The sequence below is a fragment of the Arenimonas maotaiensis genome (genome assembly GCF_014638745.1).
GTDB classification, from domain to species: domain Bacteria; phylum Pseudomonadota; class Gammaproteobacteria; order Xanthomonadales; family Xanthomonadaceae; genus Arenimonas; species Arenimonas maotaiensis.
In genome coordinates, this window is sequence record NZ_BMFO01000002.1 from 108894 (window position 1) to 164961 (window position 56068).

Genomic DNA, 56068 nt, shown 5'->3' on the forward strand with positions numbered 1-56068 from the left:
CGAGGAATCCGAATGCACGATGGCGCAGCCGCCCGGCGCGCGGTCGACGATGGCGATGTTCTCCTCGATGCCGTCGAAGGCCTCGAGCTTGAAGCCCCACCAGTCGGCCCACAGCGAGCCGCAGATGTTCTCGCGCGCCAGCACCTCGGCCAGCTTGTAGGCCTCCACGGCATGATGGAAGGAGCCGATCTTGAAGCCGAACTCGCGTGACAGGTCGATCATCTGGGCCATCTCGTCGGCGCGGTAGCAGTGGATGTTGACGGTGATATCGCCGCTGAGCACGCCGGCCAGGGTTTCGTTCTGCAGGTCGCGGCGCGGGGCGTCGCCTTTGCCGGCGCGGTAGGCGTCCATCTGCTTGCGGTAGCCCTCGGCGGCGATGAAGGCTTCGCGGTAACCGGCCATGTTACCCATGCGGGTGGCCGGGCCGCGGTTGCTGTAGACCCGTTTCGGGTTCTCGCCGCAGGCCATCTTGACGCCGTAGGGCGCTTCGGGGAATTTCATGCCCTGCACGCTGACCGAGGGTACGTTCTTCAGGATCACGCTGCGGCCGCCGATCAGGTTGGCCGAGCCGGGCAGGATCTGCAGGCTGGTCACGCCGCCGGCCATGGCTTTCGAGAAGCCGGCGTCCTGCGGCCAGACCGAGTGTTCGGCCCAGACTTCGGCGGTGTTCGGGTTGGTCATCTCGTTGCCGTCGCCGGTGGAAGCGATGCCCGGGCTCGGATACACGCCCAGGTGCGAGTGGGTGTCGATGATGCCGGGGGTGACCCATTTGCCGCGCGCGTCCAGCACGCGGGCGTCGGCCGGCGCTTCCAGGTTCGGGCCGACGGCCACGATCTTGCCGTCGCGCATCAGCACGTCGGCGCCGTCGAGGCGCTCGCCGGTGCCGGTCAGCACGGTGGCGCCGCGCAGCAGCACAGGACCGTACGGGACGGGCTTGTAGGTGCTGGCATAGGTTTCCGGCGCGGCCGGCGGCGGGGCGGGGTTGCGGTCTTTTTTGGCCTGCAACGGGGCGCTGGCCAAGGCGGCGGCGAGGGCCAGGTAAAGCGGTATGTGTCTCATGGGTTCCTCCGGTGGAACCGATACCCTATAGCAGAAGTCCGGCGCTGCCAATACCGGAGCGGATCCGGCCGCACATTTCGCCGCAATCGACGACGCATGTCACAATATGCGGAAAGGAGACCTGCATGAAAGACAAGCAAGACATCGTCAGCAACTGGCTGCCGCGCTACACCGGCCTTCCGCTCGAGGCCTTCGGCGAACACATCCTGCTGACCAACTTCGGCGGCTACCTCGACACCTTCGCCCGCCTGACCGGCGCCGAGGTGGTGGGCCGCGACAAGCCGATGCCGAGCGCGACCCACGACGGCATCACCATGATCAATTTCGGCATGGGTTCGGCCAACGCCGCCACCATGATGGACCTGCTCAGCGCGCTGCCGCCGAAGGCCGTGCTGTTCCTGGGCAAGTGCGGCGGGCTGAAGAAGAAGAACCAGCTCGGCGACCTGATCCTGCCGATCGCCGCCATCCGCGGCGAGGGCACCTCGAACGACTACCTGTTGCCGGAAGTGCCGGCGCTGCCGGCGTTCGCCATGCAGCGCGTGATCTCGACCATGATCCGCGACCTGGACCACGACTACTGGACCGGCACCGTGTACACCACCAACCGCCGGGTCTGGGAGCACGACGAGGACTTCAAGGCCTACCTGCGCAAACTGCGCTGCATGGCCATCGACATGGAGACCGCGACCATCTTCGCCGCCGGCTTCGCCAACTCCATCCCCTGCGGCGCGCTGCTGCTGGTCTCCGACCAGCCGATGATCCCGGAAGGCGTCAAGACCGAGGCTTCGGACCGCAAGGTCACCGAGAACTTCGTCGAATCGCACATCACCATCGGCATCGAGGCGCTGAAGCTGATTCGCCGCCACGGCAAGTCGGTCAAGCACCTGCGCTTCGATTGAGCAAAGCGCCCTTCGACGGGTTCAGAGAGCGGTAGGAATGCGACGGTCGTCGAGCCTGTCGAAACGACCGGCCGGATTCAGAAAATGAAGTTGATATAGGTGACTTCGGCCGCTTTGCCGTCCTGCGCGCGCACGCGGCATTCCAAGGTCTGCTTGGCTTCGTCGCGCAGGCCCGGATTCACCGTGATCGGGCCGCGCAGGTCCCACTGGTCGTCGACCCGTTTTGCGCTTTGGGTCAGGGCGGTACCGTCGATCTGGTAGGTCTTCTCGCCCAGGCGCGTCTTGGCTTCGGCCTCGCAGGCGGCGGCCGCGCGTTGCTGCGGCGTATCGTTGCCGCCGACGTTGACGCTGCCGCTACAGGCGGTAAGCGCCACACAGGCGGCGGTGAGCAATGCTGTATTGATGGCATTCATGGCGGCAAGACCCTCTTTCCACGCGTAGTCACAATCTACCGAACTTTCCAGTGCAAAGTAAAGCCTCGGCCCACAGCCGATGCATGGCCGCGGAAGGATGCAGGCCGTCGGCGGCGTGCATGGCCGGATCGCGGCTATGCGCGCGGGTCAGGCCGGTGATGTCGAGGAAGGCGACGGCGTGGCGGTCGCAGACGTCGCGGGCGACGGCGTTGAAGGCGTCGATCTCGCCTGCGAGCGCCGTCAGGTCGCGGCCGCTGGCGGCGCCGAACGGGGTCTGTCCCCAGTCGGGGATGGACAGCACCTGCACGTGGTCGGCGCGCCCGCCGGCCAAGCCGATGGCGGTCTCCAGCAAGGCATCGAACTGTCCGCGGTATTCGGCCACGGGCCGGCCGCGGTACTGGTTGTTGACGCCGACCATCAGGGTCACCAGGTCCCATTGGCCGAGCGGCATCTGCCGCGCGATCTCGACCGCCAGCTCATCGGCGGTCCAGCCGGTCTGCGCAATCACCCGCACCGGCCGTTCGATGGCGTGACCGGCCGCGGTCATCGCCGCCGCCCACTGTTCCACCCAGCGATCGTCCGCCGCCACGGATTCGCCGATGGTATAGGAGTCGCCAAGCGCGAGCAGGCGGTGCATAGTCTGTCCCGGAACGGTGGTGGTGCGCCGATGATAGACCGATTCCGCACCGATTGCCGTTACCATAGCGGCATGGATGCCCCGTTTCCGCCCTTGCCGCAGGATTTGCTTGCCGCCGCCCACCGGCTGTTGGCGCGCGCACCGGATTGCCATAAGTACGATTTCGGCCGCGTGCTGGTGATCGGCGGCAGTCGGTCGATGGCGGGCGCGCCGGCCCTAGCCGGCATGGCCGTGCTGCGCGGCGCCGCCGGGGTGGTCGAGATCGCTGTGCCGCAGGCCATCGCGCCGGTGGTGGCGGGGTTCGACCCGGCGCTGATCGTGCACGGTTTGCCCGAAGATGGCGGCGGCCATTTCGGCGCCGAAGCCCTCGACGGCCTGTTGGCTCTGGCGCAGAAAGCCGATGTGGTGGTGTGCGGGCCGGGCATGGGCCGCGGACCGGCGCTGGCCGATCTGGTCGAGCGGTTGTGGCAGAGCTTCCCGCGTCTGCTGCTATTGGATGCCGACGGACTGAACGCGTTGGCCGGCCTGCCGCGCGAACGCCTGCGCGCGCCGGCCGGCAGCCGGATGCTGACGCCGCATGCTGGTGAAATGCAGCGCCTGCTCGGCAGCGTCTGTAGCGAGCGCGCCGCGCTCGAAGCCGAAGCCACCGCCTATGCCGCCGAGTTGGATGCGGTGCTGGTGCTGAAAGGCCATCGCACGCTGGTCACCGACGGCGTGCGCAACCAACACAACGCCAGCGGCGGGCCCGGCTTGGCCACCGCCGGCACCGGCGACGTGCTGTCCGGCTTGATCGGCGCCTTGGCGGCGCAGGGCCTGACGCCGTTCGAGGCCGCGCGCTTGGGCGCCTGGTTGCATGGCGTGGCCGGCGAACTGGCTTGCGAGGCGCTGACCGCGCCCGGCATGACCGCCGGCGACGTGCTGGACGCCCTGCCGATGGCTTGGAAGGCGCTGGCGGAATGAGTGAGGCGTCGGTCGATTTCGCCGCCATCGGTTGGCCGCCGCAGGCCTCGATAGCCGAGGCGCTGGCGCCCTGGCCGGGCGCGCGGCTGGCGCGAGTCGTGGCCCAACACCGCAGCGGTTACGAGCTGGCGCAGTATCCCGGGCACAGTTTCCGTGCCCAGGCGCCAGCCGGTTGGCTGCGGCCGCGCGCCGACCCGGAAGCGCGTGCCGTGGTCGGCGACTGGGTGGCGCTGGATGCCGCCGGCAAGCAGATCCTGGCGGTACTGCCGCGCCACGCCCTGCTCAAGCGCGCCGCCGCCGGCGAACACTACCAGCAACAGCTGATCGCGGCCAACATCGACCACGTACTGCTGGTCAGCGGCATGGACGCCGACTTCAACGCCAAGCGCATCGAGCGCTACCTGCTGTTGATCGCGGCTTCGGGCGCGCGCCCGGTGCTGGTGCTGAGCAAGCTCGACAAATGCGGCGATCCGGCGCAGTACACCGGCCAGCTGGCGGCTTTGGCCGACAGCGGCATTCCGGTATACGCCCTGAACGCCAAGGATCCGGCCCAGGTCGCGGTGTTGCATCCGTACCTGTCGCCGGGCAAGTCGGCGGTGCTGGTCGGTTCCTCCGGCGCCGGCAAGTCCACACTCACCAACACCCTGCTCGGCGTGGAGAAGATGAAGACCCAAGGCGTGCGCGAGGCCGACGCCAAGGGCCGACACACCACCACGCATCGGGCGTTGATCGCGTTGCCGCAGGGCGGCTGCCTGATCGACACGCCCGGCATGCGCGAACTCAAGCTCAGCGGCGATGAGCGCTTCGACGAAGGCCTGTTCGCCGAACTGGACGAACTGGCCGGACAGTGCCGGTTCAGCGACTGCAGCCACGGCAACGAGCCCGGTTGCGCGGTGCAGGCGGCCATCGGCGAAGGCCGGCTGACCCTGGAGCGCTACCAGCACTACTGCAAGCTCAAGGATGAACGCGATTCGGCGGCGCAGACCCTGGCCGAGCGGCGGACCCAGGACAAGGCGCTGAGCGCCAAGGTCAAGCGCCACGTGAAGGACAAATACGGCCGCCGCTAGCCGTTGGGCCGGGTTAAGCCCCCGCCCCCGGCATTGGGTACAATAGAGCGTTGGCACTAATCGCGCCCGATTCCCGGAAAACCCCATGTCAGACGAAGATTTCAAGCAAGCGGCACTCGAATACCACCGGATGGCGCCGCACGGCAAGATCAAGGTCAGCGCCACCAAGCCGATGGTCACCCAACGCGACCTGGCCCTGGCCTATTCGCCCGGCGTGGCGCACGCCTGCGAGGCCATCGTCGCCGATCCCGCCCAAGCCAGCACGCTGACCGCGCGCGGCAACCTGGTCGCGGTCATCAGCAACGGCACCGCCGTGCTCGGTCTGGGCAACATCGGGCCGCTGGCCGGCAAGCCGGTGATGGAAGGCAAGGGCGTGCTGTTCCAGAAGTTCGCTGGCATCGACGTGTTCGACATCGAGCTGGACGAGAACGACCCCGACAAGCTGGTCGACATCATCGCCAGCATGGAGCCGACCTTCGGCGGCATCAATCTGGAGGACATCAAGGCCCCGGAATGCTTCGAGGTCGAGCGCAAGCTGCGCGAGCGCATGAAGATCCCGGTGTTCCACGACGACCAGCACGGCACCGCCATCATCGTCGGTGCCGCGGTCATCAACGCCCTGCACGTGGCCGGCAAGAACATCGAGGACGTCAAGCTCGCCACTAGCGGCGCCGGTGCCGCCGGCATCGCCTGCCTCGACATGCTGGTCTCGCTCGGCCTGAAGCCGGAGAACATCCTGGCCATCGACCGCGACGGCGTGCTGTACGAAGGCCGCGACGGTCTGGACGCCGACAAGGCGCGCTACGCACGGCCGACCGACAAGCGCACGCTGGCCGAGATCGTGGCCGGCGCCGACATCTTCCTCGGCCTGTCGGCCGGCGGCGTGCTCAAGCCGGAGATGGTCGCCACCATGGCCGAGCGTCCGATCATCTTCGCCTTGGCCAATCCGTATCCGGAGATCCTGCCGGACGCCGCCAAGGCGGTGCGTCCGGACGCCATCATCGGCACCGGCCGCTCGGATTACCCGAACCAGATCAACAACGCGCTGTGCTTCCCGTACATCTTCCGCGGCGCGCTCGACGTCGGCGCGACCTGCATAAACGAGGACATGAAGCGCGCCTGCGTGTACGCCATCGCCGAACTGGCGCGCAAGGAAGCCTCCGACCTGGGCGCGGCCTACAGCGGCGAGACCCCGAAATTCGGCTGCGATTACCTGATTCCGCGTCCGTTCGACCCGCGCCTGCTGATCTCGCTGGCGCCGGCGGTGGCGCAGGCGGCCATGCTGTCCGGCGTGGCCACCCGGCCGATCGCCGACATCCACGCCTACCGCGAGCAGCTGTCGCAGTTCGTGTACCGCACCGGCCTGCTGATGCGGCCGATGTTCGAGCGCGCGCGCGCCGACCTGAAGCGCGTGGTGTACGCCGAGGGCGAGGAGGAGACCGTGCTGCAGGCGGTGCAGACCGTGGTCGACGAAGGCCTGGCGCGCCCGATCCTGGTCGGCCGCAAGTCGGTGATCGAACGCCGGATCGAGAAGCTCGGCCTGCGCCTGAAGGCCGGCGACGATTTCGAACTGACCAACATCGACGACGACCCCCGCTTCAACGACTACTGGCAGCACTACCTGCAGATCATGGCGCGCCGCGGCGTCAGCCCGCCGGCGGCCAAGGCCATCGTGCGTTCGCGCGGCACCGTGGTGGCGGCGCTGATGGTCAAGCGCGGCGAGGCCGACGCCATGCTGTGCGGCATCGTCGGCAAGTACAACGGCAAGCTCAAGCACGTGATCGACATCATCGGCATCGACCCGCAGGTCAGCGCGGTCTCGGCCATGTCGGTGGTGATCAGCGACAAGGGCCCGCTGTTCTTCACCGACACCCATGTGCAGAACGACCCGGACGCGCGCCAGATCGCCGAGGCCACGCTGCAGGCGGCGTTCCGCATGCGCCTGTTCGGCATCACGCCGAAGGTGGCGCTGGTCTGCCATTCCAACTTCGGTTCGTCCGACTCGGCCAGCGCGCGCAAGATGCGCGAGGCGCTGGGCATGATCCTGGAGCGTTCGCCGCGGCTCGAGGTCGAGGGCGAGATGCACGTCGACGCCGCCCTGCGGCCGGAGATCCGCGAGCGCCTGTTCCCGGATTCGCGCCTGACCGGCGCCGCCAACCTGCTGGTGATGCCCGACCTGGACGCCGCCAACACCGCCTACAACCTGACCCGGGTGATGACCGACGGCATCGGCATCGGCCCGGTGCTGATGGGCATGGCCAAGTCGGCGCACGTGCTGACGCCGTCGGCGACCGTGCGCCGGGTGGTCAACATGACCGCCATCGCCGCCGTCGACGCCCAGATCCGCGAGCAACGCGGCGCCTGAAGCGCCGCGCCGGCGACCGCAAACACACGCAACACATAACTACAGAACGATAAACGGAATGACATCATGACTTGGATCAACGACGTGCTGCAGAACGACCCCGACCCGAACGAGACCCGCGAATGGCTGGAATCGTTGAAAGCGGTGCTGGACCATGACGGCGCCGAGCGCGCGCACGTGCTGCTGGAGCGCATGGTCGAGCTGACCCGGCGCGCCGGCGGCAACCTGCCGTTCCACCCGACCACGCAGTACATCAACACCATCCCGGCCGAGAACGAGCCGCCGATGGACGGCGACCCGGCGATGGAGTGGCGCATCCGCTCGATCATCCGCTGGAACGCGATGGCGATGGTGGTGCGCGCCAACCGCAAGCCGGGCGAGCTCGGCGGCCACATCGCCAGCTTCGCCTCCAGCGCCACCCTGTACGACGTCGGCTTCAACTATTTCTGGCGCGCGCCGAGCGACAGCCATCCCGGCGACCTGCTGTACATCCAGGGCCACAGTTCGCCGGGCGTGTACGCGCGCGCCTTCCTGGAGGGCCGCATCCGCGAGGACCAGCTCGACAACTTCCGCATGGAGGTCGACGGCCGCGGCGTGTCGTCCTATCCGCATCCCTGGCTGATGCCGGACTTCTGGCAGACGCCGACGGTGTCGATGGGTCTGGGCCCGATCAGCGCCATCTACCAGGCGCGTTTCTGGAAATACCTGGAAGGCCGTGGCCTGATGCCGAAGACCGACCGCAAGGTCTGGTGTTTCCTGGGCGACGGCGAGACCGACGAGCCGGAAAGCCTGGGCGCCATCGCCCTGGCCGGCCGTGAAGGCCTCGACAACCTGGTGTTCGTGATCAACTGCAACCTGCAGCGCCTGGACGGACCGGTGCGCGGCAACGGCAAGATCATCCAGGAGCTGGAAGGCAGCTTCCGCGGCGCCGGCTGGAACGTGCTGAAGGTGATCTGGGGCAGCTACTGGGACCCGCTGCTGGCGCGCGACCACGGCGGCCAGCTGAAGCAGATCATGATGCAGACCGTGGACGGCGAGTACCAGAACTGCAAGGCCTTCGGCGGCGCCTACACCCGCGAGCATTTCTTCGGCAAGACGCCGGAGACCGCCGAGCTGGTGTCCAAGCTCAGCGACCAGGACATCTGGCGCCTGAACCGCGGCGGCCATGATCCGCACAAGGTGCATGCGGCCTATTCGGCGGCGATGGCGCACAAGGGCCAGCCGACCGTGATCCTGGCCAAGACCGTGAAAGGCTACGGCATGGGTTCGGCCGGCGAATCGCTGAACCCGACGCACCAGACCAAGAAGCTCGATACCGAATCGGTCAAGACCTTCCGCGACCGCTTCCAGATCCCGGTCAGCGACGCGCAGATCGAGAACCTCGACTTCTATCACCCCGGCGAGGACTCCCCGGAAGTGCAGTACCTGAAGTCGCGCCGCCAGGCGCTGGGCGGCTATCTGCCGCAGCGCCGGCAGAAGTCCGACCTCAGCCTGGAGGTGCCGGCGCTGGACGCCTTCGAACGCCTGCTGAAGGATTCCGGCGAGCGCGAGATCTCGACCACCATGGCCTTCGTGCAGACGCTGAACATCATCCTGCGCGACAAGCAGGTCGGTCCGCGCGTGGTGCCGATCGTGGCCGACGAGGCGCGCACCTTCGGCATGGAAGGCCTGTTCCGCCAGATCGGCATCTACGCGCCGTTCGGCCAGAAGTACAAGCCGGTCGACGCCGACCAGCTGATGTACTACCGCGAGGACACCGCCGGCCAGGTGCTGGAGGAAGGCATCACCGAGGCCGGCGCGTTCTCCAGCTGGCTGGCCGCCGCCACCAGCTACTCGACCAACAACCAGCCGATGCTGCCGTTCTACATCTTCTATTCGATGTTCGGCTTCCAGCGCATCGGCGACTCGGCCTGGCAGGCCGCCGACATGCGCGCGCGCGGCTTCCTGCTCGGCGCCACCGCCGGCCGCACCACGCTCAACGGCGAAGGCCTGCAGCACGAGGACGGCCATTCGCAACTGCTGGCCGGCGTCATCCCGAACTGCCGCTCGTACGACCCGAGCTTCGGCTACGAGGTGACCGTGATCGTGCAGGAAGGCATGCAGCGGATGATGCGGGAGCAGCGCGACGAGTACTACTACCTGACGCTGATGAACGAGAACTATCCGATGCCGGCGATGCCCGAAGGCAGCCGCGACGGCATCCTGAAGGGCATGTACCTGTTCAAGGACGCCGGCAAGCCGAAGAAGGGCGAGCTGCGCGTGCAGCTGATGGGCTCCGGCACCATCCTGCGCGAGGCCATCGCCGCCGCCGAGCTGCTCGACCGCGATTTCGGCGTGTCGGCCGACATCTGGTCCTGCCCGAGCTTCAACGAGCTGCGCCGCGACGGCTTCGACGTCGAGCGCTGGAACCGCCTGCATCCGGAAAGCGAACCGCGCGTGCCGCACGTGACGCAGTGTCTGAAGGTCCGCCAGGGCCCGGCCATCGCCGCCACCGACTACGTGCGCGCGTTCGCCGACCAGATCCGCGCCTTCGTGCCGATGCACTACACCGTGCTCGGCACCGACGGTTTCGGCCGCTCCGACACCCGCAGCAACCTGCGCCGGTTCTTCGAGGTCGACCGCTACTACATCGCGCACGCCGCCATCGCGGCGCTCGCGGCCGAAGGCAAGATGAGCGCCAAGGACGTGGCGCGCGCCATCAAGACCTACAACATCGATCCCGAGAAAGCCAATCCGGTCGGGGTTTGACCCGCATCCATCTGCAAGAGGAAACCGCATGAAACGCAGTGCCCTGTTATTGTTCGCGTTCGCCGCCGGCGGCCTGCAGGCCGCCACCGCGCCGGAATTCGACGCCGCCTGGCTGTCCAAGCACGTACAGACCCTGTCTTCCGATGCGTTCGAGGGCCGCGGTCCGAACACGCCGGGCGAGGACAAGACCGTCGCCTATCTGGTGCACAAGTTCGAGAAGGCCGGCCTGCAGCCGGGCGGCGACCTCAAGGACGGCAAGCGCCAGTGGACGCAGGACGTGCCGTTGGGCCGGTTCCAGATCAAAGGCCCGGTCAAGGCCGAACTGGCCGTCAACGGCACGGTTACGCCGCTGACGCAAGGCGAGCAGATCGCCATCCGCGCCGCGATGAACGGCCAGACCGCGATCGACATCCGCAACGCGCCGCTGGTGTTCGTCGGCTACGGCGTGAGCGCGCCCGAGCGCGGCTGGAACGATTTCGCCGGCACCGACCTGAAGGGCAAGATCGCCGTGGTGCTGATCAACGACCCGGATTTCGGCAAGGACAGCGGCGACTTCGGCGGCAAGGCCATGACCTACTATGGCCGCTGGACCTACAAGTACGAAGAGATGGCGCGTCAGGGCGCGCTCGGTACGCTGATCGTGCACGAGAGCGAGCCGGCTTCCTATGGTTGGGCGACGGTGAAGAACTCCAACACCAACGTGATGTTCGACATCGTGCGCAAAGAGCCGGCCAAGGCGCACGCGCCGCTGGAAGGCTGGATCCAGCGCGATCTGGCGGTCGATCTGTTCACCAAGGCCGGCCTGGATTTCGAGGCCATGAAGCGCCAGGCGCAGACCCGCGGCTTCCGTGCGGTCGAACTCGCCGGCGCGCGCTTCTCGGCCAAGTACGACGTCGATGCGCAGGTGGTGGTGTCCAAGAACGTCGTCGGCCGCATCGAAGGTGCCAGCCGTCCGGACGAGACCGTGCTGTACACCGCGCACTGGGATCACCTGGGCATCGGCGCGCCGGACGCCGAAGGCGACACCATCTACAACGGCGCCAGCGACAACGCGCCCGGACTGGCCGCGTTGATCGAACTGGCCTTCGCCTACGCCAAGGCGCCGAAGCCGGCGCGTTCGGTGGTGTTCCTGGCCGTCACCGCCGAGGAAAAGGGCCTGCTCGGCTCCGAGTTCTACGCCAGCAATCCGCTGTATCCGCTGGCCACCACCGCCGGCGCGATCAACATGGACGGCTTCAGCCCGGGCCCGCTGACCCGCGACTTCACCATCTCCGGCAACGCCAAGCTGGAACTGCTCGACCGCTTGGTGGATACCGGCAAGCGCTGGAACCTGAGCTATGTGCCGGACAGCAAGCCGGAGGCCGGTTACTTCTTCCGCTCCGACCACTTCCCTTTGGCCAAGCGCGGTGTGCCGGCGATTTCGTTCGGCGCCGGCAGCGATCTGGTCGAGGGCGGTCTGGCCGCCGGCCAAGCGGCGCGCGCCGAATACACCGCCAAGAAGTACCACCAGCCGGCCGACGAGTTCGACCCGTCCTGGACCTTCGCCGCGCTGAAACGCGACATGCAGGTGCTGTACACCCTCGGCCGCGAGCTGGCCGATTCGACCGACTGGCCGAACTGGTCGGCGGACTCCGAGTTCCGCGCCGCCCGCGACGCCAACGCCGCCGCGCGCGGCCAATAGGCGGTGAAGCCGGTCAAGCTGCTGGCCAACCTCGGCTACGGGTCACGCAAGGACGTGACCCGTCTGATCCGCAACGGTTGGCTGACCCGGCGCGACGGCAGCACCGTCGGCGTCGATGACGAGGTCGCGCATGGCGATCTGCTGCTCGACGACGAGCCGCTGGATCCGCCGCAGGGCACGCTGATCCTGCTGCACAAGCCGGTCGGCTACACCTGTTCGACCAAGGATCCCGGCCGCGTGGTGTACGACCTGTTGCCGGAGCGCTTCCGCTATCGCAATCCGGTGCTGAGCACCGTCGGCCGGCTCGACCGCGACACCTCCGGCCTGCTACTGCTGACCGACGACGGCCAGCTGCTGCACCGCATCATCTCGCCGAAGGCGGAGTTGCCGAAAGTGTATGAAGTGGAACTGGCGGAAGACCTGAAAGGCGACGAGGCGGCGTTGTTCGCCGCCGGCACGCTGGTGCTGGAAAACGAGAATACGCCGCTGGCGCCGGCGGTGATGGAAACCGTCGATGCCCGGCACGCGCGGTTGACCTTGATCGAGGGCCGCTACCACCAGGTGCGGCGCATGTTCGCCGCCACCGGCAACCGGGTGCTGAGCCTGCACCGCAGCCGCACCGGTATGCTCACGCTCGACGGCCTCGCGCCGGGCGAGTGGCGCATCGTGCCCAACGAAGAGGCCGAAGAGAAACTCTTCGGCCCGGGTTGAAATTCGCGGATTCGCAGGCCGGGCTGATAACCCGGCCTACGTGACAGGCGGCGCGATCAGGCCGCGTCCATGGTCGGATAATCGGTATAGCCCTTGGCGCCCGGCGTATAGAACGTGGACGGGTCGGCGGCGTTGAGCGGCGCACCGGCCTTGATGCGCGCCGGCAGATCCGGATTGGCCAGGAACGCGGTGCCGAACGCGACCGCGTCCAGCGTGCCGGCGGCGATCGCCTCGGCCGCTTCGTCCGCGCCATAGCCCATGTTGCCGACCAGCACGCCGCGGTAGTTCTCGCGCGCGGCGGTCATCACGTCGCCTTGTTGCTGGCCGTAGAAATCGCCGCGCATCACGTGCAGATAGGCCAGGTTGAAATCGTTCAGGCGCTTGGCCAGCCAGGCGGTCAGACCGACCGGATCGCTGTCGCGCATGCTGTTGTAGCCGTTCAGCGGCGAGATGCGCACGCCCACGCGCGTGCTGTCCCAGACCTGGCAGACCGCTTCCACCACCTCCAGCAGCAGGCGCGCGCGGTTTTCCACCGGGCCGCCGTACGGGCCGCTGCGGGTGTTCGAGCCGTCGCGCAGGAATTCGTCGAGCAGGTAGCCGTTGGCGCCGTGCACTTCCACGCCGTCGAAGCCGGCGGCCTTGGCGTTCTCGGCGGCTTGGCGGAAGCCGGCCACGATGCCGGGTAGTTCGGCATCGTCCAGCGCGCGCGGCACCGGGTACGGCAGTTTGCCCTCGGGCGTGTGCACTTCGTATTCGGTGATCGCCAGCGCGCTCGGCGCCACCGCCTGCTTGCCGCAGTTCAATGCCGGATGGCAGGCGCGGCCGCCGTGCCAGATCTGCAGGAAGATGCGGCCGCCCTTGGCGTGTACCGCATCGGTGACCTTGCGCCAGCCGCCGATCTGTTCCTGCGAGTAGATGCCCGGCTCCTGCCAGAACGCCGAGTGGCCCTCCATCGCCATGGTCGCTTCGGCGATCAGCAGGCCGCCACTGGCGCGCTGCGCGTAGTGTTCGGCCATCAACTCGTTCGGCAGATGCGCTTCGCCGGCGCGTGCGCGGGTCAGCGGCGCCATCCAGATGCGGTTGGCCAGTTCGAGCGTGCCGAGTGCGATCGGCGTGAATAGCGGTGCGGTGTCGGTCATGCGGGGATCCTTCAGGGATAAGTTGGAATAAAGCTGTTCTGCAGTTGGTGGTGATGGGGCGTGCTTTCAAGGCCGCCATCGCGCGCGCTGCGCCATCCTTCACGCCTGCTTCACCCGCGCAGGCGGTTTCACGCGCCGCGCACGCCGTCACCACAACACGCTCACGCCGATATGACGCGGCCTGCACGGTACGTGCGGCACCGTATGCCGGTGCACAGCGCACATCCCTTCCGCAACAGAAAAGGAAATGCCATGAAGCTGATGAATAAAACCCTGCTCGCCCTGATGATCGCCTTCGGCGCCACCGCCGCCTCCGCCCACAACCACGGCGGCAAGACCGAAGCGGCCGGCACCGTGGTCGCGGTCGCCGCCGGCAATCCGGATTTCTCCACGCTGGTGACCGCGGTCAAAGCCGCCGGCCTGGTGGATACGCTGAACGGCAACGGTCCGTTCACCGTGTTCGCGCCGACCAACGCCGCGTTCGCCAAGCTGCCGGCCGGCACCGTGGAGAACCTGCTGAAGCCGGAGAACAAGGACACGCTGGTCGCCGTGCTCACCTACCACGTGGTGCCGGGCAAGGTCACCGCCGCCGACGTGGTCAAGCTGGACACCGCCACCACCGTCAACGGCAAGGCCGCCGACATCACCGTGGCCGGCGGCGCGGTCAAGATCGACGGCGCCAACGTGACCGCCACCGACATCAAGGCCAGCAACGGCGTGATCCACGTGATCGACAGCGTAATCCTACCGTAATTCAGCGCCATCTCAAAACGGAAAAAGCGGCCGTATGGCCGCTTTTTCATTATCGAGCAGGAGCTCGCCGTCGTTAGCGGTTAAGCTCGCTCTTTAATTCCTCGGTCATGCGCGCAAATTCCTGTTCCCAATCTTTGCCCTGTTCGGCGAAAAACGCCTGCACGCCCATCAGGCCATCGCGTATGTCCTCCGGGCACAGCTCCGGGTCTGCGCGTACCTGTTCCTGGCTGAAAATCAGGGCGTAACCGTCGTCCAATTCCAGATAGATTCCGTCACTACGCTCGATGAGTTTTCCTTCTAGCGCGTGAAAAGCGTGGTTGCAGCCATAGGGGTCCAGATACGAATCTTCCAGCCAGGCGAAACCGGATTTGGTCGGCCAGGTGAAGGCTGCGATCCGGGTGTGAATATTGTCGGGTCGGTTGATCCAGATGACGGCTGGCGCAGGCAGTTTCAATGCGTGTCTCCACCGAGCTTCATGCTGATGGTCTTCATGATCCGGTCTGTTTCCGCCAAGATCTTCAGGATTTTCTGGTAGTGCTTCACGTCGTCGAACGACAACGCGCGGCCTTTGCGGTCTTTCAGCCATTTCTGGGCCGGCTGGTAGCCGCCGATGTAGAAATCCCAGGAAACTGGCGGCACGTTCTCGAAGTATTGCTGGGCGTTGATCCAGATTTTGCCGCCTTCAAAGCGGGCTTTCTCCACGGTTGAATCGCCTTCGCCTTTCAGGGCGTACGGCGTGGTGCCGATGGCCGAAGCGTCCATCAGGTGCAATTTGCGCAGCTGGCCGCCTTTATCAGACACGTCCCAGAACTCATCCGGGCTGGAAGGCCAGGGAATGCGCGGGAAATCCGTTTTCAGGAATTCAGCATAGGTTTCGCGGTAGGCGGGGCAATGCAGTGCGCCATAGATATAGTCGAAAACTGCCATTTCATCAGGCTGCCCATGTTTTGGGTGGGCGGCCAATTTTTTTAGCTGGGAATAAATATTTGCATTGAAATTAACGCGGTGATTACCTTCAATAATTTCATTATTTGCGGAAATATATAGTGGTGCAACGTAGCCGCGTTCTTTAGACTTGTTTGAAATATAGCTATCATCAGTGATGGAATTACAAATAAAAACGTGTGACCAATTTGGGCTTGTGCTTTGTCTGCAAATATCTATGGCTATATTGTCATTTGGCAATAAGTGTTGCATGACTTCATTTCGCGGATTGCAGTGAAATCCTTTAGATATTCCTGTGTAATGCGTCCAGCGATAGTCAAATGGCCTATAAGCAATCGGTTTCAAATTGCTTGGAGAAATATTCTTCAGAATGTCTTGTTGAGCGCCAATGATGCTCCAATCTCTAGCGTCAGGACCAAGATCATATCTTTCTCGCGCTTCATCCGGCGATAAAGTAATAAATTCTTTAATTCGGTTTGCAAGTCTATCTTTATCAATGTCTATCGTTAAAGAGTCTCGTGCGGTCACAATGCCGACGGAGTTAACTGGCATAAAATTCTGAAATTCAAAACCATTTTGGTACAAAGATTCAAGGCCAAAGTCGCGACTCACAAATGCAAATTGAGGCGATTTACAGGTCAAATTATTCCATTTGATATTTTTAACACTGCCATCTAGTAAAGAGCTATATTTTTTTGTTCTATCGCCCCAAAAATCGGAATGAAAAACTTGAGATAAATCTTCAATGCCTTTCTTTTCCTTATTTTTCAGCGCGATGATAATTGAAACGCCCTGCTGGATATCAAATACATTTTTATCTTGACTGCCGTCTGGCGAAACCTCTCTCTTCTTATAGTTTCCATGCAAATCAATAACATAAATTTTGTGGAATGTTTTCAGTAGATGCCAGCGCATGCCGCGGAAAGTCGGATTGTCCAAATAGCCGTGATTGGTAATAAAGCCCAGAACGCCTTCTCCGTTCTTTTCAATCAGATATTCTGAAAAGCGAATGAACTTCACATAATCATCGTTAATCCACTTCGGGTTGCGCTCTTTCAGCTTTTCTTTGCCGCCGGGCTCCTTCTTATACGCATCCATCAAGCCCATTATCCAGTTGCCTTTGTTGGCGCTTTCCCCGGAGTAGGGCGGGTTGCCAATGATGCACATAATCGGCATGTCACGCTTCACCGTATTGGCTTCCCTCACTTCATTGGAAAGCCACTGCGCAAACGGCAGAGTCTGGTTGGCGGGTTCCGCCTCTTCCAACGAGTTGGTGAGATACACGCCCAAACGCGGTGATTTATCTCCTGTCGGCTTGTAGCCCAGCTCGGTCAGGATCATGTCCAGCTTCATGTGGCACATGGCATAAGACGCCATCAGCAGCTCGAAACCGTGCAGGCGCGGTATCAGGTCCTTTTCGATGTATTGCGACCACATGCCTTCGGCCACGTTTTTGACTTTCGGCGCGATCTGCTTGATGGCCTCGGCCAGGAACGTGCCGGTTCCGGTGGCCGGGTCCAAAATCTGTACCCGATGCACGTCTTTCTTGGTGGTGACGCGTTTGCCTTTCTTGTCAGTCTGGCCGATATCCCAGTCGATCGTGACTTTAGAGGTGTCGGCCAAGCCGTCCGGCAGACCGAATTCGGTCTGCAGCACCTCATCCACCGCACGCACGATGAAATTCACCACCGGCTCCGGGGTGTACCAGACGCCGCGCGCCTTGCGCTTGGCCGGGTTGTAGGCGGCCAGGAAGGTTTCGTAGAAGTGCAGGAACGGATCCTGCTGGCCGGTCAGCTTGCCGAACCCGGCCATGATTTTCTTCACATCGGTGGCCTGGAACACGTCGGCTAGGTCGTCGATGATCCAGGCGATGCGGTCGTCCAGGTCGTGGCCGGCGATATAGGCGAACAGGCTGCGCAGGAACGGATTGGATTTTGGCAGCAGCTCCAACGCCTCGGAGCGGGTGAAGGTTTCCAGCGTGGTGTCGTGCAGGCGGGCGGCGAACATGCCGTAGGCGATGGTTTCGGCGTAGATGTCGGCGAAATCGTCCGGCTTAATATCGTGGATCAGGTGTTCCTTGAACGCCCGGTATTGGTTGGTCAGTTCGGTTGTCAGCTCGCTGTCGGCCTTCAGGGCATTGGCCAGTACGTCTTTGATCAGGATGGCCTTGCCGGCCATCTTCTCGGCCAACACCCGTGGCGAGGTGATGGTCTGCGGCCGTTGGCCGATGAAGTCGCGCAGCAGGTTTTCCAGTTTTTCGTACTGATCCGGGCGCGGCTGGATGCCGAGCAGGTAATCGGCCACGGTAACCGAAGCGATCAGTTCGCCGTTGCGGTAGAAATCCCAGTCCAGACAGTTGGTGTAGATCAGGTTCGACAGCGCGTTCTTGTAGCGCTCCTGCTGGTTCTTGTTGGCGTCCTTCATGCCGCGCAGACCAATGCCAATGTCCTTGGCTTCGGCATGGCCGATGATGAGTTCGCCGCGCTGAATGATGAAATCCGGTGCGCCGCAGGCCACACGCTTGGGTTCGTTCAGGGCGGTTACGCCATCGGCTAGGCCGCTGAACAGGGTTTGCAATGCCGGTCGGTAGGAGTGTTCAGTGGCGGCGCCGGTTTTATGGACGGCTTGCACTTGACTGATAAAATCCGCAATAAGGCTCATAGGCTCGGAGTCAAAAAGACATTGAGCCATTAAATCGGGCTATCCGAGATGCGTCAATGCCGGAGCCGGCCGTTTTTGCCGTCAGTCCTGGAAAATAACCCCAGAATTTTTCTTATGCCGGTCTGATGGCGTAAGCCCTGCTTACTACAGCAAGCCCAATTCCGCATCCGTGGCGCGATGGCCGTATTTGTCCTTCGGCGGCCACGGGCGCGTGCGCCAGTCGGGTTCGAACGCGAACGAGGAACGCTGGCGTCCGGGCGGCAGGCCGCCGTTGCCGGTGCCGATGGCGTAGTCGTAATAGGCTTTGACGATTTCTTCCCGGCAGGTCTGTTGCGCGGCCGGATGCGCCAGGCAGGCGTCGCGCCAGCGCCGGACGCGGGCGAAGCGCGACTCCTCGGGCAGCTCGAAGCCCTCGTAGTAATCCAGGAACCAGAAACGCTGGAACAGCGGCGTGAACGCGGTTTCGGCCAGACCGAAGCGTTCGAACAGGAAATCGCCGTCCGGTGCGTGTTTGCCGAGGAACGCGTCCAGCTGCGCGTACTGCGCCAGCAGGGCGTCGCGGAATTCACCGCGGCGGGCCGGATCCTGATTCAGCACATAGGCGTAGCCGGCGGCGCCGAACGCGCCCTCCATGCGGATCAGCATATTCTCCACGGCATGTTCATACGGATCGCGCCGGCCGACGCGCGGCTCCGGATAGCGGTCTTCCAGATACTGCAGGATGACCAGGCTTTCCTTGACGATACGGCCGTCTTCGGTTTCCAGCACCGGCAGGGCGGTGCTGCCGCCGGTCTTGGCCAGGAAGTCCGCCGGCCGCGGCCGGCTCATGTCGATGGCCTCGAACCGGACCTGGTCGCGCAGGCCTTTCAGTTCCAGCATGATTTCCACGCGCTGGCAGAACGGACAGACCGGGATGTGGTAGACGGTGAGCGCGGACATGGTCAGTCGCGGAAATTCTCGAACTGCAGCGGCAGCTCGAATTCCTTCGATTTCAGCAGGGCGATGGCCTCCTGCAGGTCGTCGCGCTTCTTGCCCATCACCTTCAGCTTGTCGCCGTTGATCTGCGAGTCGACCTTCAGCTTGGCTTCCTTGAGCGCGGCCGCGATCTTCTTGGCGGTCTTCTGCTCGATGCCGGATTTCATCGTCACCTTCTGCCGGGCTTCGGCCAGGTTCACCTCGGGGTCGGCCACGTCCATGCTGCGGATGTCGATGCCGCGTGCGATCAGGCGCGCCTTCAGGATGTCGAGCATCTGCTGCAGCTGGAAGTCGCTCGGCGCCTTCAGGCTGACCACGGTCTTTTCCAGGGTGAAGGAGGCCTCGACGTTGCGGAAGTCGAAACGGTTCTTGAGTTCGCGGTTGGCGGTGTCGACGGCATTGACCAGCTCGTGGCTGTCGACCTCGGACACGATGTCGAATGAGGGCATGTTTCCTCCGGAAATTGTCGCCATAGTGTGCCCTGCGTGCCGTGCGTGTGCAATCATGACGGGATGGCCCATGATCCGAAACACGACAACCGCCGCCGCGGCATCGCCATGATGCTGCTGGCCTGCCTGTTCTTCAGCCTGATGGACGCGGTGATGAAGCGGCTGACCGCCGATTTCCCCGCCATCCAGGTCACCGCACTGCGTTCCATCAGTTCGCTGCCGCTGATCCTGGCCTACGTGCATTGGCGCGGTGCCTGGGGCTCTTTGTGGCGGGTGCGTTGGCCATTGCATCTGTTCCGCATGGCGCTCGGCGTGGCGATGCTGACCCTGTTCGCGTTCGCGCTCAAAAGCCTGCCGCTGACCGAGGCCTACGCGCTGTTCTACATCTCGCCGCTGGCGATCGCCGCGCTGTCCATCCCGTTCCTGGGCGAGCGCGTCCCGCGCGCCAGCTGGATCGCCATCGCGGTCGGCCTGCTGGGCGTGCTGGTGGTGCTCAACCCGCGCGGCGCAGGACTGGTCAGCCTGGCCGGTTTGGCGGTGCTGGCGTCGGCGCTATGCTATGCCTGCTCGGCGATCACCGTGCGCCTGCTCAGCCGCACCGACAGCTCCGAGAGCATGGTGTTCTGGATGCTGCTCGGCGTCTCGCTGGTGGCCGGTCTGATGGCGCTGCCCGGCTGGGTCGCGCTCGAGCTCCGGCATCTTTGGCCGCTGGCGGCGTTGGCGGTGACCGGCTTCCTCGGCCAACTGACCATCACCGAGGCGTTCAAGCTGGCGCCGGCGGCGACGGTGACGCCGTTCGAGTATTCGGCCTTGGCCTGGGGTCTCGGCCTCGACCTGCTGGTCTGGCAGACGGTGCCCGGCCTGCGCGTGTTCATCGGCGCCGGCATCATCGTGGCCAGCGGCATCTATCTGGCCCGGCACGAGGCCGGCTTGCCGGAGGCTGAACGGCCCTGAGCCCGGCCGCGCCCTTCACGCGGCCGGGACTATAATCGAAACACGCATGAGGAGGTGTTGCATGAAACGCATCGCGATGAAAACCCTGTTGCTGGCGGCGGTCCTCGGCCTGACCGCCTGCGCCACCCGCCCGCTGATCGACAGCCAGACGCGCGCCGGCACCGATTTCACGGCTTACCGCAGCTATGCCTATGTGGAGCAGCCCGGTACCGACAAGGCCGGCTACTCGACCATCCTGACCAGCCATTTCAAGGCCGCGGTCGACCGCGAGATGGCCGCGCGCGGCTATGTGTTCGACGCCGCCGATCCGGATCTCCTGGTGAACTTCTTCTCCAACGTCGAGACCCGCAGCGAGTCCTACAGCACGCCGACGGTGCGCATGGGCTACTACGGCTACCGCGGCGGCGTCATCGCCGTGCCGCTGTACGGCGATGACGTCTCGACCCGCAACTACCGGGTCGGCACCGTCAACATCGACGTGGTCGACGCCAAGCGCAAGGAGCTGGTCTGGGAGGGCGTGCTGGAGGGCGCGCTCAGCCGCAAGGCCATGCGCGATCCGGCCGGCGCCGTACAGTCCGCGGTCAGCCAGATCTTCCAGCGCTATCCGGTAGTCGCGCCCGTGCAATAAGCCGGCATTCCCGCCATATGAAAAACCGGCCACAAGGGCCGGCTTTTCATTGCGCGCCGTCGAATTCGCCGGGCAGGGTGTAGATCATCCGGTCGCGCGGGCCGGGCTTGCGCCCTTCGATCCATTCCCCGAGCTTGCGCGGTGCGATGCCGGCCGCCGCGCTCTCGTGCAGGAAGCGCTGTTCGATCTCGCGCTTGAGAATGAACACCCGAGCGTCGGCCGGTTGCGCCAGTTCCTGCGCCAGGCTGGAATCGTAGGCCGAATCCGAAATCGGCTTGGGCCGCGGCGTGAACGAGACCTTCTTGATATCGGCGCCGAAGTACAGGTTCAGGCCGTTGCGCGACATGTCCTCGACGAACACGATCTGCGCCGGATCGCCGGGCAGCATCGGCCGGATGTCGGCGGCGAAGGCGCGCGAGTCCTTTTTGTGGTCGAGCGCCACCGGCAGCAGGCCTTTGATCGACAGCAACGCCGCCAGCCAGAGCGCGGCGGCCATGGCCGCCATGCGTCCGAACGGCGCCGTTTCCAAGCGCCGGGCCAACAGCAGCACGGCCGGCAAGATCAGGCCGAGCACATACAGCGGCAGGCGCGACTGCGCCAGGCAGAACACCGTCAGCGGCAGGGCGAACCACAGCCACAGAAAACGCGTTTCTTCCGCCGGGCGCGGCAGCGCCGGCGCGCGCCGGCGGTACACCGCCAACGCCGCCAACGCCGGCAGTATGCCGAGCAGCAGGGTCGGCAGGTATTGCGTGAACGGGCCGTACCATTCGCCATTGCGGTTGTGGGTATCGGTGGCGATGCGCGCCACCACTTCATGGCCGAGGAAATAATCGAGCAGGCCGGGGTGGCGTTGGATCACCAGCGCATACCAGGTGAAGCCGATCAGCGCGAAGCCGAGCAGGCCGAGCGGGCGCAGCAGACGGCGCGCCTCGCCATGCCAGACGGCGAAGGCCAGCACGGCCAGCAACGGTAGCAGTCCGGGCGGACCCTTGGTCAGGAACGCCAGTCCGAACGCGCACCACATGGCATCCAGCCAGCCCGGTCCGCCGCCGCCGAAGCGCGCTTGCGCGTAGCAGGCCATCGCCAGCGCGGTCATGGCCGCCAGCACGGTGTCGGTATTCACCCAGTTCGCGGCCAAGAACGCCACCGGCGAGCCGGCCAGCAACAGCGCCGGAAGCCAAGGCCGCGCGGGCGTGAACAGGCGGCCAAGCCGCAACGCCAGATAGACCCAGAGCACGAACGCGGCCGCCATCGGCAGACGCACGGCCCACTCGTTATGGCCCAGCACCGAAACCGAGGCGGCGACGCCCCAATAAGTCAGCGGCGGCTTGGTGAAGTGCAGGCTGTCGCGGTTGCGGTACAGCGAGATCCAGTCATCGTGCTGCAGCATCTGCAGCGCCACGTTGGTGTAGCGGCCCTCGTCGGGCTCGATGATGCCGCGGCTGCCTTGGAAGCCGAAGGCCAGCAATACCGCCAATACCAACACGGCGGCGGTGGTGTGTCTGCGCAGGAAGCCGGAAATGTCCATGCCGGCCATTGTATGCCGGAAGCCGGCTGCCAAGGTGTCCGGTCATGCCATTCGGCACATGCCCCGGCGCCGGCGCCGGCCTACACTGGGAACGATCCGCGCTCGGCCGAAATCCGGCCTGGTCCGCCACTTTCCTCAGCTCCCGCCCCGGCGGGAGTTTTTTTGCCTGAATGCCGCCGCCATTGGCAAGCCGGCCGTCTCGGGCGACAATAGAGCCCTTACTCCAGAGGATGCGTTATGTCCGAATTGATTGAAGCCCGCGTGCCCGACCTCGGCAGCGATTCCGGCGTACCGGTCATCGAAATCCTGGTGAAGGTCGGCGAGTCGGTGAAAAAGGACCAGGGCCTGCTCACGCTCGAATCCGACAAGGCCACCATGGAAGTGCCGTCGCCGGTCGACGGCGTGATCACCGATATCCTCGCCAAGCTGGGCGACGAGCTGTCCGCCGGCGATCTGGTGGCGCGCATCCAAACCGCCGCCACGGCTCCCGCGTCTGCCGCGCCCGCGCCGGCCGTTGCGAAAGCACCCGAAGCGCCGGCCGCGCCGGTCAAGCCGGTTGCCGCGCCGGCGCCCGTAGCCGCCGCCATGCCGCCCGCGCCGGCGAAGTCGCCCACGCACCAGCTCGATAACGGCGAATTGGTGCCGGGCAAGGTGCCCTATGCCAGCCCGGCGGTGCGCGTGTTCGCCCGCGAGCTGGGTGTCGACCTGCTGCAGGTGAACGGCAGCGAGCGCGGTGGCCGCATCAGCAAGGAAGACGTGCAGCGCTTCGTGAAGGCCGCCTTGGCCGGCGGTGCGGCGCCCGCGGTCGCCGGTAACGGCGGTGGCCTGAACCTGATTCCTTGGCCGCAGGTCGATTTCGCCAAGTTCGGCCCGGTCGAGTCCGAGCCGCTGTCGCGCATCAAGAAGCTGTCCGGCGCCAACCTGGCGCGCAACTGGGCGATGATCCCGCACGTCACCCAGTTCGACGAAGCCGACATCACCGAGATGGAGCTGTTCCGCAAGAAGCTCGGCGAAGAACATAAAGACGTGAAAGTCACGCCGCTGGTGTTCCTGATCAAGGCCGTGGTGGCGGCGCTGAAGAAGTATCCGGCCTTCAACGCCTCGCTCGACGGCGACAACCTGGTACTGAAACGCTATTTCCACATCGGCATCGCGGTCGATACGCCCGACGGCCTGGTGGTGCCGGTCATCCGCGACTGCGACAGCAAGGGCCTGCTGGCGCTCTCGCGCGAACTGGCCGAGATCAGCGCCAAGGCGCGCGAGAAGAAGCTGACCGCCGCCGACATGCAGGGCGGCTGCTTCACCATCTCCTCGCTCGGCGGCATCGGCGGCACCGCGTTCACGCCGATCATCAACGCGCCGGAAGTCGCCATACTCGGCGTGTCCAAAGCGCAGACCAAGCCGGTCTGGAACGGCGCCGAGTTCGCGCCGAAGCTGATGCTGCCGCTGTCGCTGTCGTACGACCACCGCGTGATCGACGGCGCCGCCGCCGCACGCTTCACCGCCTACCTGGCCCAGGTCCTCGCCGACCTGCGCCGTCTGCTGGTCTGACGCCATGGCCGCGATTGAACTGAAAGTGCCCGATATCGGCGGCAGCGCCGCAGTCATCGAATTCCTGGTGAAGGAGGGCGATACCGTCGCCGCCAACCAGGGTCTACTGACGCTCGAATCCGACAAGGCCACGATGGAAGTGCCGGCCAGCGCCGGCGGCGTGCTGACGCAATGGAAAGTCAAACTCGGCGACACCCTGAGTGAGGGCGATGTCATCGCGCTACTGGAATCCGCACCCATCCAAACCGTGGGGGCGCCGCTGGCTGCGCCCAGTGCCGCCGCGCCCGTCAACGTTGCGGCCGTCCAAACCGTAGCAGCGGCGCCCCTACAGCCTGCGCCGGTATCGGCCGGCGACGCCGACCACCGATGCCAGCTGGTAGTCATCGGTTCCGGCCCGGGCGGCTACACCGCCGCCTTCCGCGCCGCGGATCTGGGCATGGACGTGATTTTGGTCGAGCGCTACGCCGAGCTCGGCGGTGTCTGCCTGAATGTGGGTTGCATTCCGTCCAAGGCCCTGCTGCACGCGGCCAACGTCATCGAAGAGGCGCGCCACGCGGCCGATTACGGCATCGCCTTCGGCGAGGCCAAGATCGACCTCGACAAGTTGCGTGCGCACAAGGAAAAGACCGTCGGTACCCTGAACAAAGGCATCGCCGGCATGGCCAAGCAGCGCAAGGTGCGTACGCTTACCGGCACGGCCGAGTTCGCATCGGCTAACCGCCTGTCGGTGAATACCGCGCAAGGCGTCGAAACCGTCGATTTCGCCCAGTGCATCATCGCCGCCGGCTCGCAGCCGGTGAAGCTGCCGGCATTCCCGTGGGACGACCCGCGGGTGATGGACTCGACCGGCGCGCTGATGCTCAAGGACGTGCCGAAGCGCCTGTTGGTGGTCGGCGGCGGCATCATCGGCCTGGAGATGGCCTGCTTGTATTCCGCGCTCGGCAGCGCGGTGACCGTGGTCGAATTCATGGATCAGCTGATGCCCGGCGCCGATCCGGATCTGGTCAAGCCGCTGCAGGCGCTGCTGAAGAAGCGCGGCGTGGCCATCCACACGTCCTGCAAGGTCGCGAAAGTCACCGCCGGCAAGAAGGCGCTCAGCGCCGAATTCGAAGGCGCGTCCGTGCCCTCGGGCACGGACTACGACCGCGTGCTGGTATCGGTCGGCCGCAGCCCGAACGGCGGCAAGCTGAAGGCCGAGAACGCCGGCGTGCAGGTGAGCGAGCGCGGCTTCATCGCGGTCGACAAACAGATGCGCACCAACGTGCCGCACATCTTCGCCATCGGCGACCTGGTCGGCCAGCCGATGCTGGCGCACAAGGCCACGCACGAGGCCAAGGTGGCGGCGGAAGTGGCCGCCGGCCACAAGCGCGAGTGGGTCGCGCGCGTGATCCCCTCGGTGGCCTACACCGATCCGGAAATCGCCTGGGTCGGCCTGACCGAAACCGAAGCCAAGGCCAAAGGCATCGCCTATGAGCTCGGCAAGTTCCCCTGGGCGGCTTCGGGCCGCGCCATCGGCATCGGCCGCACCGAAGGCTTCACCAAGCTGCTGTTCGATCCGGCCACGCACCGCGTCATCGGCGGCGGCATCGTCGGCGCGCATGCCGGCGATCTGATCGCCGAGATCGCGCTGGCCATCGAGATGGGCTGCGAGGCCGGCGACATCGGCCACACCATCCACCCGCATCCCACGCTGAGCGAGACGGTGGCGATGGCGGCGGAAGTGTTCGACGGCAGCATCACCGACCTGTACGTTCCCAAGAAAAAGTGAGACCGGTAGGGGCGGACCAACGCGTCCGCCCCTCGCTCCTCAGATCAGCACCGCCCAGCACACCGCGCACACCACCAAGGCGCTGACGATGTCGAGCCAGAAGCCTTCGCGCAGCATGTCGCGGTTGGAGATCAGGCCGGAACCGTAGGCCACCGCGTTCGGCGCGGTCGCCACCGGCAGCATGAAACCGATGCTCGCCGCCATCGCGGCCGGCAGCATCAGCAGCGCCGGCTCGATGCCCAGGCCCTTCGCGGCCGCGGCCAGGATCGGCATCAGCAGCACCGCGGTGGCGGTGTTGCTGGCGATTTCCGACAGCAGCACCACACTGCCGATGATGATCACCATCATCGCGAACACCGGCAGGTGCCGGGCCGAAACCAAGGCATTGCTGATGGCGTCGCTGATGCCGCTTTCCTGGAACGCGGTGGCCAGCGCGATGCCGCCGCCGAACAGCAGCAGCACGCCCCAGGGGATGTTCGAAGCCGCGCGCCACTCCAGCAGCGGCCTGCCGTCGCGTTCGCCCGAGGGCAGCAGCGCCATCACCGACACCGCCGCCAGCGCGATGCCGGCGTCGTTGGCGTTGGGCAGTCCGAACCACGCGCTCCAGCCGCCGAACGGCGCCGCGCGGGTGGTCCAGGCCAGGGCGGTCAGGCCGAACACGGCCAGCACGCGTTTTTCCGCCGGGCGCCAGGGACCGATCGCCGGCAGCTGCGCCGGCGGGCTGCCGGCGAGCCCGCGCGACAGGCCGAAGGCCAGGATCGGCAGCAGCACGGCGATCAGCGGCACGCCCACCTTCATCCAGTCGCTGAAGGCGTAGGCGGTGCCGGTGGCCTGTTCGTACTGCTGCATGAACACCAGATTCGGCGGCGTGCCGATCGGTGTGCCCAGGCCGCCGATGCTGGCGGCGTAAGCGATGGCCAACACCAGCGGCACCGCCAGGCGCGCGTCCCGATATTCCTCGATCACCGCGTAGGCCACCGGCAGCATGATCAGCACGGTGGCGGTGTTGGAGATCCACATGCTGATCAGACCGGTGGCGAAAGTGAAGCCGAACACCAGGCTGCGTCCGGAGCCGCCGCCGACCGCGCGGACCATGGCGTAGGCCAGGCGGCGGTGCGCGCCGGTGCCTTCCAGCGCGCGCGACAGCATGAAGCCGCCCATCAGCAGCAGAATCAGTTCGTTGCCGACGCTCTGCGCCACCTGCTTGGCGTCGAGGATGCCGAGCGTCGGCAGCACCGACAGCGGCAGCAGCGCGGTGAATGCCGGATCGACCGCCTCGCTCATCCACCACAACGCGCACAGCACGGTCAGCGCCAGCGTGGCCGAGAACGCGAACGGCATGCCGCCCGCCGTGGCCACGGCATAGGCGGAGAGCGCGGCAACGGGGCCGGTCCAGCGGAAAAAGCGCGATACGGTCATGACGGCGTTCGAAGAGTGATGCTGCGATTATAATCAGGCTCAAACCCATTGGAGACAATCGATGACCGAGACCCGTGCCGACCGCGCCATGCACCGCCGCGCCCTGGCCGCGCTGAACGCGTTCATGAAGATGGAGGCCGCCGGCGGCATCGTGCTGGTGCTGGCCACGGTGGTGGCGATGGTGGTGGCCAATTCGGCCTTGTCCGCCGATTACCAGGCGTGGCTGCACGCCAGGCTGACCCTCGGTTTCGGCCCGCTGTCGCTGGACAAGAGCGTCTCGCATTGGATCAACGACGGCCTGATGGTGGTGTTCTTCCTGGTGGTCGGCCTGGAGCTCAAGCGCGAGCTGGTCGAAGGCCAGTTCGCCGACCGCGCCAACATCACCCTGCCGGTGGTCGGCGCGTTGGGCGGCATGGCGGTGCCGATGCTGATCTACGCCGCGCTGAACTGGGGCGACGCCGCCGCGATGCGCGGTACCGCCATCCCGGCCGCCACCGACATCGCGTTCGCGCTCGGCATCCTGTCGCTGCTCGGCCCGCGCGTGCCGTTGGCGCTGAAGATGCTGCTGCTGGCCATCGCCGTGGCCGACGACCTCGGGGCGATCCTGATCATCGCGGTGTTCTACACCGGCGAGCTGTCGTTGGTCGGGCTGGTCACCGCACTGGCCCTGGTCGGCGTGCTGTACACGCTCAACCGCGCCAAGGTCACCCAGCTCGGCCTGTACCTGTTCGTCGGTTTCCTGCTGTGGCTGGCGGTGCTCAATTCCGGGGTGCACGCGACCTTGGCCGGAGTGGTGCTGGGGCTGATGATTCCGCTCGGCAAGGGCGCGCGCGACGGTTCCTCGGAGGCCCTGTTGCACGCCCTGCACCCGTGGGTCGCGTTCGTGATCCTGCCGGTGTTCGCCTTCGCCAACGCCGGCGTGCCGCTGGCCGGGCTGGGCTTGGATGATTTGCTGGCGCCGGTGCCGCTGGGCATCGCGCTCGGCCTGTTGCTCGGCAAGCTGCTCGGCGTGTATGGCTTCATCTGGCTGTGCCTGCGCCTGGGGTGGGCCAAATTCGACCGCACGATCCGGCCTGCGGCCCTGTTCGGTATGGCCGCCCTATGCGGCATCGGCTTCACCATGAGCCTGTTCGTGGGCTCCCTGTCCTTCGGCGCCGACCACCCGGACTACCAGCTGACCCATCGCTTGGGCATCCTGAGCGGCTCCCTGTTCTCGGCCCTGCTCGGTTTCGTGGTCCTGAAAATTGCTCTGCCGAGCCCCAAAAAATCGTGAAATTCATCACAAAAAGTCCATACGAGAAGGTATTGCGCTTTTCTAACGAATATTTAATACTGCGTTAGACGAAACACTCTAATTTCCTTGGAGTGTCGTGGTTCGGAAACTCAACATAAAACCGGGAAATGCACCCATGAAGAAAATCCAACGTTTGGTCTACCGTTCGCCGCTCGCCGCCGCGGTCGCCCTTGGTCTGTTCGCCGCCCCGATGGCGCAGGCGTTCGAATTCGAGAAAGGCGAGCTCAAGGGCAGTCTGGACACCACCGTGTCCTACGGCATTTCCGTCCGCACCGAGGATCCGGCCGACGGCCTGGTCGCGAAGGCCACCATCAACCCCGCCATCGCCTTGGCCGGCACCACGCCCTCCGCGCCGTTCAACAGCTTGGGCGCCTTCCCCGGTTCCGCCGCGCAGGCCGCCGCGCCGGGCCGCTGGTCGGTCAACCGCGACGACGGCAACGTCAAATACGAGAAAGGCGACGCCTTCTCCAACGCCTTCAAGGTCACCTCCGAGCTGGAAATGAGCTGGCGCGATTGGGGCTTCTTCAGCCGGGCCAGCTACTTCTACGATTTCGAGAACAGCGACCGCAACGATTTCGCCAAGGAAGCCGAGCAGAAGGTCGCCAGCGACTTCCGCCTGTACGACGCCTTCGTTTACAAGAACTACGCGCTCGGCGCCAACGACGAAGTGTCCGGCAGCATCCGCTTCGGCAAGCAGGTGGTCAGCTGGGGCGAAAGCACCTTCATCCAGAACGGCATCAACGTGGTCAATCCGGTCGACGTCTCGCGCCTGCGCGTGGCCGGTGCCGAGCTGAAGGAAGCGTTCCTGCCGACCAACATGCTCTTCGCTTCGACCAAGTTCACCGACAACCTGTCGATGGAGGCCTATTACCAGTTCGACTGGAAGCCGACCGAAATCGATCCCTCGGGCACCTATTTCAGCACCAACGACTTCGCCTCGCCGGGCGGCACCTACATCATGCTCGGCTTCGGCACCGTCACCCAGCCGGTGAACAACCCGGAAAACTACGCCAGCACCTGCATCGTCGGCCAGCCGGCCGCCGGTCAGGCCAACGTGGCCAACTCCGACCGCTTCGCCGAGCTGTCGGCCATCTACGGCCCGACCACCGCCGCCCAGCTGCTGGCCGCCGCCTGCGGCGTCGCCGGCCCGCGTCTGGCCGACCGTAAAGCCCGCGATTCCGGCCAGTTCGGTCTGGCCCTGCGCTGGTACGCCGAAGCCCTGAACCAGACCGAGTTCGGCTTCTACGCCATGAACTACCACAGCCGCCTGCCGTTGCTGTCCGGCCGCGCGGTGACCACCGTGCTGCCGGCTCCGGCCGCCAACTCGGCCGGCCTGATCGTCGAATATCCGGAAGACATCCACCTGTTCGGCGTCAGCTGGAACACCACCCTGCCGGCCGGCATCGCCTGGCAAGGCGAGGTCAGCTACCGTCCGAACATGCCGCTGCAGGTCGACGACGTCGAACTGCTGTTCGCGGCCCTGAGCCCGATCAACCTGGCCCTCCAGGCCAGCGGCGCGCCGCGCGCGTCTTGGTTCTGCAGCCAGCTGCTGCCGAACTGCACCAACGTCAATCCGGGCCAGTTCATCCAAGGCTGGCGCGAGCATGAAGTGACCCAGTTCCAGTCCACCTTCACCAAGGCCTTCGGCCAGATGCTGGGCGCGGACCAGATCGCCCTGGTCGGTGAAATCGGCGGCACCTGGGTCAACCTGCCGGATCCGTCCGTGCTGCGCTATGAAGGCGAAGGCACCGACACCGGCGGCGGCGTGTCGCTGATCAACGATCTGCTGCCGCTGATCTCGGCCTGGAACGCCAACCCGAACCCGGCCACCAACGGGGCCGCGCTGGCCGCCCTGAACGCGGCCCTGAACAACCCGCTGTACGCCGGCGCGCTGCGCAACCCGGTCACCACGGTCGACGGCTTCCCGACCGATTTCTCGTGGGGCTACCGCATCGCGGCCCGCGCCGACTACAACAGCGTGTTCGGCACCCCGATCACCCTGTCGCCGCGCATCGCGTTCAACCACGACGTCAAGGGCATCACCCCGGGCCCGGGCGGCAACTTCCTGGAGGGCCGCAAGTCGATCACGGTCGGCGTCGAAGCCAACTACCTCAATAGCTGGGTGTTCGACCTGAGCTACACCGGCTTCTCCGGCGCCGGCCAGCTCAACCAGATCTATGACCGTGACTTCTACTCGTTCTCCGTGAAATACTCGTTCTAAGCATCCTGGGAGGGAATTACGAATGAAAGCAGCAATCCGCAACAAGACCGCGTTGGCCGTATTGGCCGGCGCGGGCCTCCTGCTCGCGCAGGGTGCCCCGGCCGCCGTCAGCGCCGACAAGGCCGCCCAGCTCGGCGGCAGCCTGACCCCGCTCGGCGCCGAAAAGGCCGGCAACGGCGGCGCCATCCCGGCCTGGACCGGCGGCATCACCCGTCCGCCGGCGGGCTACAAGGCCGGCATGTTCCACCCGGATCCGTTCGCCGACGACAAGGTCCAGTTCGCCATCACCCCGGCCAACTACAAGCAGTATTCGGACCAGCTGTCGCCCGGCCAGGAGGCGATGTTCGCGAAGTACCGCACCTTCAAAATGAACGTCTATCCGACCCGCCGTTCGGCTTCCAGCCCGCAGCGCACCTATGAGTTCACCAAGCGCAACGCCACCCAGTGTCAGCTGGTCGCCAACGGCGAAGGCGTCAAGAACTGCGCCGAGGGCATCCCGTTCCCGATTCCGCAGAACGGCTACGAAGTGATCTGGAACCACAAGCTGAAGTACAAGGGCGTGTCGTTCTCGCGCTTCGCCAACCAGGCCGCGCCCACCGCGTCCGGCGCCTTCACCCTGATCCGTCTGCGTGAAGACGGCTTGGGTCTGTACTACAAGCCGGGCAACACCACCGAAAACATCAACAGCATCCTGCTGTACTTCAAGCAGGAAGTGCTGGGTCCGGCGCGTCTGGCCGGCCAGGTGCTGTTGGTGCACGAAAGCCTCAACTCGGTGGCTTCGCCGCGCAAGGCCTGGGTCTACAATCCCGGCCAACGCCGCGTGCGCCTGGCGCCGAACGTCGCCTACGACAACCCCGGCACCGCCACCGACGGCCTGCGCACCAACGACATGACCGATATGTTCAACGGCGCCATGGACCGCTTCGACTGGAAGCTGGTCGGCAAGCGCGAGATGTACGTGCCGTACAACGCGTACAAGGCGCACAGCGGCAGCACCAAGGTCAAGGACCTGATCCGCCCGAACCACCTCAACCCGGATTACCTGCGTTACGAACTGCACCGCGTGTGGGTGGTCGACGCCACGCTCAAGCCCGGCAAGCGCCACATCAACTCGCGCCGCACCTTCTATGTGGACGAGGACAGCTGGCAGATCCTGATGATCGACCACTACGACGGCCAGGGCAAGCTGTGGCGTTACTCGGAAGCCCCGTCGGTGAACTACTACGAAGTGCCGGTGTTCTGGGCCACCATCGAGACCCACCACGACCTGAAGTCGGGCCGCTACATCGCCGGTCTGCTCGACAACGAAGACAAGCCGTTCAACTTCGGATTCCAAAGCGCGCCGAGCGACTACACGCCGGCCAACCTCCGGAACGAAGGCGTCCGTTGATCCCCAAAGCCGCGCCTTCGGGCGCGGCTTTTTCCGCAGCTCATTTCCCCGGGGGAGATTCCAATGGCTGACAAGCCGCAACACCCATGGCGCATCGTTGGCGCCGTTTCCTTTTTGGCGCTACCGCTGCTGGCGGCCGGCCTCGACGCCGCTCAAGGCGATCCGTCCATCAGCGATTCCGAGATTCTGCCGAAAGCGGCGCACAGCCTGCTGCTGGACATCGCCGGCACCGGCGACGGTTTCGTCGCGGTCGGTGAACGCGGCCACGTGCTGGTCTCCGCCGACGGCAAGACATGGACCCAGGCCAAGGTTCCGACCCGTTCGACCCTGACCAGCGTCAGCGCGCAGGGGGCGTCGATCTGGGCCGCCGGGCATGACGGCGTCATCATCCACTCCGCCGACGGCGGCAAGACCTGGCAACGCCAACGCGTGCAGCCGTGGTCGGCCGACAGCCGGGAGCCGACCAACGGTTCGCCGATCCTTGACACCCTGTTCCTCAGCGCCAACGAGGGCTACGCCGTGGGCGCCTACAGCCTGCTGCTGAAGACCGTCGACGGCGGCGCCAGTTGGACGGCGCTCAGCGTCGCCGGCGAAGCGGCCGTGGCGCCGGTGGCGACCGCCAGCGACTCCGGCGTGTTCGACGACAGCATGCTGGAATTGGCCGCGGAGTCCGATCCGCACCTGAACGCCATCGCGCGCACCGATGCCGGCATGCTGCTGGTGATGGGCGAGCGCGGCGCCGGCTTCCGTTCCGCCGACGGCGGCGCCAGCTGGAGCAAGATCCGACTGCCGTACGAGGGCTCCATGTTCGGCCTGCTCGCGCTCGGCGGCGAGAAGGTCCTGGCTTACGGCCTGCGCGGCAACGTGTATGAATCAGACGACGCCGGCGGCAGCTGGCGCAAGGTCGACAGCGGCACCGGAACCAGCCTGATCGGCGGCACCGTCGGCCCCGACGGCACCGTGGTGCTGGTCGGCAGCAACGGCACGCTGCTCGCGCGCCGCGCCGGCGCGCAGGCGTTCAGCGCCTCGAACATCCAGCTGGGCTCCGGCCAGGTGCCGGCGCTGTCGGCGGCGGTCGCCGCCGACGGCGGCTATCTGCTGACGTCCGACCTCGGCGCCGTCAGCGCCAAAGTACAGTGAAGGAACAGCCATGAATCGATTCGAACGCCTCGCGGAACGTCTGGTCTTCGGAAACCGCGCCCTGGTGCTGGCGGTTTTCGTGCTGGTCACCGCGGCCATGGCGTATTTCGCCAGCCAGCTGAAGGTGGACGCCGGCTTCAACAAACAGGTGCCGCTGCAGCACGAGTACATGCGCACCTTCACCGACTACCAGGCCGATTTCGGCGGCGCCAACCGCGTACTGATCGCGGTGATGGCCAAGGACGGCAACATGTTCTCCAAGGAGTACATGGCCACCCTGGAGAACGTCACCAATGACGTGATCAACCTGGACGCCACCGATGACGCCAAGGCGCGCTCGCTGTTCACCCCGAACGTGCGCTACATCGAAGTGGTCGAGGACGGCCTGTCCGGCGAGAACGTGATTCCCCAGGATTTCACCCCGAACCTCGAGGGCTTCGAAGCCACGCCGGAGCAGTTCGCGAAGATCAAGGACAACATCGTCAAGGCCGGCATCACCGGCCGGCTGGTGGCCAAGGACTATTCCGGCTCGATGGTCTGGGCCGACCTGATCCCGGAAAGCGAGGTCAACAAGCTCGACTACCAGGCCGTGGCCAAGCAGCTGGAGGCCATCCGCACCAAGTACGAGAACGAGAACACCACGGTTCACATCATCGGCTTCGCCAAGATGGTGGGCGACATCTCCGACGGCGCGATGAGCGTGATCAAGTTCTTCCTGATCACCATCGCCTTCACCTGGCTGCTGCTGTACCTGTACTCGAGTTCGATGAAGCTGGCTTCGCTGACCGTGCTGTCGGCGCTGGTCTCGGTGGTCTGGATGCTGGGCGCGCTGAAGCTGATGGGTTTCGGCATCGATCCGATGAACATGCTCACGCCGTTCCTGATCTTCGCCATCGCGGTCAGCCACGGCGAACAGATGATCAACCGCTTCCGCGGCGAGATCTTCTTCGGCGGCCTGGAGGACGGCACCGTCGAGCAGCTGCGGCTGAAGGCGCGGCACGCGGTCGATCCGAAAACCGCCGCCATCCGCAGCTTCCACGCGCTGCTGATCCCGGGCACGGTTGCGCTGCTGGCCGGCTGCATCGGCTTCGGCGCGATCATGGTGATCCCGATCCAGATGATCCGCGAGCTGGCGATCACCGCCACCGTCGGCGTGGCGCTGACCATCATCACCGACCTGGTGCTGCTGCCGATCCTGCTCAGCTACACCAAGCTGCGCAAGCTCGACAAGAAGCGCGAGTTCCGCTTGCGCCAGCTGACCCAGTTCGACAAGATCTGGGCCGCGCTGTCCAAGCTGTCGCGTCCGAACGCCGCCGCCACGGTGTTGGCCATCGGCGCGGTGGTCTGGGCGATCGCCTGGTGGCACGGCAACAAGGTGATGATCGGCGACGCCCAGCAGGGCGTGGCCGAACTGCGCCCGGAAGCGCGCTACAACCAAGACGCCGAGCTGATCAGCAGCAAGTTCGCGCTCGGCGTCGACACCATGAACGTCATCGTCGAGGCCGGTCCCTCGGCCTGCACCACCAGCTACAAGGCGATGGAGACCATCGACCGCTACGCCTGGCACATGGCCAATGTCGACGGCGTGGAGCAGGTGATCACGCTGCCGATGGCGGCCAAGCAGGTCAACGCCGGCTGGAACGACGGCTCGCCGCGCTGGAAGGTGCTGCCGCGCGATCCGGACACCCTGCGCCAGTCGACGCAGAGCTTCGAGACCGATTCTGGCCTGCTCAACGCCGACTGCTCGGCGATGCCGGTGACCATCTTCACCAAGGACCACAAGTCGACCACCATCGACCGCATCGTGGCCGAGACCAAGAAGTTCCGCGACGACAACAACGCCTATGAGCCGGGCTTCGCCGCCAAGCGCGACGCCGCCGTGGCCAAGGCCCAGGAGAACGGCGAGAACTACGTCACCGACCAGGTCAACTTCCGCATGGCCACCGGTCCGCTCGGCGTGCAGGCGGCGACCAACGACACCGTCCGCGAGAAGGAGCATTTGATCCTGTGGCTGCTGTACGGCGCGGTGTTCGCCATGTGCTGGATCAGCTTCAAGAGCTGGCGCGCGGCGCTGTGCGTGGCGCTGCCGCTGATGATGGTGACCGAGCTCGGCCACAGCCTGATGGTGCAGCTGGACATCGGCATGAAGGTCAACACGCTGACGGTGGTGGCGCTCGGCGTCGGCATCGGCGTCGACTACGGCATCTACATCTTCGCCCGCATGCGCGAGGCGATGAGCCACCGCATCGAGTTCGTGGCCGCCGACAAGGACCGCGACTTCTCGGTGACCCCGGAAGAGCTGCATGCGCTCAAGCACGGCCATCTCGAGGACGGCGGCGCGCATCCGGACGCGCAGACCGCGACCGCCGCGCACTTCGACGGCCTGGACCGCGACGCCGACGGCCGCCTGACCCGCGAGGAGTTCAACGAGGGCCAGGAGCACCTGCGCACGCTGTCGGAAAGCTACTTCATCGCGCTCAAGACCACCGGCATCGCCATCTTCTACACCGCGCTGACGCTGGCGGTGGGCGTGGCCATGTGGATCTTCTCCGACCTGAAGTTCCAGGCCGACATGGGCATCATGCTGACCTTCATGTTCGTGGTGAACATGCTGGCCGCCATCGTGTTCCTGCCGGCGCTGTGCCGCTGGCTGCTGCGTCCGAAGGAAAAGGACGACTGGGTCGCCCAGCTGTAATCGAAAAGGGCCCGCAAGGGCCCTTTTCGTTGCGCGCTTTGATCAGACCAGATCCGCCGCCACCGGCGGTTCCGGTTTGGCTTTCTTCAGATTGCGCAGGGCCACGCCCAGCACGCCGGACAACACCATCGCGCCGCCGATCCAGACCCGGATGCCGACCTGGTCGCCGAGCAGCCAGACGCCGAGCAGCGCCGCCAGCAGCGGTGCAGTCAGCAGGTACGGCGTGATCATCGCCACCGGGTGGCGTTTGATCAGCACGAAGAACAGGCCATGCCCGACCAGCGAGGCGATCAGCGCCGCGTACAGCACGCCGGCCCAGGCCTGCAGGCTGGCGCCTTGGATGTGCGCCACCGGATCGCCTTCCAGCCAGAGGCTGAGCAGCCAGATCGGCGCCAGGCCGATGGCTGCGGTCCAACCCTGCTGCTGGATCAGGTCCATCTGCAGGCCGCGCATGGCAATGGTGCCGAGCGCTATGAACAGCGCCGAAAGCAGCATCAGCCCGAGCGGCAGCGGATCGGACAGGATCGACGGATCCAGGCCGAGCACCAGCACGCCCAGGAAGCTGACCGCGATGGCGGTGCCGGTGCGCCAGTGGAAGCGTTCGCCGAGCAGCCACCAGCCGAGCAGGGCCACCATCGGCACATAGCTCTGCATCACGATGGCCGGCGAGGCGATGTTGCGCGACAGCTTCAGCGACCAGAAGCTCAGGCCGAAGTGCAGCACGCCGTTGAACAGGGCCACGGCCGTCAGCCGTGGCCAGACCGCGCGCGGCGGCAATTTCAAAAACGCGCCCAGCAGCGCGGTGAGCAGCAGCAGGCGCAGAGCGGTGAACAGGAACGGCGGGAATTCGGCCAGCGCCAGCTTCGAGGTGATGAAGTTGCCGGCCCAAGCCAGGCAGATCAGCGTGACCAGCCCGAGTTCGGCGCCGCTCAGCCGCGTCGCCTTAGACGGCAATGCCGGCCTTCTTGTAGAGCTTGTTCAGGGTCCACAGCGGACCGATCAGCAGGTACACCATGTCGGTCAGGAAGCTCGGACGCTTGCCTTCCCACTTGTGGCCGATGAACTGGCCGATCCAGGCCAGCACGAACACCGTGACGGCGGTCTGCAGCAGCGCCGGCATGCCGAAACGGGTGGCGATGGCGTGGTTGATGAAGCCGAAGGCGACGAAGCCGAGCAGGGCGCCCACGGCCAGCGGCCGCGACAGCTTCCAGTAATAGCTCCAGGCCAGCAGGGCGATCACCGCGAACCAGACGCCGGGCTTGAACCAGCTGCCCGGCACCGGAATGCACCAGGCCAGCGCGGTCACTGTCCAGACGATCAGCGGCACGCAGACCAGATGCATGCGCTGGTTGGCGGGGTTCCGGTGGTCGTTGGAATAGTTGCTGAGCAGTTCGTCGATGCGGCGCATGGCTTACTCCACGGTGAGGTCGGCGAGCCGGAGCAGGGCCTCGGCGTATTTGGCGCGGGTGGCGGCGATGATCCCGGCCGGTACGCGTGGGCCGGGCGCGGTCTTGTTCCAGTCCAGGGTTTCCAGGTAGTCGCGCACGTATTGCTTGTCGTAGCTGGGCGGGCTGATGCCGACCTGGTAGGTATCGGCCGGCCAGAAACGCGAGGAATCCGGGGTCAGCATCTCGTCCATCACGTGCAGGGTGCCGTGTTCGTCCAAGCCGAATTCCAGCTTGGTGTCGGCGATGATGATGCCGCGCGTCAGCGCATAGTCGGCGGCGAAGGCGTAGATCTCCAGCGTCTTGGCGCGCACCTGTTCGGCCAGTTCGGCGCCGATCTTGTCGACCACCACCTCGAAGCCGACGTTCTCGTCGTGGTCGCCGACCGCGGCCTTGGTGCTCGGGGTGAAGATCGGTTCCGGCAGGCGCTCGGCCTGGCGCAGACCGGCCGGCAGGCGGATGCCGCATACGGCACCGGTGGCCTGGTAGTCCTTCCAGCCCGAACCGATCAGATAGCCGCGGGCGATGGCCTCGACCGGCAGCGGCTTCAGCTTTTTGGTCACCACCGAGCGCTTGGCGTACAGCGCGGCGTCGGTGCCGGCCGGCAGTTCCGGCGCCACCGGCTGGTGGGTCAGGTGGTTGGGGCAGAGGTGTGCGGTCTTGTCGAACCAGAAGTTGGAAATCTGGCACAGCATCTCGCCTTTGCCGGGAATCGGGTCGGGCAGCACCACGTCGAACGCCGACAGCCGGTCGGAGGCCACCATCAGCAGGCGGTTGCCGGGCAGGCCGTAGACGTCGCGGACCTTGCCGCGGTGCAACAGGGGCAAGGCCAGGTCGGAGGTGTGCAGGGTGGTCGCCACAGGAAGCCTTCGGAGTTCGCGGACTTCGCGTATTGTACCGCTAAGCGCCGCGGCTGACTGCTAGAATACCGGTATGACACGCCTCCCCCCCCTGTTCCTGCTGCCGGTGCTGTTGGGCCTGGCCAGCGCCGCCATCGCCCAAAATCCGGGCAAGGCGCCGGCCAAATCCGGGCAGTGCACCGCCTGCCACGGCGCCGACGGCCAGAGCCGCATTCCGGCCAACCCGATTCTGCGCTGCCAGCACCAGGCCTATCTGGCCTCGGCCCTGCAAGCCTACCGCAGCGGCAGCCGCAAGCATCCGGTGATGAACTCCATCGCCAACACCCTGCAGCCCAAGGACATCCAGGCGCTGTCGGCCTGGTACGCAAACCAACCCGGATGCCGCCGATGAACGCGTGGAAAGGCAAACTCATCGGCGCTCTGCTCGGCCTGCTGACCCGCCGTTTCCAGCTGGTGCTGCTGGGCTTGGCCATCGGCCATCTGTACGACATGGGCCTGTTCAGCGCCCGCCGCGGCGAGCCCAAGCCGGACGCGGCGGAGCCCGATCCCTACGCCGTGCTGGGCGTGGCCGAGGACGCGTCAATGGACGAGATCGATGCCGCCTACCGGCGCAAGATGTCGGATTACCATCCGGACAAGGTGGCCAACGCCGCCGCCGAAATCAAAGCCCTGGCCGAGACCCGCGCCCGCGAGATCAACGCCGCCTACGAAGCCATCCGCAAGCGCCGCCAAGGCGCGTGAGAGCCGCCATGAAACCGATCATCGCCCCGTCCATCCTGTCCGCCAACTTCGCCAAACTCGGCGAGGAAGTCGATGCCGTGCTCGCCGCCGGCGCCGACTGGGTGCACTTCGACGTGATGGACAACCACTACGTGCCGAACCTCACCATCGGGCCGCTGGTGTGCGACGCCCTGCGCGGGCACGGCGTCACCGCGCCGATCGACGTGCACCTGATGGTCAAGCCGGTCGACCGCATCATCCCCGATTTCGCCAAGGCCGGCGCCAGCCTGATCAGCTTCCATCCCGAGGCCTCCGAGCACGTCGACCGCACCATCGGCCTGATCAAGGAGCAGGGCTGCCAGGCCGGTCTGGTGTTGAATCCGGCCACGCCGCTGAACGTGCTCGACCACGTGCTCGACAAGCTCGACCTGGTGCTGATCATGTCGGTCAATCCCGGCTTCGGCGGCCAGGCTTTCATCCCGCAGGCGCTGGACAAGATCCGCGGCGTGCGCGAACGCATCCGCGAAAGCGGCCGATTGATCCGGCTCGAGGTCGACGGCGGCGTCAAGGTCGACAACATCGGCGCGGTGGCCGCGGCCGGTGCCGACGCCTTCGTGGCCGGTTCGGCGATCTTCGGCGCCGGCGATTACGCCGACGTCATCCGCCGCATGCGCGCCGAAATCGACGCCGCCGCATGAGCACGCCGACGCAGTTCGCGGCCTTCGCCGCCGAAGGCTACAACCGCATTCCGGTGGTGCGCGAGGTGCTGTCCGACCTCGATACGCCGCTGTCGGTGTACCTCAAGCTGGCCGATGGCCCGAACACCTATCTGTTCGAATCGGTCGAGGGCGGCGAGACCTGGGGCCGCTATTCCATCATCGGCCTGCCGGCCAAGCGCAGCTTCCATTTCCGCGGCAACGCGTTCGAAGAACGCGAACTGGACGTGACCGTGGCCGCCGAGACGCTGACCGATCCGCTGGCCAAGGTCGACGACCTGCGCGCGCGCTACCGCGTGCCGAAACTGGCGGAATTGCCGGATTTCAGCGGCGGTCTGGTCGGCTATTTCGGGTTCGAGACCATCGCCTGGATCGAGCCGAAGCTGAAGGACGCCGGCAAGCCGAACGTGCTCGGCGTGCCCGACGCCTTGCTGCTGCTGAGCGAGGAAGTGGCGGTGTTCGACAACCTCAAAGGCCGCCTGTACTTGATCGTGCACGCCGACCCGGCCGAGCCGCAGGCCTACGCCCGCGCCCAGCGCCGGCTGGATGAATTGGTGTATCGCCTGCGCCATTCCGGCCGCAGCTATCCGGACGTGCTGCATCCGTCCCTGGTGGACGAAGCCGATTTCGTGTCCGGTTTCTCCGAGCCCGAGTTCACCGCCGCGGTGCGCAAGGCGCAGGAGTACATCAAGGCCGGCGACGCCTTCCAGGTGGTGCTCAGCCAGCGCATGAGCGTGCCGTTCAAGGCCCGTCCGGTCGATGTGTACCGCGCGCTGCGCGCGCTGAATCCGTCGCCGTACATGTATTTCCTGGATTTCGGCGGCACCCAGGTGGTCGGTTCCTCGCCGGAGATCCTGGTGCGCGCCAAGCAGGGCCGCGTCACCGTGCGCCCGATCGCCGGCACCCGGCCGCGCGGCGCCGACGCCGCGCTGGACGCCGCGCTGGAAACCGAGCTGCTGGGCGACGCCAAGGAGTGCGCCGAGCATCTGATGCTGATCGACCTCGGCCGCAACGACGTCGGCCGCGTGGCCGAGCCGAATTCGGTCACGGTGCCGCAGCGCTTCGTCATCGAGCGCTACTCGCATGTGATGCACATCGTCTCGGAAGTGCAGGGCCGGCTCAAGGACGGCCTCGGCTTCGCCGACATCTTCCGCGCCGTGTTCCCGGCCGGCACGGTCAGCGGCGCGCCGAAGATCCGCGCGCTGGAGATCATCCAGGAGCTGGAGCCGCACAAGCGCCACATCTATTCCGGCGCGGTCGGCTACATCAACTGGTGGGGCGACACCGACACCGCCATCGCCATCCGCACCGCCGTCATCGAGAATGGCCGTCTGCACGTGCAGGCCGGTGCCGGCATCGTGTACGACTCGCAGCCGGCGATGGAGTGGCAGGAGACCCTGAACAAGGGCCGCGCCCTGCTGCGCGCCGTGCAGCAGGCGGCGTTGGGCCTGTAATCGGAGCGTGATGGTGGATCTTCAAGCCCGCATCAAGGCCGGCATCCGCGACGTGCCGGATTTCCCCAAGGACGGCATCCTGTTCAAGGACATCTCGACGTTGCTGCTGCAGCCGGCGTTGGCCAACGCCATCCTCGACGGTTTGGCCGCGCAGTACAGGGATGTCGGCATCGACGCCATCGCCGGCATCGAGAGCCGCGGCTTCCTGTTCGGCAACGCGCTGGCGCTGCGCCTGGAAAAGCCGTTCGTGCTGATCCGCAAGGCCGGCAAGCTGCCGGCCGAGAAGATCACCCGAAGTTACGAGCTCGAATACGGCGTGGCCGCCATCGAGATGCACCGCGACGCCGTGCAACCGGGCCAACGCGTGCTGGTGCACGACGACCTGCTCGCCACCGGCGGCTCGGCCGAGGCCGCGGCCCTGCTGCTGCAGGATGCCGGCGCGCACGTGGCCGGCTTCAGCTTCCTGGTCGAGCTCGGGTTTCTGGCCGGCCGTCAGCGCCTGGCGCCGATCCAGACCGACATCCGCAGCTTGGCGGCGTATTGAGCACGGCGCCCTCACGCCGCCATGCGATAATGAATGCCTGAAACACGGGTTCCCGCCATGCTTTTGATGATCGACAACTACGACAGCTTCACCTACAACCTGGTGCATTACCTGGCCGAGTTGGGGCAGGAGGTGCAGGTGGTGCGCAACGACGCCCTCGGCGTCGACGACGTGGCGGCGCTGGCGCCGGACTACATCGTGCTGTCGCCCGGCCCGTGCACCCCGAACGAAGCCGGCATCTGCGTGCCGGTGCTCGAGCGGCTGGCCGGCCGTTTCCCGGTGTTCGGCGTCTGCCTCGGCCACCAGAGCATCGGCCAGGCCTTCGGCGGCAAGGTGGTGCGCGCCAAGACCATCATGCACGGCAAGACCTCGATGATCCACCATAACGGTACCGGCGCCTTCGCCGGCCTGCCGTCTCCGTTCGAGGCCACCCGCTACCATTCGCTGGTGGTGGAGCGCGACAGCCTGCCGGATTGCCTGGAGATCACCGCCTGGACCGAAGACGCCGACGGCGGCATCGACGAGATCATGGGGCTCCGTCACAAAACGCTGCCGGTCGAGGGCGTACAATTCCATCCCGAATCCATCCTGACGCAGCACGGCCACGACCTGCTGCGCAATTTCCTGGCCCAGCACGCCGAACGAGGAACCGCATGAAACCGCAGGAAGCGCTGCAGCGCATCATCGAACACCGCGAGATCTTCCACGACGAGATGGTCGCGTTGATGCGGCAGATCATGCGCGGCGAGGTCTCCGACGTGATGACCGCGGCCATCCTGTCCGGCCTGCGGGTGAAGAAGGAGACCATCGGCGAGATCACCGGCGCGGCCCAGGTGATGCGCGAGTTCGCGGTCAAGGTGCCGACGCCGCCCGGCGTCGGCCTGGTCGACATCGTCGGCACCGGCGGCGACGGCGCGCACACCTTCAACATCTCCACCGCCTCGATGTTCGTGGCGGCCGCGGCCGGCGCCCAGATCGCCAAGCACGGCAACCGCAGCGTGTCGTCCAAGTCCGGCAGCGCCGACGTGCTCGAGGCGCTCGGCGCCGACATCGAGCTGTCGCCCGAGCAGGTCGGCCAGTGCCTGAACCGCACCGGCATCGGCTTCATGTACGCGCCCAACCACCATCCGGCCATGAAGCACGTGGCCGCCGTGCGCCGCGAGATGGCGGTGCGCACCATCTTCAACATCCTCGGGCCGCTGACCAACCCGGCCGGCGCGCCGAACGTGCTGATGGGCGTGTTCCATCCCGACCTGGTCGGCATCCAGGTGCGCGTGCTGCAGCGCCTGGGCACCGAGCGCGCCATGGTGGTGTACGGCCGCGACGGACTGGACGAGATCTCGCTGGGCGCCGCCACCTTGGTCGGCGAACTGCGCGGCGGCCAGATCCGCGAATACGAGATCCATCCCGAGGACTTCGGGTTGGCCATGGCCTCGACCCGCAACCTGCGCGTCGAGAACGCCGAGGAGTCCAAGGCCATGCTGATGGCGGCGCTCGATGCCGGTTCCGGCGTCGCGCACGATATCGTGGCGCTGAACGCCGGCGCCGCGTTGTACGTGTCGGGTCAGGCGCGCAGCATCGCCGAGGGCCTGGAAAAAGCCGTCGCCGCGATGCATTCCGGCGCGGCCGCCGCCCGCATGGCGCAGTTCGTGGAAACCACCCGCCTGCTGGGCGCCCGCTGATGGCCGACATCCTGCAGCGCATCCTGGCGCGCAAGCACGAGGAAGTGGCGATGCGCCGCGGCTACGTGCCGCAGGCCGAGTTGATCGCGCGCTGCAACGCCATGCCGGAGCCGCGCGGCTTCGCCGCCGCGCTGCAGGCCAGGATCGCCGCCGGCGAACCGGCGGTGATCGCCGAAATCAAGAAGGCCAGCCCGAGCAAGGGCGTCATCCGCGAACGTTTCGCGCCGGCCGACATCGCCCGCAGCTACGAGGCCGGCGGCGCGGCCTGCCTGTCGGTGCTGACCGACGTCGATTTCTTCCAGGGCAGCGACGTCTACCTGAAGCAGGCGCGCGAGGCCTGCGGCCTGCCGGTGCTGCGCAAGGACTTCATCGTCGACGAGTACCAGATCTACGAGGCGCGCGCGCTCGGCGCCGACTGCGTGCTGCTGATCGTGGCCGCGTTGAGCGACGCCCAGCTGCAGAGCTATGCGCTGCTGGCGAAGATGCTGCAGATGGACGCGCTGCTGGAGGTGCACGACGCCGACGAGCTGCGCCGCGCCCTGCGCGCCGACTCGCCGCTGGTCGGCATCAACAACCGCGATCTGCGCACCTTCGGACTCGACTTGCAGACCACGCTCGCGCTCAAGCCGGAGGTGCCTGAAGGCCGGCTGCTGGTCACCGAAAGCGGCATCCTGGCGCGCGCGGACGTCGAGCTGATGCGCGGCCACGGCGTGCATGCGTTCCTGGTCGGCGAGGCGATGATGCGCGCCGACGATCCCGGCGCGGCCCTGCGCGCGCTGTTCTACTGACGCTTCGCGAAAACCACCACGGTCTTGCCGCGGGCGTGGATCAGGCCCTGCTCCTGCAGCTGCTTGAACACGCGTCCGGCCATCTCGCGCGAACAGCCGGTGATGCGCGCCAGCTCCTGGCGCGATACCTTGATCTGCCAGCCGTCGGCGTGCTGCAGGGCGTCCGGTTCCCGGGTCAGGTCGTGCAGGGCGCGCAGGATGCGGTTGGCGACGTCCAAGTGCGCCAGGCGGCTGGCCTTGCGCGTGGTTTCCATCAGCCGGCGCGAGATCTGCGCGCCGATGGCGAACATCAGCTTCGGGCATTCCGGCGCCAACGTCGACTCGCACAGCTGGTGCAGCTGTTCGTAGCCGATTTCCGCCAGTTCGCAGGCGCTCCGGCTGCGCAGGATCACACTGCGCGTACGGGTCTTGTAGAACACGCCGGTGGCGCCGATGAAGTCGCCCGGATGCACGTAGGCCAGCAGCAGTTCGCGGCCGTCGGACTCTTCCGCCAGAATCGCCAGCGAGCCGCTGACCACGTAGAACATGCTTTTGGCCGGCTCGCCCGGACGGAACACGTCGGTGCGCGCGCGGTACTTGCGTTTGTGGGTATGGCTCAGGAAGGCCGCCAGCGCGGCCCGGTCGAGCGCCATCGGGCTGCTGATCGGCTCCAGCGGGGCCACGGATTCGGGAATACTCAGCTCGTTCATCGCCGCTCCGGAAAGGGAAGCCAGGCCATTAGCTTACCCTTTTCGTGACCGAAGGCTCAACAATGGCCCGTCCGGCCGAGAAAGGGCTTGCATTTGGGGGCAAATGCCCGATAATTGCGCCTCATATTCCACCCCTTTCGAGGATACCGCATTGGTCAAGCCGCTGCCCCGGTTGCGCCTTCAGGGATTCAACAATCTCACCAAGTCCCTGAGCTTCAACATCTACGACATCTGTTACGCCGCGTCGGAAGACCAGCGCCAGCGCTACATCGAGTACATCGATGAGGTCTACAACGCCGAGCGCCTGACCCAGATCCTGACCGAAGTGGCCAATATCATCGGCGCCAACATCCTCAACGTCGCGCGCCAGGATTACGATCCGCAGGGCGCCTCGGTGACCATCCTGATCTCGGAAGAGCCGGTGATCGACAAGAAGGCGGCCGGCAAGGAGCTGATCTCCGACGCGGTGGTCGCGCACCTGGACAAGTCGCACATCACCGTGCACACCTATCCCGAGACCCATCCGCACAACGGCATCGCCACCTTCCGCGCCGACATCGACGTCGCCACCTGCGGCGTGATCTCGCCGTTGAAAGCCCTCAATTACCTGATCGAGAGCTTCGACTCCGACATCGTGGTCACCGATTACCGCGTGCGCGGCTTCACCCGCGACATCAAAGGCAAGAAGCACTACATCGACCACAAGATCAACTCGATCCAGGATTTCCTGACCCGCGACATCAAGGCCCATTACGAGATGATGGACGTCAACGTGTACCAGGAGAACCTGTTCCACACCAAGATGCACGTCAAGGAGTTCGACCTCGACACCTATCTGTTCGAAGGCAAGGCCAAGAGCCTGAGCTTCAAGGAGCGCCAGCGCATCGAGCTGCAGGTCCGCCGCGAGATCGAAGAGCTGTACCACGGCCGCAACCTGGCCGATTGAGCGCCGCGTCCCCGTGTTTGCGAAAACCCCGCCTTGGCGGGGTTTTTCATGTTCAGAGGCGGTAGGCCACGGCCTTCATCAGGCGCGAACTCAGCGCCATCAGCTGCGGAATTGGCGGCGGCAGCCGGCGCGCGCCGTGTTGTTCGGCGTGCTCTGCGTGCCGGATCTCATCGTCCTTCATCACCGCCAGGATGGCCCGGCTGCGGCGGTCTTCGGCCGGCAAGGTATCCAGATGCTCGACCAGATGCGCTTCCACCTGGCGCTCGGTCTCCGAGACGAAGCCCAGGTTCCAGCCGTCGCCCTTCAGGCCGGCCGCCAAGCCGATACCGTAGCTGCCCAGATACCAGAGCGGATTGAGCAGGCTGGGGCGGGCGTCCAGCTCGCGCAGGCGCGCTTCGCACCAGCTCAGGTGGTCGGCTTCCTCGTCGGCGGCGTGCAGCAGTTGCTCGCGGGTCTCGGCGCTGTCCGCTACCCGCGCCTGGCCCAGGTATAGCGCCTGGGCGCAGACCTCGCCGGTGTGGTTGATGCGCATCAGCCCCGCGCTGTGGCGGATCTGCGCCGGCGACATCTCCAGATCGCGTTCCGCGCCGGCCGGATTGGCGCGCGGCGCCGGGCCGTGGGCGGAGCGGCTGACCGCGCCGCTGGTGGTGTTCAGCGCGTGCTGCAGTTCGCCGAGCAGGTGGTCGATTCGGGACGGGCGGCGTTCAAGCGTCATCCAGATATTCTGCCATGAATTCGAGCGGATGCCGGATCGCCGCGCCGGTGCCGTCGGCCAGATGCAGGCGGCAGCCGATGTTCGACGACAACAGCGTATCCGCCCCGGCCGCCGCCACGGCGTCCGCGACCGGTGCGCGCAGGGCGGCCGCCCGCGCGGGGGCGGCGAGTTGATGCAGGCCGGCCGCGCCGCAACAGCCGCTATCCGGCAATGGCACCAGATCCAAGTCCGGAATGCGCGCCAACAGTGCGCGCACCGCCTGTTGCGAACCGTGGAATGCGGCGCTGCAGGGCGTGTGCACGGCCACGCGCCGGCCCTGCGCGGAACGGAAACGCAACGCATCGGCGCGTTCCGCCAGAAACACGGCGGCGTCCATCACCGGCACCGGCAGACTATCCGCCAATGCGCCATGGCAGCCGCTGGCCAGCACCAGCACGCGCTCGTGGCCGGCGAATGCGGCGCGGTTGGCGGCCGTCAGCCGGTCGGCTTCGGCGCCCCGTCCGGCATGGCGCGCCGCCTGGCCGCAGCAGTTCTGCGTTTCGGGAACCACGCCCGGCTCGCCGGCGGCCTGTAGCAGGCGCAACAGCGACTGCCGTGCACCGGCCTCGAAGCGGTCGGCGATGCAACCGGAAAACACCGCCGTGCCGGCGTTCCGGGCTTTAGCCGCCGCCGGGCGGGCTTGCGTCGGCCGCGGCAAAGGCCGCCAAGCGCGGGGCAGCAGCGGGAAAAACCGACGGTAGAGCTGCAGGGCCGCGTTCAGCCAGGATTTATGGCCCATCAGCCATAGCGCGGCGGCTGCGCGCCAGGGTAGCCGCGGCGGCGCCGTGCGCCGGGTCTGCAGTAGCAGGTTCTCGTATTCGACCCCGGCCGGACAGGCGCTTTCGCAACGCCGGCAGCCCAGGCAGGCGTCCAGCGTCGGGTGTGGGCCGGACAGCCCGGAATCGGCCGCCATCGCCGCCATCAGCGCGATGCGGCCGCGCGGCGACTCGGCCTCGGTACGGGTCAAGCGGTAGGTCGGGCAGTGCGGCAGGCACAGCCCGCATCTGACGCACTGCTGGGCCAGTGCGGCACGGTCGGCGGTTCGGGCGGGTTCCATGACCGAATCCTAACATGGCCGGCATGGGGGCTTGCGCGTGGCCGGAAAGCGGGTTATCATTCCGCTTCTTATTCACTTGATTTTGTTGGAGCCCGTCATGAAAGCCATGACCGTCAGCGCCAAACCCGAAACCGTCCAGCAGGACTGGTATCTGATCGATGCCAGCGGCAAGACCCTCGGTCGTTTGTCCTCGGAACTCGCCCGCCGCCTGCGCGGCAAGCACAAGCCCGTGTACACCCCGCACGTGGACACCGGCGATTACCTGGTCGTCATCAACGCCGACAAGATCGCCGTGACCGGCAAGAAGCTGCAGGACAAGATGTACTACCGCTTCACCGGCTACGTCGGCAACATGAAGTCGGAAAACCTGTCGCAGGCCCTGGCCGCGCATCCGGAACGCGTGATCGAAACCGCGGTCAAGGGCATGCTGCCGAAGAACCCGCTGGGCCGCGCCATGTTCAAGAAGCTCAAGGTCTATAAAGGCTCCGAGCACCCCCACACCGCCCAGCAGCCGCAAGTGCTGGATATCTAAGGCAGATAGGACACCACCATGGCTGCACAGCAAAACTACGGCACCGGTCGCCGCAAATCCTCCACCGCCCGCGTGTTCCTGCGCAAGGGCTCGGGCAACATCGTGATCAACGGCCGCGGCATCGACGAATTCTTCGGCCGTGAGACCTCGCGCATGATCGTGCGCCAGCCGCTGGAGCTGACCCAGACCTCCGAACAGTTCGACGTCTCCGTGACCGTCGAAGGCGGCGGCATCACCGGCCAAGCCGGCGCCATCCGTCTGGGCATCGCCCGCGCCCTGGTGGAATACAACGAAACCCTGAAGCCCGAACTGCGCAAAGCCGGTCTGATGACCCGCGACGCCCGTGAAGTGGAACGCAAGAAGGTCGGCCTGCGCAAAGCCCGCCGCGCCACCCAGTTCTCGAAGCGCTGATCGGTTTCACCGTCTTGCGAAAAACCCGCCTTTCGGCGGGTTTTTTGTTGCCCGTAAGCGGGGCCGGTTTCAACGGCCGCGCACGCATTTCACGAAACGGTCGCCGGTGCGTTTCTGCATTTCCGCCATGAATGTGCCGATGGCCTGGCCTTGATAGAACCCGGCATCGAAGGCCGACAGCGTTTTGCCGCCGGTGGCCTTGTCGATTTCAGCATTGGCGGCCGCGGCGGATTCGTTCGCGGCGGTTTCGCATGCGGTTTTGTCCATCTTCAGGCATTTGACCAGCGCCTCGGAGGCGCAACGCCGGTTCATTTCGCCCGGATCGACGATCTGGAACTTCGCCACGGCCGGCGGCGCGGCCGGTTCGGCCTCCTGCTGGAGCGCCGCCAGCATCAGCAACGCGGCGATCATGCGCGGATCTCCCCGCCGGTGATGACCAGGTCGGCCGGGCGCGCGGCGAACAGGCCGTTGGTGACCACGCCGACGATGGCGTTGAGCCGGCTTTCCAACGCCACTGGATCGGTGATCGACCAGTTGTGCACGTCCAGGATCCAGTTGCCGTTGTCGGTCACCGTGCCTTCGCGCCAGACCGGGTCGCCGCCCAGCTTCACGATCTGGCGGGCCACGTGCGAACGCGCCATCGGGATCACTTCCACCGGTACCGGGAAGCGGCCGAGTACCGGCACCAGCTTGCTCGGGTCGACGATGCAGACGAACTGCCGGCTGGCGGCCGCGATGATCTTCTCGCGCGTCAGCGCCGCGCCGCCGCCCTTGATCAAGCGGTTGTGCGGATCGCACTCGTCGGCGCCGTCCACGTACAGCTCCAGCGGGCCGGTGGCGTTCAGGTCGAACACCGGGATGCCGAGCTCCTTCAGCAGCTTGGTGCTCTGTTCGGAGCTGGACACCGCGCCCTGGATGCGGTCCTTCATGCGGCCCAGGCCCTGGATGAAGTAGGCCACCGTGGAGCCGGTGCCCACGCCGACGACGCTGTCGTCCTGCACGAATTCGAGTGCGCGTTCGGCCGAAGCCTGTTTGCCTTGTTCGGGGGTCATTTCGGTTCCAGCTCCAGGATGGTGCGCCATTGCGCGGGGGTGACGGGCAGCACCGACAGGCGCGTGCCGCGGTTGAGCAGGACGAAATCGCCGAGGCGGCCGGCGTTGGCGCGTAGCACGTCCAGGGAAATCACATCCTTCAGCTTGCGTTCGAAGGCGACATCGACCAGGAACCAACGCGGCGCATCGATGGCCGCCTTCGGGTCCCAATAATCCGATTCCGGATCGAACTGGGTCGGATCCGGGTAGGCTTCCGTGGCCACGCGCGCGACGCCGACTACGCCGGGCACCTTGGCGTTGGAGTGGTAGAACAGCACGCCGTCGCCGACGGCCATCTCCTTCCACATGAAGTTGCGCGCCTGGTAGTTGCGCACGCCGGTCCAGGGCTCGGTGCCGACGCGCGCCAGATCGTCGATCGAAAACGCGTCGGGTTCGGATTTCATCAGCCAGTAACGCATCAGGCGCGGTTCTCCGTGCAGTCGATCCATTCGTGTTCGGTGGCCACCGCGTCCAGGCGCACGTCCCAGTCGGCGGCCTCCAGGCTATCCAACTGCTGTGCGGCGTATCCGGCGCCGATCAACAGCGGCGGCGGATTCGCACCTTGCCGGAACGCGAAGCTGGCGTCGTAGTAGCCGCCGCCCATGCCCAGGCGCAGGCCGTCGCGGGTGAAGCCGAGCAGGGGCAGCACCACCGCATGCATCTGCGCCGGCGCCAGGCAGGATTCGGGCGCCAGCATCGGTTCGGGGATGCCGTAGCGGTTGGTGCCGAGTTCGTCGCCGCCGCGCCACGGCGCGAAGCGCAGTTGCCGCTCCGTGCCGACCACCGGCAGGCACCAGATCCAGGCCGGCGGCAGACGCATCTGCAACACGTGCAGCGGCAGCTCGCCGCCGCTGGCCCAGTAACCGGCCAGGTAGCCGCCGTCGGCGGGCAGGCGGGCCAGGATGCGCCCGGCGACGGCCTCGGCGGCCGCCATGCGCGCCGCGGGCGTGTGCCGCAGGCGTCTGGCCTTGAGTTCCGCTCGCAGTGCTTGGCGCATGCCCCGTCCCGAAGAAATGTAAGGTCCTCCACCGTGCCGATGCCTGCCTAACGACCTTGATCCCTGGGATCAAGTGGGTGTCGGCTTGCCGTCTTCAGGCTTTCCGCGACACAGGCGGACATGCACACCGACGGCTCGAACGACTCCCGGGTCGTGGTTATGGGTCAAGGGCTAATGTTGGGCACGCTGTCGTACACAGCAGAGGACACACCGGCATTATACCGCTTCGCCGTGACGGCGGACTCAACGCGGCAGGTTGTCGAACAGGTCGTCGAGCTTGCGGTTCATCTCGCCGAGGCTGCGGCCGATGACGGCGTCGGACTGCACGCGGCCGTCCTTCAGCATCTGCAGTTCGTGCGCGATGTTGAGCGCGGCCAGCACCGCCACCCGGTCCAGGCCGACGGTCTTGTTGCCGCCCTGGATCTCGCGCATCTGGGCGTCGAGCAGCTTGGCCGCGGCCTGCAGGCTGTCCACGCGTTCCGGCGGACAGCCGACGGTGTATTCGCGTTCGAGCACCTTGATGGTCACCACGTTAGTCATCGTTGCGCTCCAATAGATCCAGACGGCCCAGCATGGCCTCGACGCGTCCGCGCGCCAGCTCGTTCTTGCCTTGTAGCCGGTCGCGTTCGGCGCCGAGCTCCAGCAGCTGGCGTTTCAGCTCGCGGTTCTCGGCCGCCAGCCGGCCGGTGGCCTCCAGCAGGCGGTCGAGCCGCTGCGCGAGCGCCTGGATCTGTTGGGCGTGGTCGGGTCCGGTCATCGGATTACCGTAGTCGGCATCGCCGGCGGCGTCAAGCCGCCGGGGTGGAGGACGCGGCCGGGCGTACGCTCTGTTCGTGCGCCTGGATGAACTCCAGGCATTCCTTGGCCGGCAGCGGACGGCTCAGCCAGTAGCCCTGGATCTCGTCGCAGTCGAACTGGCGCAGGGTCTGCAGATGCTCCTCGCTTTCCACGCCTTCGGCGATCATGGTCATGCCCAGCGAATGGCCGAGGGCGATGATGGTCTGCACCAGGGTGTTGTCGTTGGCGTTCGGCCCCAGCTCGCGCACGAAGCTCTTGTCGATCTTCAGGGCGTCGATCGGCAGCTGCTTGAGGTAGGACAGCGAGGAGTAGCCGGTGCCGAAGTCGTCCAGCGACAGCGCGACGCCGAGGTCCTTCAGCGCCCACAGGTTCGACAGCGGCTGGCTGTTCTGGCTGAGCACCATCGATTCGGTGATCTCCAGTTCGACGCAGTATTCCGGGATGCCGAACTCGTCGACCAGGGCGCGGATCTGGCCGGCCAGCTTCGAGCGCAGCAGCTGCAGCGCCGACACGTTGATCGACATGCTCAGGTGGTTCAGCCCCAGCCCGTGCCAGCGGCCGAGGGTGGCGATGGCCTCGCGCAGCACCCACTCGCCGATCTCGATGATCTGGCCGGATTCCTCGGCCAGCGGAATGAACACGTCCGGCGCGACCTTGCCCATCTCGCGGCTGTCCCAGCGCAGGAGGGCCTCGACGCTGACGATCTGGCCGGTGTCCAGGTTCATGCGCGGCTGGAAGTGCAGCACGAACTCGTCGCGCGCCAAGGCCATCTTCAGCGCGCCGAGCAGCTGCGCGCGGTGGCGCGAGCGGGCGTCCATCTCCTCGCTGAAGTACTGCACGGTGTTGCGGCCCTCGGTCTTGGCCTGGTACATCGCGATGTCGGCGTACTTGAGCAGGTCGGACGGCGTCTGCGCGTGGTCGGGGAAGATGCTGACGCCGACCGATCCGGTCAAGTTGGCGGCATGGCTTTCGCTGAGCAGAATCGGATTGTTGAACTGCGCCAGCACGCGCGTGGCGCAGTCGCGGATCTGCTGGTCGTCGCCGGCCGATTCGACCAGCACCACGAATTCGTCGCCGGACAGGCGCGCCACCATACCCTGGTCGCGGGCCGCGGCCAGCAGGCGTTGGGCGACCACCACCAGCAGCCGGTCGCCGGCGGTGTGTCCGAGCGAGTCGTTGATGTTCTTGAAGTTGTCGAGGTCGAGGAACAGCAGGGCGACCCGGCGCTGGTTGCGGCGCGCGTTGATGATGGCCTTGCCCAGGCGTTCGATCAGCATGGCCCGGCTCGGCAGGCCGGTCAGCGCGTCGTAGTTGGCCAGATGCACCAATTCCTGCTCGATGCGCTTGCGGTCGGTGATGTCGCTCAGCACGGCCACGAAATGGCTGCGCTGGCCCTTGCCGTCGAGCACTTCCGAGACCTCGACCGCCGACAGGAACTCGCCCTGGTCCTTGCGCTTCTGCCAGAGCTCGCCCGACCAGCGGCCGTCGCTTTCCAGCTCCCGGCGCACGCGTTCGAGGAACGCCGCGCTGTGCTGGTCCGAGTTCAGCAGGCTGCGGCCCTTGCCGACGATCTCCTCGCGGGTGTAGCCGGTGATCTTCGAGAACGCCGGATTCACCGACACGAACTGGAAGTCGAGGTCGAGCACCGCCACGGCCTCGGCCATGCTGCGCACCACTTCGCGTGCGATGCGGCTGTCGTCGTCGGCCTCGCGGCTCTCGCCCACGTCGCGGCAGACGCCGGCCAGGCGCAGCGGGTTGCCGACGCCGTCGTGCTCGACGATGCGGCCGCGCGCGTGCACCCGGATCCAGCCCGCGCGGTAGTGGCGCAGCCGGTAATCGACGTCGATGTCCGCCGTCTCGCCGCGCAGGTGGTTCTCCACCGCGGCCTGGAACTCCGGCGCGTCTTCGGGATGGATGTAGACCTGGATGAATTCGATGGCGTTGAGCCGGGACGGAAAGCTGCCCTCGACCAGCGGTTCGAAACCGATTTGGCTCATCTCCTGGGTATCCAGATGCCAGATCCAGGCCGCTTCGCCGGTGCCGCGCAGGGCCAGGCGCAGTTCGGCGCGCTGGCCGTCGACGCGTTCCAGGATGGCCGCGGCGCGGCGTTTGATCAGCCAGGTGAAGGTCAGCAGGACCAGGGTGAAGCCGAGGCAGACGATCAGCAGGGCCATGGCGCGGCTCCGGTCGCATCGAGGACGCGCGGGATTCCGGTGGCCGTCAAGCGGCCGGCCGAGCTGGCGTACGCGTTATCCATATCCCCTGATTCATTCACTGCTTCGGTTTCCAGTTTAGGAGCCTTTTCCCGATTCGACAAGCGGAATCCGGCGCCGTCGCGTTTGCTACAATACCGGCAAACACGGAGCGTGCCGATGTCCCGACCGATGCCCGATTACGACGCCATCCAAGGCAGCCTTGACGCGCTGCGCCTGCCGTTGTCCGCGGCGGAGCTGCACGGCGCGCTGTCCGGCAGCCTGTGCGCCGGCGCCGAGCTCACGCCGCGCGGCTGGCTGGCGTTCGTGCTGAGCGACGCCGACCTGGACGGCGCCGCCGAAGACGGTTCCGCTTTGGCCGATCTGTACCTCGCGGTCGATGCGCAACTGGCCGGCGACGTGATGGATTTTGAATTCGATCTGTTGCTGCCGGATGACGGCAAGCCGGTTTCCGAGCGCGGTCCGGCCATGGTCGACTGGTGCCAGGGGTTCCTCGGCGGCTTCGGCCTGGTGCCGGCGTCCGGCCAGCCGCTGTCGGAAGAGGCCGACGAGGCCCTGCAGGACCTGGCCAAGATCGCCGCGTCCGACCTCAACTACGACGACACCGAGTCCGACGAAGATGCGCTGGTCGAGGTCTGCGAATACATCCGGGTCGCCGCCGTGCTGCTGTACAACGAACGCGTGGTCAATCCGCGCAAGCGCCAGCGGCTGAACTGATGGTGCCGCGCGCCGAATTCGCCAAGCGCCGCCGCCGGCTGATGGCGATGGCCGACGAGGGCGCCATCCTGATCGTGCCGGCCGCGCCCGAGCGCCTGCGCAGCAAGGACACCACCTATCCGTTCCGGCAGGATTCCGATTTCTGGTACCTGACCGGCTTCGACGAGCCCGAGGCCGTACTGGTGCTGGTGCCCGGCCGCCGCCAGGGCGAATGCCTGCTGTTCTGCCGCGAGCGCGACGCCGAGAAAGAAGCCTGGGACGGCCCGCGCCTGGGGCCGGAAGGCGCGGTCGAGACGCTGAAGATGGACGACGCCTATCCGATCGCCGACCTGGACGACATCCTGCCCGGCCTGCTGGAAGGCCGTTCGCGCGTGTACTACCACTACGGCCGCGACGCCGGCTTCGACCTGACGCTGATGGGCTGGCTGAACCGCGTGCGCGCGCGCAAGCGCCTGGGCGCCGAGCCGCCGCACGAATTCCTCGAACTCGGCCATCTGCTCGACGAGCTGCGCCTGTTCAAGAGCGCCGGCGAGATCGCGCTGATGCGCCGCAGCGCCGATATCGCGGTCGAGGCGCAGATCGCGGCGATGAAGGCCAGCCGCCACGCCCGCCATGAATACGAAGTGGAGGCCGCGCTGCAGCATGTGTACCGGCGCCACAACGCCGTGCCCTCGTACGAGCCGATCGTCGGCAGCGGCGCGAACGCCTGCGTGCTGCATTACCGCGCCAACAACGCGCCGGTGAAGAAGGGCGACCTGCTGCTGTGCGACGCCGGCGCCGAATACGCCTTGTATGCCTCCGACATCACCCGCACCTGGCCGGTGTCCGGCGAATTCAGCAAACCGCAGCGCGCGCTGTACGAAGCCGTGCTGGCGGCGCAGACCGAATGCATCAAGGCCGCGCGCGTCGGCGTGCCGTATGAAACCATCCACGACACCGCGGTGCGGGTGCTGACCGACGGCCTGCTGTCGCTCGGCCTGCTGAAAGGCACGCTGAAGAAGAATATCGAAAGCGAAGCCTATAAGAAATTCTACATGCACAAGACCGGGCACTGGCTCGGGTTGGACGTGCACGACGTGGGCGAATACAAACTCGGCGGCAAATCGCGCCTGCTGGAGCCGGGCATGGTGTTCACCGTCGAGCCGGGGCTGTACATCGCGCCGGGCACGCCGGGCGTGCCGGCCAAATACCAGAGCATCGGCATCCGCATCGAAGACGACATCCTGATGACCAAGGCCGGACCGGAGAACCTGACCGCGGGCGTGCCGAATGATATCGACGGCATCGAAGCGGTGTTGGCCGACGCATAAGTGCAGCGGACTTGTCGGCCCATGAAAAATCCCCGCCTCGGCGGGGATTTTTTACATCTCGTTGCGCTTGAGTTCGTAACCGAGCTGCTTGTATTCCAGCCAGCGCTTGCGCGCCGGTTCGCGCGCCGATTCCTCGGCCGGCACGATCTCCAGCACGCGTTGGTAGCCCGGCGGCGGCAGGGCGTCGCGCAGGTTGATCACCAGCGGTCGCATGCCGGCGTCCACGCCCGGCGGCACGATCAGCACCGGCGTGTCGTCGGTGTCCTCGTCCTCTTCCATGCCCACGATCTGATG

54 protein-coding genes and 1 other RNA gene (2 of these 55 only partly in view) are annotated in these 56068 nt (G+C 66.1%); 30 read left to right on the forward strand and 25 right to left on the reverse strand.

The genetic code is table 11. The features are described 5' to 3' along the window. On the reverse strand, positions 1 to 1059 hold the 5' portion of the coding sequence (locus tag IEV56_RS04520; RefSeq protein ID WP_188448234.1) for an amidohydrolase. 315 nt of this gene lie to the left of the window's left edge; 1059 of the gene's 1374 nt are visible here — the first part of the coding sequence; its start codon is at positions 1057 to 1059; its stop codon lies beyond the left edge, outside the window. Positions 1060 to 1184: 125 nt separating this feature from the next. Here IEV56_RS04520 and IEV56_RS04525 point away from each other — a divergent pair, with 125 nt between their 5' ends. Then, a complete protein-coding gene (locus tag IEV56_RS04525; RefSeq protein ID WP_188448236.1) occupies positions 1185 to 1958 on the forward strand; it encodes an AMP nucleosidase in 774 nt (257 codons plus the stop codon). A gap of 77 nt (positions 1959 to 2035) precedes the next feature. Here IEV56_RS04525 and IEV56_RS04530 read toward each other — a convergent pair whose 3' ends face one another. Both IEV56_RS04530 and IEV56_RS04535 read right to left on the reverse strand, forming a co-directional pair. Beyond that, the gene (locus IEV56_RS04530; protein ID WP_188448238.1) at positions 2036 to 2371 is read right to left on the reverse strand and encodes a hypothetical protein; all 336 of its coding nucleotides are present in this window, start codon (positions 2369 to 2371) and stop codon (positions 2036 to 2038) included. Between the two features lie 28 nt (positions 2372 to 2399). Then, positions 2400 to 3008, reverse strand: a complete 609-nt coding sequence (locus tag IEV56_RS04535) for an SGNH/GDSL hydrolase family protein (RefSeq protein ID WP_188448240.1) — start codon at positions 3006 to 3008, stop codon at positions 2400 to 2402. Positions 3009 to 3038: 30 nt separating this feature from the next. Here IEV56_RS04535 and IEV56_RS04540 point away from each other — a divergent pair, with 30 nt between their 5' ends. The 6 genes from IEV56_RS04540 (at position 3039) to IEV56_RS04565 (ending at position 12540) form a co-directional block, all read left to right on the forward strand. Continuing rightward, positions 3039 to 3968, forward strand: coding sequence for an NAD(P)H-hydrate dehydratase (locus tag IEV56_RS04540; protein ID WP_188448242.1), 930 nt, complete (start codon positions 3039 to 3041; stop codon positions 3966 to 3968). Continuing rightward, the gene (gene rsgA / locus IEV56_RS04545; RefSeq protein WP_188448244.1) at positions 3965 to 5035 is read left to right on the forward strand and encodes a ribosome small subunit-dependent GTPase A; all 1071 of its coding nucleotides are present in this window, start codon (positions 3965 to 3967) and stop codon (positions 5033 to 5035) included. Before IEV56_RS04540 ends, rsgA begins: the two co-directional genes overlap by 4 nt. Before the next feature lie 85 nt (positions 5036 to 5120). Next, on the forward strand, positions 5121 to 7400 hold the full coding sequence (locus IEV56_RS04550) for an NADP-dependent malic enzyme (protein ID WP_188448246.1): 2280 nt from the start codon (positions 5121 to 5123) through the stop codon (positions 7398 to 7400). A gap of 66 nt (positions 7401 to 7466) precedes the next feature. After that, positions 7467 to 10148, forward strand: coding sequence for a pyruvate dehydrogenase (acetyl-transferring), homodimeric type (gene aceE, locus IEV56_RS04555; RefSeq protein WP_188448248.1), 2682 nt, complete (start codon positions 7467 to 7469; stop codon positions 10146 to 10148). Positions 10149 to 10176: 28 nt separating this feature from the next. Beyond that, on the forward strand, positions 10177 to 11829 hold the full coding sequence (locus tag IEV56_RS04560) for a M28 family metallopeptidase (protein ID WP_188448250.1): 1653 nt from the start codon (positions 10177 to 10179) through the stop codon (positions 11827 to 11829). 3 nt (positions 11830 to 11832) lie between these two features. Then, positions 11833 to 12540, forward strand: a complete 708-nt coding sequence (locus tag IEV56_RS04565; RefSeq protein WP_188448252.1) for a 16S rRNA pseudouridine(516) synthase — start codon at positions 11833 to 11835, stop codon at positions 12538 to 12540. 56 nt (positions 12541 to 12596) lie between these two features. On the opposite strand, the gene IEV56_RS04570 is transcribed toward IEV56_RS04565, so the two are convergent. After that, on the reverse strand, positions 12597 to 13679 hold the full coding sequence (locus tag IEV56_RS04570) for an alkene reductase (protein WP_188448254.1): 1083 nt from the start codon (positions 13677 to 13679) through the stop codon (positions 12597 to 12599). Between the two features lie 252 nt (positions 13680 to 13931). On the opposite strand from IEV56_RS04570, the gene IEV56_RS04575 reads away from it, so the two are divergent. Further along, positions 13932 to 14432: a fasciclin domain-containing protein gene (locus IEV56_RS04575; protein ID WP_188448256.1), complete on the forward strand. Its 501-nt coding sequence runs from the start codon at positions 13932 to 13934 to the stop codon at positions 14430 to 14432. Positions 14433 to 14505: 73 nt separating this feature from the next. Here IEV56_RS04575 and IEV56_RS04580 read toward each other — a convergent pair whose 3' ends face one another. The 4 genes from IEV56_RS04580 to IEV56_RS04595 all read right to left on the reverse strand — a co-directional run bounded on the left by IEV56_RS04580 (position 14506) and on the right by IEV56_RS04595 (position 19462). Beyond that, the gene (locus tag IEV56_RS04580; protein ID WP_188448258.1) at positions 14506 to 14886 is read right to left on the reverse strand and encodes a hypothetical protein; all 381 of its coding nucleotides are present in this window, start codon (positions 14884 to 14886) and stop codon (positions 14506 to 14508) included. Further along, positions 14883 to 18038 (reverse strand): type ISP restriction/modification enzyme, encoded by a 3156-nt coding sequence (locus tag IEV56_RS04585; protein ID WP_188448260.1) that lies wholly within the window; start codon positions 18036 to 18038, stop codon positions 14883 to 14885. Before IEV56_RS04585 ends, IEV56_RS04580 begins: the two co-directional genes overlap by 4 nt. Before the next feature lie 144 nt (positions 18039 to 18182). After that, positions 18183 to 18977, reverse strand: coding sequence for a glutathione S-transferase family protein (locus IEV56_RS04590; protein WP_188448262.1), 795 nt, complete (start codon positions 18975 to 18977; stop codon positions 18183 to 18185). A 2-nt stretch (positions 18978 to 18979) separates the two neighbouring features. Then, on the reverse strand, positions 18980 to 19462 hold the full coding sequence (locus tag IEV56_RS04595; RefSeq protein ID WP_188448264.1) for a YajQ family cyclic di-GMP-binding protein: 483 nt from the start codon (positions 19460 to 19462) through the stop codon (positions 18980 to 18982). 63 nt (positions 19463 to 19525) lie between these two features. Here IEV56_RS04595 and IEV56_RS04600 point away from each other — a divergent pair, with 63 nt between their 5' ends. After that, positions 19526 to 20416 carry a DMT family transporter gene (locus IEV56_RS04600; protein ID WP_229730183.1) on the forward strand — a complete coding sequence of 297 codons (891 nt, stop codon included), beginning with the start codon at positions 19526 to 19528 and terminating at the stop codon, positions 20414 to 20416. A 61-nt stretch (positions 20417 to 20477) separates the two neighbouring features. Further along, positions 20478 to 21044 carry a DUF4136 domain-containing protein gene (locus IEV56_RS04605; RefSeq protein ID WP_229730184.1) on the forward strand — a complete coding sequence of 189 codons (567 nt, stop codon included), beginning with the start codon at positions 20478 to 20480 and terminating at the stop codon, positions 21042 to 21044. A gap of 46 nt (positions 21045 to 21090) precedes the next feature. Here IEV56_RS04605 and IEV56_RS04610 read toward each other — a convergent pair whose 3' ends face one another. Beyond that, positions 21091 to 22581 (reverse strand): ArnT family glycosyltransferase, encoded by a 1491-nt coding sequence (locus IEV56_RS04610; protein ID WP_188448268.1) that lies wholly within the window; start codon positions 22579 to 22581, stop codon positions 21091 to 21093. Positions 22582 to 22809: 228 nt separating this feature from the next. Here IEV56_RS04610 and aceF point away from each other — a divergent pair, with 228 nt between their 5' ends. Both aceF and lpdA read left to right on the forward strand, forming a co-directional pair. Continuing rightward, positions 22810 to 24123 carry a dihydrolipoyllysine-residue acetyltransferase gene (aceF, locus tag IEV56_RS04615; RefSeq protein ID WP_188448270.1) on the forward strand — a complete coding sequence of 438 codons (1314 nt, stop codon included), beginning with the start codon at positions 22810 to 22812 and terminating at the stop codon, positions 24121 to 24123. Between the two features lie 4 nt (positions 24124 to 24127). Continuing rightward, a complete protein-coding gene (lpdA, locus tag IEV56_RS04620) occupies positions 24128 to 25891 on the forward strand; it encodes a dihydrolipoyl dehydrogenase (protein WP_188448272.1) in 1764 nt (587 codons plus the stop codon). A gap of 39 nt (positions 25892 to 25930) precedes the next feature. On the opposite strand, the gene IEV56_RS04625 is transcribed toward lpdA, so the two are convergent. Further along, a complete protein-coding gene (locus tag IEV56_RS04625) occupies positions 25931 to 27310 on the reverse strand; it encodes an SLC13 family permease (protein WP_188448274.1) in 1380 nt (459 codons plus the stop codon). A gap of 61 nt (positions 27311 to 27371) precedes the next feature. On the opposite strand from IEV56_RS04625, the gene nhaA reads away from it, so the two are divergent. The 5 genes from nhaA (at position 27372) to IEV56_RS04650 (ending at position 36050) form a co-directional block, all read left to right on the forward strand. After that, positions 27372 to 28583, forward strand: a complete 1212-nt coding sequence (gene nhaA / locus IEV56_RS04630; protein WP_229730185.1) for a Na+/H+ antiporter NhaA — start codon at positions 27372 to 27374, stop codon at positions 28581 to 28583. 136 nt (positions 28584 to 28719) lie between these two features. Continuing rightward, a complete protein-coding gene (locus tag IEV56_RS04635) occupies positions 28720 to 30825 on the forward strand; it encodes a DUF1302 domain-containing protein (RefSeq protein WP_188448277.1) in 2106 nt (701 codons plus the stop codon). A 22-nt stretch (positions 30826 to 30847) separates the two neighbouring features. Next, complete coding sequence (locus IEV56_RS04640; RefSeq protein WP_188448280.1) at positions 30848 to 32215, forward strand: DUF1329 domain-containing protein; 1368 nt, start codon at positions 30848 to 30850, stop codon at positions 32213 to 32215. A 63-nt stretch (positions 32216 to 32278) separates the two neighbouring features. Next, positions 32279 to 33355: a WD40/YVTN/BNR-like repeat-containing protein gene (locus tag IEV56_RS04645; RefSeq protein ID WP_188448282.1), complete on the forward strand. Its 1077-nt coding sequence runs from the start codon at positions 32279 to 32281 to the stop codon at positions 33353 to 33355. 10 nt (positions 33356 to 33365) lie between these two features. Then, on the forward strand, positions 33366 to 36050 hold the full coding sequence (locus IEV56_RS04650; RefSeq protein WP_188448284.1) for an MMPL family transporter: 2685 nt from the start codon (positions 33366 to 33368) through the stop codon (positions 36048 to 36050). A gap of 42 nt (positions 36051 to 36092) precedes the next feature. On the opposite strand, the gene IEV56_RS04655 is transcribed toward IEV56_RS04650, so the two are convergent. From IEV56_RS04655 to IEV56_RS04665, 3 genes are read right to left on the reverse strand one after another with little or no spacing between them, the layout of a single operon-like run. Next, complete coding sequence (locus IEV56_RS04655) at positions 36093 to 37004, reverse strand: DMT family transporter (RefSeq protein ID WP_188448286.1); 912 nt, start codon at positions 37002 to 37004, stop codon at positions 36093 to 36095. Beyond that, positions 36994 to 37458: an Mpo1 family 2-hydroxy fatty acid dioxygenase gene (locus IEV56_RS04660; RefSeq protein ID WP_188448287.1), complete on the reverse strand. Its 465-nt coding sequence runs from the start codon at positions 37456 to 37458 to the stop codon at positions 36994 to 36996. Before IEV56_RS04660 ends, IEV56_RS04655 begins: the two co-directional genes overlap by 11 nt. A 3-nt stretch (positions 37459 to 37461) precedes the next feature. After that, positions 37462 to 38355 carry a phosphoribosylaminoimidazolesuccinocarboxamide synthase gene (locus IEV56_RS04665; protein WP_188448288.1) on the reverse strand — a complete coding sequence of 298 codons (894 nt, stop codon included), beginning with the start codon at positions 38353 to 38355 and terminating at the stop codon, positions 37462 to 37464. A gap of 73 nt (positions 38356 to 38428) precedes the next feature. Here IEV56_RS04665 and IEV56_RS04670 point away from each other — a divergent pair, with 73 nt between their 5' ends. From IEV56_RS04670 to trpC, 8 genes are read left to right on the forward strand one after another with little or no spacing between them, the layout of a single operon-like run. Further along, positions 38429 to 38746, forward strand: a complete 318-nt coding sequence (locus IEV56_RS04670; RefSeq protein ID WP_188448289.1) for a c-type cytochrome — start codon at positions 38429 to 38431, stop codon at positions 38744 to 38746. Next, positions 38743 to 39096, forward strand: a complete 354-nt coding sequence (locus IEV56_RS04675; protein WP_188448290.1) for a J domain-containing protein — start codon at positions 38743 to 38745, stop codon at positions 39094 to 39096. Before IEV56_RS04670 ends, IEV56_RS04675 begins: the two co-directional genes overlap by 4 nt. A gap of 8 nt (positions 39097 to 39104) precedes the next feature. Continuing rightward, positions 39105 to 39773: a ribulose-phosphate 3-epimerase gene (rpe, locus tag IEV56_RS04680; RefSeq protein ID WP_188448291.1), complete on the forward strand. Its 669-nt coding sequence runs from the start codon at positions 39105 to 39107 to the stop codon at positions 39771 to 39773. Further along, positions 39770 to 41245, forward strand: coding sequence for an anthranilate synthase component I (gene trpE / locus IEV56_RS04685; protein ID WP_188448292.1), 1476 nt, complete (start codon positions 39770 to 39772; stop codon positions 41243 to 41245). Before rpe ends, trpE begins: the two co-directional genes overlap by 4 nt. A 13-nt stretch (positions 41246 to 41258) precedes the next feature. Beyond that, a complete protein-coding gene (locus IEV56_RS04690) occupies positions 41259 to 41789 on the forward strand; it encodes an adenine phosphoribosyltransferase (protein WP_229730186.1) in 531 nt (176 codons plus the stop codon). 57 nt (positions 41790 to 41846) lie between these two features. Further along, positions 41847 to 42446: an anthranilate synthase component II gene (locus IEV56_RS04695; RefSeq protein ID WP_188448295.1), complete on the forward strand. Its 600-nt coding sequence runs from the start codon at positions 41847 to 41849 to the stop codon at positions 42444 to 42446. Then, complete coding sequence (gene trpD, locus IEV56_RS04700; RefSeq protein WP_188448297.1) at positions 42443 to 43471, forward strand: anthranilate phosphoribosyltransferase; 1029 nt, start codon at positions 42443 to 42445, stop codon at positions 43469 to 43471. The genes IEV56_RS04695 and trpD overlap by 4 nt, the downstream gene beginning before the upstream one ends. Further along, positions 43471 to 44259: an indole-3-glycerol phosphate synthase TrpC gene (gene trpC, locus IEV56_RS04705; RefSeq protein WP_188448299.1), complete on the forward strand. Its 789-nt coding sequence runs from the start codon at positions 43471 to 43473 to the stop codon at positions 44257 to 44259. The genes trpD and trpC overlap by 1 nt, the downstream gene beginning before the upstream one ends. Here the strand turns inward: trpC and crp are convergent. Then, a complete protein-coding gene (gene crp / locus IEV56_RS04710) occupies positions 44253 to 44948 on the reverse strand; it encodes a cAMP-activated global transcriptional regulator CRP (RefSeq protein ID WP_188448301.1) in 696 nt (231 codons plus the stop codon). The two genes, trpC and crp, sit on opposite strands and share 7 nt — an antisense overlap. Positions 44949 to 45099: 151 nt before the next feature. Between crp and speD the strand changes: the two genes are divergently transcribed. Beyond that, positions 45100 to 45894: an adenosylmethionine decarboxylase gene (gene speD, locus IEV56_RS04715; protein WP_188448303.1), complete on the forward strand. Its 795-nt coding sequence runs from the start codon at positions 45100 to 45102 to the stop codon at positions 45892 to 45894. A gap of 52 nt (positions 45895 to 45946) precedes the next feature. Here the strand turns inward: speD and coq7 are convergent, their stop codons facing one another. Together coq7 and IEV56_RS04725 are read right to left on the reverse strand one after the other, a co-directional pair. Then, positions 45947 to 46609, reverse strand: coding sequence for a 2-polyprenyl-3-methyl-6-methoxy-1,4-benzoquinone monooxygenase (gene coq7, locus IEV56_RS04720; RefSeq protein ID WP_188448305.1), 663 nt, complete (start codon positions 46607 to 46609; stop codon positions 45947 to 45949). After that, on the reverse strand, positions 46599 to 47705 hold the full coding sequence (locus tag IEV56_RS04725) for a (Fe-S)-binding protein (protein WP_188448307.1): 1107 nt from the start codon (positions 47703 to 47705) through the stop codon (positions 46599 to 46601). The genes coq7 and IEV56_RS04725 overlap by 11 nt, the downstream gene beginning before the upstream one ends. Positions 47706 to 47811: 106 nt before the next feature. Between IEV56_RS04725 and rplM the strand changes: the two genes are divergently transcribed. Beyond that, the gene (gene rplM, locus IEV56_RS04730) at positions 47812 to 48237 is read left to right on the forward strand and encodes a 50S ribosomal protein L13 (protein ID WP_188449345.1); all 426 of its coding nucleotides are present in this window, start codon (positions 47812 to 47814) and stop codon (positions 48235 to 48237) included. Positions 48238 to 48255: 18 nt separating this feature from the next. Continuing rightward, positions 48256 to 48648: a 30S ribosomal protein S9 gene (gene rpsI / locus IEV56_RS04735; protein WP_188448309.1), complete on the forward strand. Its 393-nt coding sequence runs from the start codon at positions 48256 to 48258 to the stop codon at positions 48646 to 48648. Positions 48649 to 48717: 69 nt separating this feature from the next. Here rpsI and IEV56_RS04740 read toward each other — a convergent pair whose 3' ends face one another. The 8 genes from IEV56_RS04740 to IEV56_RS04775 all read right to left on the reverse strand — a co-directional run bounded on the left by IEV56_RS04740 (position 48718) and on the right by IEV56_RS04775 (position 53708). Next, entirely contained in the window at positions 48718 to 49059 is a 342-nt protein-coding gene (locus IEV56_RS04740; protein ID WP_188448311.1) for a hypothetical protein, read from the reverse strand. After that, on the reverse strand, positions 49056 to 49700 hold the full coding sequence (gene rpiA, locus IEV56_RS04745; RefSeq protein WP_188448313.1) for a ribose-5-phosphate isomerase RpiA: 645 nt from the start codon (positions 49698 to 49700) through the stop codon (positions 49056 to 49058). The genes IEV56_RS04740 and rpiA overlap by 4 nt, the downstream gene beginning before the upstream one ends. Then, on the reverse strand, positions 49697 to 50158 hold the full coding sequence (locus tag IEV56_RS04750) for an EVE domain-containing protein (protein ID WP_188448315.1): 462 nt from the start codon (positions 50156 to 50158) through the stop codon (positions 49697 to 49699). The genes rpiA and IEV56_RS04750 overlap by 4 nt, the downstream gene beginning before the upstream one ends. Next, positions 50158 to 50736 carry a 5-formyltetrahydrofolate cyclo-ligase gene (locus tag IEV56_RS04755; RefSeq protein WP_188448317.1) on the reverse strand — a complete coding sequence of 193 codons (579 nt, stop codon included), beginning with the start codon at positions 50734 to 50736 and terminating at the stop codon, positions 50158 to 50160. Before IEV56_RS04755 ends, IEV56_RS04750 begins: the two co-directional genes overlap by 1 nt. A 21-nt stretch (positions 50737 to 50757) precedes the next feature. Further along, positions 50758 to 50944, reverse strand: a non-coding RNA gene (gene ssrS / locus IEV56_RS04760) — 6S RNA. A 35-nt stretch (positions 50945 to 50979) separates the two neighbouring features. Then, a complete protein-coding gene (locus tag IEV56_RS04765) occupies positions 50980 to 51276 on the reverse strand; it encodes a cell division protein ZapA (protein ID WP_188448319.1) in 297 nt (98 codons plus the stop codon). After that, positions 51269 to 51493, reverse strand: a complete 225-nt coding sequence (locus IEV56_RS04770; RefSeq protein WP_188448321.1) for a TIGR02449 family protein — start codon at positions 51491 to 51493, stop codon at positions 51269 to 51271. The genes IEV56_RS04765 and IEV56_RS04770 overlap by 8 nt, the downstream gene beginning before the upstream one ends. A gap of 31 nt (positions 51494 to 51524) precedes the next feature. Continuing rightward, positions 51525 to 53708 (reverse strand): putative bifunctional diguanylate cyclase/phosphodiesterase, encoded by a 2184-nt coding sequence (locus IEV56_RS04775; protein WP_188448324.1) that lies wholly within the window; start codon positions 53706 to 53708, stop codon positions 51525 to 51527. A gap of 198 nt (positions 53709 to 53906) precedes the next feature. Between IEV56_RS04775 and IEV56_RS04780 the strand changes: the two genes are divergently transcribed. Beyond that, complete coding sequence (locus IEV56_RS04780) at positions 53907 to 54464, forward strand: UPF0149 family protein (protein WP_188448326.1); 558 nt, start codon at positions 53907 to 53909, stop codon at positions 54462 to 54464. Then, positions 54464 to 55774 carry an aminopeptidase P N-terminal domain-containing protein gene (locus tag IEV56_RS04785; protein WP_188448329.1) on the forward strand — a complete coding sequence of 437 codons (1311 nt, stop codon included), beginning with the start codon at positions 54464 to 54466 and terminating at the stop codon, positions 55772 to 55774. The genes IEV56_RS04780 and IEV56_RS04785 overlap by 1 nt, the downstream gene beginning before the upstream one ends. A 51-nt stretch (positions 55775 to 55825) precedes the next feature. On the opposite strand, the gene IEV56_RS04790 is transcribed toward IEV56_RS04785, so the two are convergent. Further along, on the reverse strand, positions 55826 to 56068 hold the 3' portion of the coding sequence (locus tag IEV56_RS04790) for a DNA polymerase III subunit chi (RefSeq protein WP_425488561.1). The gene runs 195 nt beyond the window's last position; 243 of the gene's 438 nt are visible here — the last part of the coding sequence; the start codon falls outside the window, past its right edge; the stop codon is at positions 55826 to 55828.

Coding starts and splice junctions, on each gene's coding strand:
- IEV56_RS04740 (WP_188448311.1), bottom strand. CDS start 49,059: ATGATCGCCGCGTTGCTGATGCTGGCGGCGCTCCAGCAGGAGGCCGAA.
- IEV56_RS04585 (WP_188448260.1), bottom strand. CDS start 18,038: ATGAGCCTTATTGCGGATTTTATCAGTCAAGTGCAAGCCGTCCATAAA.
- IEV56_RS04605 (WP_229730184.1), top strand. CDS start 20,478: ATGAAACGCATCGCGATGAAAACCCTGTTGCTGGCGGCGGTCCTCGGC.
- coq7 (WP_188448305.1), bottom strand. CDS start 46,609: ATGACGCTTGAACGCCGCCCGTCCCGAATCGACCACCTGCTCGGCGAA.
- IEV56_RS04560 (WP_188448250.1), top strand. CDS start 10,177: ATGAAACGCAGTGCCCTGTTATTGTTCGCGTTCGCCGCCGGCGGCCTG.
- IEV56_RS04595 (WP_188448264.1), bottom strand. CDS start 19,462: ATGCCCTCATTCGACATCGTGTCCGAGGTCGACAGCCACGAGCTGGTC.
- nhaA (WP_229730185.1), top strand. CDS start 27,372: ATGACCGAGACCCGTGCCGACCGCGCCATGCACCGCCGCGCCCTGGCC.
- IEV56_RS04695 (WP_188448295.1), top strand. CDS start 41,847: ATGCTTTTGATGATCGACAACTACGACAGCTTCACCTACAACCTGGTG.
- IEV56_RS04570 (WP_188448254.1), bottom strand. CDS start 13,679: ATGACCGACACCGCACCGCTATTCACGCCGATCGCACTCGGCACGCTC.
- lpdA (WP_188448272.1), top strand. CDS start 24,128: ATGGCCGCGATTGAACTGAAAGTGCCCGATATCGGCGGCAGCGCCGCA.
- IEV56_RS04660 (WP_188448287.1), bottom strand. CDS start 37,458: ATGCGCCGCATCGACGAACTGCTCAGCAACTATTCCAACGACCACCGG.
- crp (WP_188448301.1), bottom strand. CDS start 44,948: ATGAACGAGCTGAGTATTCCCGAATCCGTGGCCCCGCTGGAGCCGATC.
- aceF (WP_188448270.1), top strand. CDS start 22,810: ATGTCCGAATTGATTGAAGCCCGCGTGCCCGACCTCGGCAGCGATTCC.
- IEV56_RS04600 (WP_229730183.1), top strand. CDS start 19,526: ATGGCCCATGATCCGAAACACGACAACCGCCGCCGCGGCATCGCCATG.
- IEV56_RS04610 (WP_188448268.1), bottom strand. CDS start 22,581: ATGGCCGGCATGGACATTTCCGGCTTCCTGCGCAGACACACCACCGCC.
- IEV56_RS04625 (WP_188448274.1), bottom strand. CDS start 27,310: ATGACCGTATCGCGCTTTTTCCGCTGGACCGGCCCCGTTGCCGCGCTC.
- IEV56_RS04725 (WP_188448307.1), bottom strand. CDS start 47,705: ATGGAACCCGCCCGAACCGCCGACCGTGCCGCACTGGCCCAGCAGTGC.
- rsgA (WP_188448244.1), top strand. CDS start 3,965: ATGAGTGAGGCGTCGGTCGATTTCGCCGCCATCGGTTGGCCGCCGCAG.
- IEV56_RS04540 (WP_188448242.1), top strand. CDS start 3,039: ATGATAGACCGATTCCGCACCGATTGCCGTTACCATAGCGGCATGGAT.
- IEV56_RS04765 (WP_188448319.1), bottom strand. CDS start 51,276: ATGACTAACGTGGTGACCATCAAGGTGCTCGAACGCGAATACACCGTC.
- IEV56_RS04640 (WP_188448280.1), top strand. CDS start 30,848: ATGAAAGCAGCAATCCGCAACAAGACCGCGTTGGCCGTATTGGCCGGC.
- IEV56_RS04530 (WP_188448238.1), bottom strand. CDS start 2,371: ATGAATGCCATCAATACAGCATTGCTCACCGCCGCCTGTGTGGCGCTT.
- IEV56_RS04755 (WP_188448317.1), bottom strand. CDS start 50,736: ATGCGCCAAGCACTGCGAGCGGAACTCAAGGCCAGACGCCTGCGGCAC.
- IEV56_RS04670 (WP_188448289.1), top strand. CDS start 38,429: ATGACACGCCTCCCCCCCCTGTTCCTGCTGCCGGTGCTGTTGGGCCTG.
- rplM (WP_188449345.1), top strand. CDS start 47,812: ATGACCGTCAGCGCCAAACCCGAAACCGTCCAGCAGGACTGGTATCTG.
- rpsI (WP_188448309.1), top strand. CDS start 48,256: ATGGCTGCACAGCAAAACTACGGCACCGGTCGCCGCAAATCCTCCACC.
- rpiA (WP_188448313.1), bottom strand. CDS start 49,700: ATGACCCCCGAACAAGGCAAACAGGCTTCGGCCGAACGCGCACTCGAA.
- aceE (WP_188448248.1), top strand. CDS start 7,467: ATGACTTGGATCAACGACGTGCTGCAGAACGACCCCGACCCGAACGAG.
- IEV56_RS04590 (WP_188448262.1), bottom strand. CDS start 18,977: ATGTCCGCGCTCACCGTCTACCACATCCCGGTCTGTCCGTTCTGCCAG.
- IEV56_RS04635 (WP_188448277.1), top strand. CDS start 28,720: ATGAAGAAAATCCAACGTTTGGTCTACCGTTCGCCGCTCGCCGCCGCG.
- trpC (WP_188448299.1), top strand. CDS start 43,471: ATGGCCGACATCCTGCAGCGCATCCTGGCGCGCAAGCACGAGGAAGTG.
- IEV56_RS04525 (WP_188448236.1), top strand. CDS start 1,185: ATGAAAGACAAGCAAGACATCGTCAGCAACTGGCTGCCGCGCTACACC.
- trpD (WP_188448297.1), top strand. CDS start 42,443: ATGAAACCGCAGGAAGCGCTGCAGCGCATCATCGAACACCGCGAGATC.
- IEV56_RS04550 (WP_188448246.1), top strand. CDS start 5,121: ATGTCAGACGAAGATTTCAAGCAAGCGGCACTCGAATACCACCGGATG.
- IEV56_RS04645 (WP_188448282.1), top strand. CDS start 32,279: ATGGCTGACAAGCCGCAACACCCATGGCGCATCGTTGGCGCCGTTTCC.
- trpE (WP_188448292.1), top strand. CDS start 39,770: ATGAGCACGCCGACGCAGTTCGCGGCCTTCGCCGCCGAAGGCTACAAC.
- IEV56_RS04785 (WP_188448329.1), top strand. CDS start 54,464: ATGGTGCCGCGCGCCGAATTCGCCAAGCGCCGCCGCCGGCTGATGGCG.
- IEV56_RS04575 (WP_188448256.1), top strand. CDS start 13,932: ATGAAGCTGATGAATAAAACCCTGCTCGCCCTGATGATCGCCTTCGGC.
- IEV56_RS04535 (WP_188448240.1), bottom strand. CDS start 3,008: ATGCACCGCCTGCTCGCGCTTGGCGACTCCTATACCATCGGCGAATCC.
- IEV56_RS04750 (WP_188448315.1), bottom strand. CDS start 50,158: ATGCGTTACTGGCTGATGAAATCCGAACCCGACGCGTTTTCGATCGAC.
- rpe (WP_188448291.1), top strand. CDS start 39,105: ATGAAACCGATCATCGCCCCGTCCATCCTGTCCGCCAACTTCGCCAAA.
- IEV56_RS04775 (WP_188448324.1), bottom strand. CDS start 53,708: ATGGCCCTGCTGATCGTCTGCCTCGGCTTCACCCTGGTCCTGCTGACC.
- IEV56_RS04675 (WP_188448290.1), top strand. CDS start 38,743: ATGAACGCGTGGAAAGGCAAACTCATCGGCGCTCTGCTCGGCCTGCTG.
- IEV56_RS04650 (WP_188448284.1), top strand. CDS start 33,366: ATGAATCGATTCGAACGCCTCGCGGAACGTCTGGTCTTCGGAAACCGC.
- IEV56_RS04770 (WP_188448321.1), bottom strand. CDS start 51,493: ATGACCGGACCCGACCACGCCCAACAGATCCAGGCGCTCGCGCAGCGG.
- IEV56_RS04780 (WP_188448326.1), top strand. CDS start 53,907: ATGTCCCGACCGATGCCCGATTACGACGCCATCCAAGGCAGCCTTGAC.